Raw genomic sequence first — 57,671 nt, 5'->3', positions numbered from 1 at the left:
TCACGAAGTACGACGTGTAGCCGTTGCGGTCGACGGAGCCCTCGTTGGCGTACGCGAAGGTCGGCTTCTTCACGTCGTTGGAGGCCACCACCACTGTGGAGACCTCGAAGTCGACGACGTTCGTGGCCGGGTCGTCGATCCGCATGATCGCGCCGTGGGCGCCCTCGGCGGTCGGCTTGGCGGTCACGTTGACGGTGACGGCCTTGTTGAGGGGCAGCGCGACGGTCTTCGGTGCCTTGAACGTGCCGTCGTCGCCCTGCACCGTGATGTCGTGCTTGATGGTGCCGGCCGGGCCGCTGGTACGGGTGATCTTGACCGGGTAGGTCTTGCTCTGCCCGACCGTGTGACCGCCGTCGGAGGCGGCACAACGGTTGTAGACGCCGGTGCCCCGACCGGGGTTCGGCACGAACTTCACGCCGTTCCAGATGGTCAGCTGGTCGGCCAGCGGGCTGCAGACCGCCGCGTCGGAGACGTACGACCGGGTCTCGACGCCCTGGCGCAGCAGCTGCCAGGCGCCCGGGACGTTGACCATGCCGTAGCCCTGCGCGTACGTCGGCACGTCCGCGATCGGCTTGGCCGAGGTGAACAGCGCGCGCCGCAGGGCGGCCGGGCTGACGCCCCGGTCGGTGGCCTTGGCGGCCGACAGCAGCAACGCACCGGCACCGGCGGTCTGCGGGGACGCCATCGAGGTGCCGTTCAGCATCGCGTAGCCCGGGGGCAGCGCGTAGCCGGCCTCGGGGACCGGGGCCCCGAGCTGCCAGGTCGGCGCGGTGGAGATGGCCGAGCCCGGGGCGGCGATGTTCGGCTTGAAGCCGCCGTCCTCGCGCGGGCCACGGGAGGAGAAGTTGAACAGGGCGTTCTTCTTCCGCACCACCGAGCCGTAGTTGGCCAGCCAGGTGTCCTTGCTGATGTTGGCGGCGACGCTGATCACGTTGCTGGCGACGGACGGGTCGCCGACGGTGTTGAGGCCCGGCCCGGAGTTGCCGGCCGAGATGACCAACTGCACGCCGTACGTCTCGATCAGTTCGTTGTAGAGGTTCGACCGGGCGTTGTTGCCGTCGTTCAGACCGGGAAGGCCACCGATCGACATGTTGACGATGTCGACCCCACGGTTGGCCACCAGGTCGATCATGCCGGTGGTGAGAGCCGCCGCGGTGCAGCCGCCGCCCCAGGAGCAGGCACGGGCGGAGACCAGCTTGGCGCCCGGGGCCGCGCCGTCGAAGACGTCGTTGCCGAGCATGTCGTTGGCGGCGGTGATGCCCGCGACGTGGGTGCCGTGGGTGCTCTCGACGATGCCGATGTTGACGTAGTCCCACAGGCCGGGGAGGCCGATCGGCGTGGTGTTCACGTTCTTGCGGAACTCGACGACGAAGGGCTGCCGCTCGGCGACCGGGGTCGCCGGGTTGTCGGTGCCGAAGTAACCGACGTCGTACTTCTCCTTGTACGGCCGCATCATCGCGTCGTCGGTGAAGTCGCGGTTCTGGTTGGCGTCGACCCAGATGTTGTTGGTGGCCGGGTCGTAGAGCACACCCCAGGTGTCGGTGGTGTCGCCGTCACGGTTGACGTCACCCCGGGCGTCGCTGGCGCTGGTCACCGACTCGCTGAACAGGTTGAACCGGTACGTGCCGGCCGGTGCCGTCCAGGTGCCGCCCGCGATGGCGAACGACGGGCCGGTGACCTCGGTCTGCATCCGCCGCCACGTCGCGTCCTCCAGCGGGTCGGTCGCGGTCACCCAGTCGACGATCTTGCGTTCGCCGGTGGTGGTCCGCTGCAACGCCGGATGGGCCAGGTCGACACCCGAGTCCATGATGCCGATCGTCACGCCCCGGCCGTCCCACTCCGGGTGGGCGTCGGTGAATCTGACTGCGCCCGTCTCATTGGTCGGCATGTACGGGTTGTCCGCCCGGGTGGCCTCACCCGGTGCGTCCACCGTGGCCTGCCGCGCGCCGGCGGTGCCGGTGGGGGTCTTCTCCGGTGCCGGGTCGGGCAGGTGGATGACCTCGTCCAGGTCGACGGCCGACACACCGGGCAGCCGTGCCGCGGTGAGGGCCTTGTCGGTCGGGACCTTGGCCAGCACGAAGCCGACCTTGTCCTGCCGCTGGCTGACCGTGCCGCCGAGCTTGGTGAGGCTGTCGGCGACGTCCCCCGCCTCACCCTGCTCGGTGGAGACGATCAGAGTGACGGTCGGGGCCTTCTTGGCCCGGGCCTCGCTGAGCAGTTTCGCGTCGTGAGCGCCCAGCGTCTCGGCAGCGGTGGCTGGGGAAGCGTCAGGTGTGGTGACGGGAGCGGCGGCCGCGGTGGCGGCACCACCCACGACGGTCACGGCGCCAGCCGCCAGGACCGACGCGAAGAGCGCGGCGGAGGTACGCCGACGCAGATCTCGGGGTTTGCTCACGTTCTCTTTCCTCCAGAGAACAGGGCCCTCAAGGGCGAGGGCGCGTGGGTGAGCAGAATCCTTCGGTGTATCGACGAGCACTGTCACTACTGGTCAGTCCCTTGTGACCACTTCGTGACATGCATGCATACGCACTGTCACATGGTTGGCTGGCGGGCCGGGAGCTCGTCGGTCGGGTCGACAAGCTCGGGCGCCTGCGGCTGCCGGGGTGTCGACTCGACCTGCGCGGGCGTCGCCAACTCCTCGTCCGAGACGCCCAACTCGGCGAGCTTGCGGGCGCTGACCAGCACCCGCGCCTCCAACGAGCCGACCGCCCGGTTGTACGCGGTCACGGCACCGGCCAGCGACGAACCGAGCTTGCCCACGTGGTCGCCGAGCGTGGAGAGCCGCCCGTACAGCTCACGGGCCAGAGTGTGCACCGCCAGGGCGTTACGGGCCAGCGCCTCCTGCCGCCAGGAGTAGGCGACAGTGCGGAGCAGGGCGACGAGCGTGGCCGGAGTGGCCAGCACCACGTTGCGCGTGAAGGCGTGCTCCAGCAGGGTCGGGTCACGTTGGAGGGCGACGTCGAGGAACGGGTCGGCGGGGACGAACAGCACCACGAACTCGGGTGAACTGTCGAACGCCGACCAGTACGACTTCGCGGCCAGGGCGTCGACGTGCCCACGCAGGTGTCGGGCGTGCGCGTCGAGATGGGTGTCCCGGCCGCGTTCGTCGCGCGACTCCATGGCCGTCAGGTACGCGTCGAACGGCGCCTTGGCGTCCACCACCACCGAGCGGCCACCGTGCAGTCGGACCACCAGATCCGGTCGGACGACCTGCTGGTCGGTGGCGGCGGTGACTTGCTCGGCGAAGTCGCAGTGCTCCAACATCCCGGCCGCCTCGACGATCCGGCGTAGCTGGTGCTCGCCCCACCGACCCCGCACCTGCGGCGCCCGCAGCGCCGCCACCAGCTGCTTGGTCTCGGTGCGCAGCTCGCCGGAGACATTGCTCATCGACCGGACCTGCTCGCGCAGCTCGGCGTACGCGTCGACCCGGTCGTGCTCCAGCTCGGCGACCCGCTGCTCGTAGCGGCGCAGCGTGTCGTGCAGCGGGGCGACCGCCCGGGCCACCGCCTCCTGCGACTGCGCGGTGGCCTCGTAGCTGAGCGCCCGCATGGACTGCTCCAACCGGCCCTCGCCCTCCCGGGTGGCGGCCAGGGTGGCGTCGAGGCGGGCGATGTCGGCCGCCGAACGGGACCGCGCCGCGAGCCAGCCCACGGCCCCGCCGGCGCCGAGGCACACGATCACCAGGAGCAGGGTGGAGACGTCCATCACCGGAGCTTGCCAGACGGATACGACGGGACACCCGGGGGTACGTTCGAAGGCATGGAACTTGTGCTCTGCCTCGCGGTCGTGCTGGTCGGCGCGCTGGGCGCGGCGGCGCTCATCCGCGCCCAGGCCGGTGCCCGCCGCCGCACCGCGCTCGGCGACGCCCGCGCCGACGCGCAACGGTGGTACGAGCGCCTCGGCGGTCAGTTGATCAACCTGCACGGTGACGACCCGGCGGTCCGTCAGGCGCTGGCCGATGCCGGTGAGCGGTACAACGCGGCCGGTTCACAGCTGGAGCAGGCGCGTACGCCGCACCAGTTCGCGCTGGCTCGGGAGACCGCGCTGGAAGGGCTGGCCTACATCCGGGCGGCGCGTACCGCGTTGGGCATCGACCCGGGCCCCGAGGTACCGGCGCTGGCCGCCGCCCACGGCGTCGGGCAGCTCACCAAGGAGCGCGAGGTCGACGTGCAGGGGCAGACCTTCCGCGCCGGCCCGCAACCCGGCCGGGAAACGCCCTACTACTACCCCGGTGGGCGTTATCAGGGCCGGCCGGTGCCGGCGGGGTGGTATTCGACGCCCTGGTGGAAGACGGCGTTGGGCGCCGGCGCCGGTGTGCTCGGCGGCATCCTGATCGCCGACGCGCTGTTCTCGCCGGCCTTCGCCGACCCGGGGTACGGCTACGACGCCGGCTACCAGGAGGGCTTCGGCGACGGTTTCGACCAGGGTGGTGACCAGGGCGGCGACTTCGGTGGCGGCGACCAGGGTGGCGACTTCGGTGGCGGCGACTACGCCGGTGGTGACTTCGGCGGCGGCGATTTCGGTGGCGGCGACTTCTGACCCCGCCCAACCCGTCGATCACGGAGTTGTGGTGGCCGGTTCACCCCTGTAGGCGGCTTTGGGGCACCAAACTCCATGATCGCCCGGCCCGGCCCGGCCCGGCCCGGCCCGGCCCGGCCCGGCCCGACCGGGCCGGGCCGGGCCGGGGTGCTGATCAGCCGGTGTTGCGCATGCCGGCGGCGATGCCGTTCACGGTGGTGAGCAGCGCCCGCTCCAGGGCGGTGCCGTCGCTCGGCGCGCGTCGGCCGCCCGGTGCGGTGGCCACCGCACGGCCGGCGGCTCCGGACTCCCGGTACTGCCGCAGCAGCGCCACCTGAAGATGGTGCAACGGCTCCAGGTAGGTGTCGCGGACGGCCAGGGTGCGTTGGAGGACCGGCGAGTTCTCCAGCAGCGCGGGGGAGGCGGTGACCGCCAGCAGCTCGCGCTTCGTCAGCTCGTACTCCTGCTCGATCTGCTCGAAGATCGGGTGCAGCTTCTTCGGCACCAGGGTCTCCACGTACCGACGGGCGATGTTCAGGTCGGTCTTGGTCACCATCATCTCGACGTTCGACAGGAACGTGCGGAAGAAGTGCCAGTTGCGGTGCATCTCCGCCAGTACGTCGGCCAGACCGGCCTCGCGCGCCGCGGCCAGCCCGGAACCGACACCGAACCAACCCGGCACGATCTGCCGGGTCTGCGTCCAGCCGAACACCCACGGGATCGCCCGCAGACCGGACAGGCCCGCCCCGGTGTTCGGGCGCTTCGCCGGCCGGGAGCCGATGTTCAACGCGCCGAGCAACTCGGTGGGGGTGGACGCCCAGAAGTACGCCGGCAGGTCCGGCTCCTCGACGAGGGACCGGTAGGAGCGGAACGCCGACTCGGAGACCACGTCCATCGTCGCGTCCCACCGTTCCAGCATCTCGGCGGGCTGCCGGGGTGCGGTGTGCAGCAGTGTCGACTGGAGCACCGCGGCGAGGGTGAGCTCCAGGTTCTCCCGGGCCAGCGACGGCAGGGTGTACTTGTCGGAGATCACCTCGCCCTGCTCGGTCACCTTGATCGCGCCGTCCATCGTGCCGTACGGCTGGGCCAGGATCGCCTCGTGCGTCGGCCCGCCGCCGCGCCCGACCGTGCCGCCCCGGCCGTGGAACAGCCGCAGGTGCACCCCGTGCCGGGCGGCCACGTCACGCAGCGCGCGTTGCGCCCGGTGGATCGACCACTGGCTGGTGGTGATCCCGGCCTCCTTGTTCGAGTCGGAGTAGCCGAGCATCACCTCCTGCACGTCGCCCCGGGCGGTCACCAGCGCCCGGTACGCGGGCAACGACAGCAACTCGTCGAGGAGTTCACCGCCGGCGTTCAGCTCGGCCGGGGTCTCCAGCAGCGGCACGAACCCGATCCGGGCCCGCCCGCTGTGCACGTCCACCAGACCGGCCTCGCGGGCCAGCACCACGGCGGCCAGCACGTCGTCGACGCCCAGGGTCATCGAGATGATGTACGACTCGATCACCTCGGTGCCGAACCGGTCCTGTGCCTCCCGGATGGTCCCGAACACGTCGAACGTCTTGCGGGCCGGCTCGGTCAGCGCCGTGTCCAGAGTGGACAGGGGCCGGCGACCGGTCAGCTCGTCGGCGAGCAGCTTGGTGCGCTCCAGTCGGGTCAGCGCCGGGTAGTCGGAGACCTCACCGACCGCCTCGTAGAGCTGGGCCAGCACCGCGTGGTGCGCCTCGGCGTGCTCCCGCACGTCCATGGTGGCCAGGTGCAGCCCGAACGCGGAGACCGTACGGATGGTGGAGGCCAGCCGGCCGACGGCGGTGAGCTGCCCGGAGTTGCGGGCCAGCGAGGCGCGCAGGAGGTCCAGGTCGGCGATCAGCTCGGCGGAGCCCCGGTAGTCCCGGCCCGGCACGTGCGCGGTGCCCTGGCGCAGCCGTTGCCGGGTGTTGGCGAGCTTCGCCTTCACGCAGCGCGCCTTGAGCCGGTACGGCTCCTCCGCGTTGACCCGACGGAACCGCGTCGCCACCTCGGGCAGCGCGTCCAGGTCGGCGGCGAGGCTGGCGGACAGGTCCAGGGACACCCCGCGCAGCCGGCGGGAGACCGAGACCTCGTTGATGAGGTGGTCCATCGCCTTCTCGGTCGCGGCGATGCCGTGCTCGTGCTGGATGGTCAGGACCTCGCGGGTGACCGCCGGGGTGACGAACGGGTTGCCGTCCCGGTCGCCGCCGATCCAGGTGCCGAAGCTCAGCGGCCGGGCCGTCGGCGAGGTCTCCACCCCGAGGGTACGCAGCGTGTCGGCCAGGTCGTCGAGCACCTGAGGGGCGGCCTCGGCGTACAGGTCGCGCAGGTAGTAGATGGCGTTGCGGGCCTCGTCGGTCGGGTCCGGCCGGTCGAGCCGCAACTCGTCGGTCTGCCACATCAGGTCCAGCAACTCGGCCAGGCGGCGGTTGGCGGGGCCCTCGTCGCTGGCGCCGTAGAGGATCGCGTTGGCGGTCTCGGTGTCCAACTCGTCGGCGATGGCCCGCAGCTTGGACAGGATCGAGCGGCGGGCCGCCTCGGTCGGGTGCGCGGTGAACACCGGCCGGACCGCCAACCGGCGGGCCGCGTTGGCGATCTCCTCGGCCGGAACCCCACGCTCGGCGATCATCTTGGCGGCCTGGTCCAACCACCCACCCTGCACCGCGCGGCGGCGGCGCAGATCTCGCGCACGGTGCACCTGCTCGGTGATGTTGGCCAGGTGGAAGTAGGTGGAGAAGGCTCGCGCCAGCTTGGTGCCGGTGGTCACGTCGAGGCCGCCGAGGCGCTGGGCGGCCGCCGGGGCGTCGGTGCGGACCTGGGCGCGGATCTCCTCGACGAGGTCGAGCAGCGGGCGACCCTCCTGGCGGGCCAGCGTCTGCCCGAGCAGGGTGCCGAGTCGGCGGATGTCGGCACGCAGCGCGGCGTCCGGGCCGTCGTGGTCGTGCTGATCGGTCACGATGCGCTCCCTTACGTGGTGACGAAGGACAGCGCTGTCCGACTTACTGGATGGTATCCGCGCGGACTGGATGTCTGGAGGGCCCCCGGGTGATCCAGTGGCTTCGGGGCGGCGTTTCCGACGTGATCTCAGCCACCGTGCCCGGCTGGCGCGCCGACCCGGGTAGGCCGGTCCACGGCCAGGATGGGCTGGTCAGTGGGGTGGCGTGGGTCGCTCGGGGCGGGCTGGGCGGCCAGGGGGCCGGTGGCGGACCGGTTGGGGGTCGGGGTGGGCGGCCTGGCGGCCTGGCGGCCTGGCGGGTTACCCGGGCGGCGCGGTCGGTCCGGGGGCGGTGGTGGCGGCGCGGCGGCCCCGCACGAGGCTCGCGCTGACCAACCCGACGATGCCGGCCACCGCCCAGAGCGCGAGGGCGCTCGCCGGCCAGCCGGCGGATCGCCAGTCGAAGTAGACCGCCGCCTTGGTCAGGTCGTTGGCGAGCCCGGGGATGTTCCACCGGTGCATGCCGCGCAGCACCCCGGGCAGGAACTCCGGCGCGTAGATGCCGCCGGAGCCGGGGTTGCCGAGCACCACCAGCAGCAGGATGACCAGCGCGGTGCCCGCGACACCCAGCCACCCCTGGATGGCACTGGCGAACATCGCGGCGGCGAAGACGGCCAGCGCGCCGATCGCGGCGATCGTCGGCACGTCGTGCTGCCAGATGTCCAGGACCGGCCCGACCACCACCGCGCCGGCGATGCCGAGCAGCACGCTGTAGACCGCCAGGGCGGCGACGCGTAGCCCGGCCCGCCGCGCCGTCCGTGGGGTGGTGCCGGCGGAGATCCCGAGCACTGTCGAACCGAGGTACCCGCCGAGCACGTACCCGACGTTGAGGTAGAACGGCACCACACCGCGCGGGTCGGCCGAGGTGACCGGCACCCGGTCGACGATCCGCAACGGGGTCCCGGTGCGGGTGGCGGCGGTACTGAGGACCTCCCTGATCGCGCTGGTGGCGGAGGGGCCGGAGGCGCTCGCCACGGTGAGGAGCAGGCCGTTGTCGCGACCTTGCGGTGCTTCATCCACATCGAAACCCTAATGTCCGTTTCAGCGGTGGCAGGACGGAAACCGGTTGGCCGGGCGGTTAGCCTTCGATCATGGGGACGTTGATCTATCCACCCAAACCACGGCCGGGCGACCGGGTCGCCGTCGTCTCACCCTCCGCCGGCCTGCCGGGTCTCTTCCCCCACGTGTACGAGTTGGGGCTGCGCCGGCTGCGCGAGGAGTTCGGCCTGGAGCCGGTGGAGTACCCGACCACCCGGATCATGGGGGCGGACCCGCGCGACCGGGCCCGCGACCTGACCGCCGCGTTCGCCGACCCGAGCGTCACCGCGGTGCTCGCGACGGTCGGCGGCGACGACCTGATCACGGTCACCCCGCACCTCGACGACGACGTGCTCCGGGCCAACCCCAAGCCCTACTTCGGGTACTCCGACAACACGAACGTGCTCAACCACCTGTACCGGTTGGGCATCGTCGCGTACCACGGTGGATCGGTGCTGGTGCACCTCGGCCGGCCGGGCGCGCCGCACCCGTTGACCTTCGGCTCGCTGCGCGCCGCGCTGTTCAGCACCGACTGGTACGAGTTGACGCCCGCGCCCACCTGGGGTGACCGGCCCAACCCGTGGACCGAGCCGGAGACGCTGGCCTACGAGCCGGAGATGCTGCCCGGCGAGGGCTGGCGCTGGCACGGCCCGCAGCGGGTGGTGGAGGGGCGCACCTGGGGTGGCAACCTGGAGATCCTGCACTGGCTGATGGCCGCCGACCGGGTGTCGACCGTCGACGAGGTGGCCGGGTCCGTGCTGATCGTCGAGACCTCCCAGGAGATGCCGAGCGCCCGGGAGGTGTTCCGGATCGTGCGGAACATGGGGGAGCGGGGGCTGCTCGCCGTCTTCGGAGCGGTCATCGTCGGGCGCCCCAAGGCGTGGGACTTCGACAAGCCGCTGTCCGTGCCGGAACGGCAGGCATGGGGCGAGGCCCAGCGGGAGGCGATCATGCGTGCGCTCACGCCGTACAACCCGGACGCGGTGGTGGTCTTCGACGTCGACCTCGGTCACACCGACCCGCAGTTGATCATCCCGTACGGGGGTGAGGTACGGGTGGACGCCGTAGCGCGCCGGATCTCGGTGCGCTACTGACCCGTGTCGGCGGTGGCTTGTGGCGCCCTGCGGTTTGTTGCTTCTGGCTCGTGGTGTCGGGGCTCGTGGTGTCGGGGTTTGTTCAGCTGTTGACGACGGCGAAGGCGCGCACCGGGAAGGTGCCCATACCGGCCACCATCGGCGGGGCCGCGGTGAACCGGAACCCGGTCGGCGGCAACGCGTCCAGGCCGGTCAGGTGCTCCACGATCGGGATGCCGGCGGCGAGCAGTGTGCTGTGCGCGGGGCGTACGCCGCCGGCCGCCGGGCTCATGTCGTCGATGTTGACCGAGTCGATGCCGACCAGGGCCGCCCCCGCGTCGGCAAGCGCCTGGGCGGCGTCCCCGGTGAGGTACGGCGCTTCCGGCGCGCCGTACCGCTCGGTGCCGAAGTGCGCGTCCCACCCGGTGTGCAGCAACACCGCCCGACCGTCCACCTCGTAGGGGGCCAGCATGAGCCGGTCCACCGCTCGGGTGCCGGCCGGCACCCGGACCACCACCCCGGGCAGGTCGACGAGACGATCCAGCGGCACCCCGGTCAGGTCGTCGGCACCGGCCCAGCGGTGGGCGGGAGTGTCCAGGTACGTGCCGGTGTTGGCGATCAGGTCGATCCGGGCCACGTGGAACTCGGTGCCCGGGGCGTACCGCTCCCGGGATGCCGCGAACGTCAGCCAGTCGGTGATCCGCGGCCCCGGCCAACCCGGCAGGGTGGTCATCCCATCGCTGATCACGTGGCTCAGCTCGATGAGTCCGCGCCCGGACGTGGGCTGATCGACGGCCACACCCCGGCCGCCCTTGTGCGGCTCCTCGATGATCGTCTTCGCGCTGATCCGGACCTCGGCGACCATCAGCAACCCGAGATGCCGGACGAACAACGCCGCGAGGTCCTCGTCGCTGATCTCCTGACCAGGAACGTCCAGCCGAAACCCCTCGGTACGCAGCCCGCCGCCGTTGGCGAAGCTCACCTCCGCGTCGAACTGTGCCCGCCACTGCTCACCCATCCCGAAACCCGACCACGCCAGCCGTCAGTCGGTCAAGATCTGCGAACGTGATCGGCCGACCGGAGCGCCCAGGTCAAGCGGGACCCACCTGCCCTGGTCTGCGAGATGCGCGCGTCCGGCGTGGGGGGCCCGCGTCCGGCGTGCGGGCCGTCCGGCGTGCGGGGCCCGCGTCCGGCGTGCGGGCCGTCCGGCCCAAGATCCGCGCAACATCGGTGAAGTTGCTGCCTCAGCGCCCGGCGAGACAGCACTTTGCCCGAAGTTGCGCGGATCTTGGAGGGGGAGGGTGTGCGGATCGGCGGATGCTCGCGCCGAAGGCCGTTCCGGCTCCAAGATCGCGCAACATCCTGGTTGTAGTGGTGTCGGTTCGTCGGTGAGGCCCCTACTTCCTTGTTCGAGCGTGACCTCGGCGGCGCTGGTGCCCCACGCCGCGCTTGCGATCTCCGGGGCGCAGATCTTCGTCAAGATCTGCGCAACATCGGCGATGTTGGTGTTTCCCGCGTGTTGGAGGCAGCAATATCGCCGATGTTGTGAGGATCTTGGGTGCCGGGGCGCGGCGACCTGGAGGAAGGGGGTGTGTGTGGGTCGACGGGGATAGGCTGGTTGTCGTGCACCCCCCGTCCGGCTGGACGAGGGGCCGCCGTCGTGTGCGTCGACTCCCCTGGAAGGATTCCCTTGCTCACCGGTCTGTTCACCGCCGCCCTGGCCGACCCCGGGCTGGCCCGGGCGCGTGACCTGGCGCGCTCCGGTGCCGCCCAGGTCGACGGCCTCGACATCACCGCCCCGGCGGCGCTGCGCCCGTTCGCTGTCGCCGCCGTCGCGGCCGACCCCATCGACGCCGACCCCGGCAGCACGCGCGGCGCCGACCCCACCGACGCCGGCCCCGGCAGCGCGCGCAGCACCGCCGACGGTGCCGGTGGCGGGGCCGGGCGGCCCGTGCTGGCGGTGACCGCCACCACCCGGGAGGCGGACGACCTGGCCGCCGCCCTGGGTGCATTGCTCCCCGCCGAGCAGGTGGTCGTCTTCCCTTCCTGGGAGACGCTGCCGCACGAGCGTCTGTCGCCCCGCTCGGACACGGTTGGTCGACGGCTGGCCGTGCTGCGCCGGTTGGCGCACCCGGAGGGCACCGATGCGCACGGCGGCACCGGGCCGCTGCGGGTGGTCGTGGCCCCGGTCCGTTCGCTGCTCCAACCGCAGCTCAAGGGGCTCGGTGACCTGGAGCCGGTGCAGCTCGCCGCTGGCGAGGAGGCGGATCTCGAAGAGGTCGCCCGCCGACTGATCGACATGGCGTACGCCCGGGTCGACCTGGTCACCAAGCGTGGGGAGTTCGCCGTGCGCGGCGGCATCCTGGACGTCTTCCCGCCGACCGACGAGCACCCGTCCCGGGTCGAGTTCTGGGGCGACGAGGTGGAGGAGATCCGCACCTTCGCCGTGGCCGACCAGCGGACCATCGAGCAGGTTCCGCTGCTGTGGGCGCCGCCCTGCCGGGAGTTGCTGCTCACCCCGGCGGTCCGTGAGCGGGCCGCCGCGCTGGCGGAGCAGCACCCCGAGCTGGCCGAGATCCTCGACAAGCTGGCCGAGGGCATCCCGGTGGAGGGGATGGAGTCGCTGGCACCGGTGCTGGTCGGGCCCGACTCGCTGGAGTTGCTGCTGGACGTCATGCCGTCCGGCACCCACGTCCTGCTGTGCGACCCGGAGCGGATCCGCACGAGGGCGCATGACCTGGTGCGTACCTCGGAGGAGTTTCTGCAGGCCAGCTGGGCCGCCGCCGCGGTCGGCGGCCAGGCCCCGGTGGACGTCGGCGCGGCCGCCTTCCGCACCCTCGCTGAGGTGCGCGCGGCCGCCGGCAAGCTCGGCCAGCCGTGGTGGACGCTGTCCCCGTTCGGCCTGACCGAGGGGGAGACGGCCGAGACGCGGCAGCCCTGGGAGGACGCGCCGGAGGAGGTCGCCGTCACCCCGGACGACGCCATCGCGGTGACCCTCGGGGCCCAGCCGGCCCCGCTGTACCACGGCGAGACCAGCCGGGTGGTCGACGACCTGAAGCGCTGGGCCGGTGAGGGCTGGTCGATCGCGCTGGTGTTCGAGGGGCACGGTCCCGCCCAGCGGGCGGTGGAGGTGCTCCGTGACGCCGGGCTGGGCGCCCGGTTGACCGAGGAGGTGCCGACCGCGCCGGTCCCCGGTGAGCTGGTGGTCACCTGCGGCGCGTTGAGCAGCGGGTTCGTCGACGAGGCGTCCCGTTTCGTGCTGCTCACCGGCAACGACGTGACAGGCGGCCGGGGCACGTCGACCCGGGACATGCGCAAGATGCCGAGCCGGCGGCGCAACACCATCGACCCGCTGGAGCTGAAGGCCGGCGACCACGTGGTGCACGAGCAGCACGGCATCGGCCGGTACGTCGAGCTGGTGCAGCGCACCGTCAACGGCGCGAGCCGTGAATACCTGGTCATCGAGTACGCGGCCAGCAAGCGCGGCCAGCCCGGCGACCGGCTGTTCGTGCCGACCGACCAGCTCGACCAGCTCTCCCGTTACGTGGGCGGGGAGCAGCCGACCCTGCACAAGATGGGCGGTTCGGACTGGCAGAAGTCGAAGGCCCGCGCCCGCAAGGCGGTCCGGGAGATCGCCGCGCAGCTGATCCAGCTCTACGCCGCCCGTAAGGCGTCCAAGGGTCACTCGTTCGGCCCGGACACCCCGTGGCAGCGGGAGTTGGAGGACGCCTTCCCCTGGCAGGAGACGCCCGACCAGCTCGCGGCGATCGACGAGGTCAAGCGGGACATGGAGCAGACCGTGCCGATGGACCGGCTGATCTGCGGCGACGTCGGTTACGGCAAGACCGAGATCGCCGTCCGGGCGGCCTTCAAGGCGGTGCAGGACGGCAAGCAGGTGGCGGTGCTGGTGCCGACCACGCTGCTGGTGCAGCAGCACTACAACACGTTCGCCGAGCGGATGAGCCAGTTCCCGGTGCAGATCCGGCAGTTGTCCCGGTTCCAGACCGCGAAGGAGACCGAACGAACGCTGGAGATGGTCGCCGACGGCACCGTCGACATCGTCATCGGCACCCACCGTCTGTTGCAGACCGCCACCCGGTTCAAGCAGCTCGGTCTGGTGATCGTCGACGAGGAGCAGCGCTTCGGTGTCGAGCACAAGGAGCACCTGAAGACGCTGCGCGCGTCGGTCGACGTGCTGAGCATGTCGGCCACCCCGATCCCGCGGACCCTGGAGATGGCCATCACCGGCATCCGGGAGATGTCCACCATCGCCACCCCACCGGAGGAGCGGCACCCGGTGCTCACCTTCGTGGGTGCGCAGGACGACCGGCAGGTGGCGGCGTCCATCCACCGCGAGTTGCTCCGCGACGGGCAGGTCTTCTACCTGCACAACCGGGTCGAGTCGATCGACCGGGCAGCGCGGCGGCTGCGCGAGTTGGTGCCCGAGGCGCGGGTCGCGGTGGCGCACGGCCAGATGAGCGAGGACGCGCTGGAGAAGGTGATGGTCGGCTTCTGGGAGAAGGAGTTCGACGTCCTGGTCTGCACCACGATCGTGGAGTCGGGCATCGACATCCCGAACGCCAACACGCTGATCGTGGAGCGGGCCGACCTGCTCGGCCTGGCGCAGCTGCACCAGATTCGGGGCCGGGTCGGCCGGGGCCGGGAGCGGGCGTACGCCTACTTCCTCTACCCGCCGGAGAAGCCGCTCACCGAGCACGCCCACGAGCGGCTGGCGACCATCGCGCAGCACACCGAGCTGGGCGCCGGCATGTACGTGGCGATGAAGGACCTGGAGATCCGGGGCGCCGGCAACCTGCTCGGCGGTGAGCAGTCCGGGCACATCGAGGGCGTCGGCTTCGACCTGTACGTGCGGATGGTCGGCGAGGCGGTCTCCGCGTTCAAGGGTGAGCGGCCGGAGGAGGAGGTCGATGTCAAGATCGATCTGCCGGTCGACGCACACCTGCCACACGACTACGTGAGTGTGGAACGGCTGCGCCTGGAGATGTACCGCAAGCTCGCCGAGGCGCGCGACGAGGACCGTCTGGGCGAGGTGGTCGCCGAGATGACCGACCGGTACGGCGAGCCTCCGGCCCCGGTGCAGAACCTGGTGGAGGTGGCCCGGTTCCGCCTGCTGGCCCGCCGGTACGGCCTGACCGACGTGTCCATGCAGGGCAAGCACGTCCGGTTCGGCCCGCTGCCGCTGCCGGATTCGAAGCAGTTGCGGCTCAAGCGCTACCACCCGGATGCCGTCTACAAGCAGGCCACCGACCAGGTCAGCGTGCCCCGACCGACCACCCGTCGGATCGGCGGCGAGCCGTTGCGCGACCAGGCGCTGCTGCAGTGGTGCGCGCAGTTGCTCTCCGATGTGCTCGGTGCCCCCGCAGTGGCGGCGGGAGCGCCGGTCTGAGCGGCACAGTGGCGGCGGGGGCGCCGGTCTGAGCGGCACAGTGGCGGCGGGGCGCCGGTCTGAGTGCCCCGCCGTGGCGGCGGGGCGCCGGTCGGAGTCGTTCGTCCGGTGGGGGGCGTCACAGCGACGTGCCCTGCCGTGAGAGAGTGACCGTCATGCGTGCTCGCCGTCTTGTCGCCGTCGCCAGCGTGGCGGTCGGTCTCATCGCCCTCTCCGGTTGTCGTGCCGAGCCCGGCATCGCCGCCTACATCGGTGACCACCGCATCACCGACGAGCGGGTCGCCGCCGTGCTGAAGGACCTGCGCGACAAGAACCCGGAGCCGCCCGTCGCAGCTCAACCCGGCCAGGCGGCGCCGAAGCCGACCGGCCCGGCAGACGTGGCCAGCGTGTTGGTGCTGAGCGAGGTGTGCAAGCAGCTCTCCGCCGAGAAGAGCTACCAGCCGCGTGGCCAGGTGGCTTCCGACCAGGTCGCCCAGGCGCTCCAGTTGACGCCTGACACGGAGTACGTGCAGCAGGTGTCCGCCCTCTACACCTGCCTGTCCGGGGTGCCGTCCGAGTCGGTCGCGCCGACCGAGCAGGAGATGAAGACCCTGATCGCGGTGGGCCGCGAGGCGGCCCAGATCCCCGCCAGCATGAGCGACGAGGAGGCCGTCCGCCAGCTCGACGGCGACCAGTTGCGTGGTGCGCTGGCCACCCGACGGTCGCTGGTCGAGGCGGTCGAGCGCTACGACGTGACGGTCAGCCCCCGGTACCGCCCGCTGGAGTTCCCGGTGCTCAGCTTCCCCGGTGACATCCCCGCCGTGAGCGTGCCGCTGGGTGAACCGGGCTCCGATATGGTCACCGACATCTCCACCCCGGAGCCGGTCGAGTCGACCGCCACCCCCGACGCCGAGGGCACGGCCGGCTGAACATGACGGCACGGATCGTCCTGCTGGTCACGTCGCCCCGGCTACCGGCCGGTCTGCTGACGGCGGCGGCCTGGGACGTCGTACGCCGGCACCCGGTGCTGACCGGCGCGGAGAGCGAGTTGGTCACGGCGGTGCGCCAGGCGGGCGCCGAGGTCGTCGTGGTGGACGGCCCGGCGACGCAACGCCTGCTGGACACCGTGGCGGCGCACGGCACGGCGGTCTGGTTGGCCGGCCCGGCCGGCGACGAGGCCCTTGCCCGGGAGTTGGGCCTGCGGTTGGCCCGGGAACCGGGGCTGGCCGAGATGGAGCTGATGTACGGCTCGTGGGACCCACCGGGCGCGCGGCTGCTCGACGCGGTGGCCGTGCTGGACCGGCTGGCCTCGCCGGGTGGTGACCCGTGGAAGCGTGCGCAGACACACCGCAGCCTCGCCGGTTACCTGCTGGAGGAGAGCTACGAGGCGTACGACGCGATCGACGCCGACGACACCGACGCGTTGCGTGAGGAGTTGGGCGACGTCCTCCTGCAGGTGGTGTTGCACGCGCGACTCGCCGAGGAGTTGCCCGAGGGCGAGCGGTGGAGCATCGACGACGTGGCCGGTGGCCTGGTCGACAAGATGATCCGCCGTAACCCGCACGTCTTCGCCGGTGCGGAGGCGGGCACGTTGGAGGAGATCACCGAGAACTGGGAGCGGATCAAGCGCGCGGAGAAGGCCCGGAAGTCGGTGCTGGACGGCGTCGCGTTGAGCCAGCCCGCTCTCGCCCTGGCCACGCAGATCCTCAGCCGGGCCGCCCGCGCCGGCATGGCTGTTCCACCCCCGCTGGCGGACACCCAGGTGGACGCCGAAGCGAGGCTGGGCGCGAGCCTCCTGGCAACGGTGGCCGCAGCCCGCGAAGCGGGCATCGACCCGGAAGCGGCCCTCCGCCGCACCACCCTCGCCTACGCCGAAGCCCTCCGCGCCACCGAACCCCCCACCGAGCCCTCACCCTTAGACCCGCGTTGATCATGAAGTTGTAGCCACGACACGCCGAGGTGCGAGGCAACAACGTCATGATCGACGGGGGTGGGCGGGGGACGGGCGGGCGTCGGCGTACGGCGGGCGGGAGCTGCGGCGTTGTCCGGGGTGGTCGGTAGGGTGGGCCGGTGGAAGCGTTTGGGGTGCTGGCCGAGCGGGTCGTCGAGGCGTTGCTGGAGTCACGGCCGGGGGTGGCCACTGCCGCCGGCGACCACCGCTTCGACGATCGGCTTCCTGATCTGTCCGCCGACGCGCTGGCGGCCGATCGGGCGATGCTCTCCGACGCGGCCAACGCGCTGTCCGAGCTGGACCCGGATTCGCTCGACGTGGCCGAGCAGGTCGATCACGCGCTGCTCACCTCCTTCGTGGACCGCGCGCTGTTCGAGCTGACCGAGATCCGGTCGCACGAGTGGGATCCGCTGCGGCACAACCCCGGAGCGCTGCTGCATCCGCTGCTGACCCGCCCGTACGCCCCGGTGGAGGTGCGACTGACCCAGCTCGCCGGTCGGCTCGCCGCCGTACCGGACGCCCTGGCCACCGCCCGCGCGACGGTGCGCGACATGCCGCGGATCCATGCCGAGACGGCGGTCGGGCAGTTCGCCGGCACGGCCGCGTTGATCCGCGACGAGCTGCCGGCCCTGCTCGCCCAGGCGCCGAGCGGCCTGGCCCGGGTCGAGCCGGCCGCCACGGCGGCGATCGCCGCGCTGGAGGAGTTCGTCGCGTGGCTGCGCACCGGTCTGGCCGCCGACACCGGCCCCGGGCGCGACCCCCGGCTGGGGCGCCGCCGGTGGGAGGCGCGGCTGTGGCACACCCTCGACACCGAGTTGGGCGCCGCCGAGATCCAGCGCCGCGCCTGGGCCAACCTGGACCGGGTCACCGCGGAGATCCGCGAGGCGGCCGTCGAGCTGGTCGGCGGCCCAGCCGACGACGCGACGGTACGCCGGGCGCTGGACCTGCTCGCCGCCGAGCACCCGAACGACGCGACGATCGTCGAGTCGGCCGGGGTGACCCTGGACGAGGCGACCGACTTCGTCCGCGCGCACGACTTGGTCACCCTGGTCGACGACAGGTGTGTGATCCAGGAGATGCCGGAGTTCGCCAGGGGTGTCGCGGTGGCCTACTGTGACGCGCCCGGCCCGCTGGAGACGGCGGCCGTGCCGACCTTCTACTGCATCGCGCCCACCCCGGCGGACTGGCCCGCCCAGCGCGTCGAGTCGTTCTACCGCGAATACAACGACCACATGATCCGCAACCTGACCGTGCACGAGGCGATGCCGGGGCACTTCCTCCAGCTCGCGCACGCCCGCCGCTACGTCGGTGGCACCCGGGTCCGTGCGCTGGCCGAGTCCGGCCCGTTCATCGAGGGCTGGGCGGTCTACGCGGAGGAGCTGATGACGGGGCTCGGCTTCGGCGGCCTGCCGGTCCGGTTGCAGCAGCTGAAAATGCAGCTCCGGATGACCATCAACGCGCTGCTCGACCAGTTGGTGCACGCCGAGGGCCTGCCCGAGGCCGAGGCGATGGCGTTGATGATCGGGCGCGGTTTCCAGGAGGAGGGCGAGGCGGCCGGCAAGTGGCGTCGGGCGTTGCTCACGTCCACCCAGCTCTCCACGTACTTCGTGGGCTACAGCGAGGTCGCCGAGGTCGCCGCCGCCCGACCGGCCGGGGTGTCGGTGCGCGACTGGCACGACGCCATGCTCGCCCACGACTGCCCGCCGCCGCGCCACCTGCGTACCCTGCTCGGGGTCTGAGGGTCCGCGCGGTTCAGGCCCGCGCGGCGGTCACCGTCGCGTCGATCAGCCAGCGGGAGATGGAGTACGCGGGCGGCAGTTCCGCCGGCAGCGCATCCAGGCCGAACCACCGGGCCTCGGTCAGCTCCCGGCCGTCGACCACCGGCTCGGCGTGCGGGTCGGCGGCCCGGGCGGTGAAACCGGCGAGCAGCACGCCGGGGCCGGAGATCGCCCACGGCTGGCTGCCGAAGTACGCCAGTCGGTCGACTGACAACCCGACCTCCTCGCCGACCTCCCGGTGCACCGCCGCCTCCAGTGTCTCGCCGGCCTCCACGAAGCCGGCCACCAGCGCCCACAGCCCGGTCGGTCCGGTGGCGTGCCGGACCAGCAGCAGCTCGTCGGCGCTACCGGCTCGACCGGGCCGGGTGATCGCCGTCAGCACCGCGGCGGAGAGCTGCATCGGGACGTACAGACCGCAGTCGGGGCACCGCCGGGCCGTCTCGGTGGGCAGGTCGGCCAGCTCGGCCCGGCAGGCGCCACACCACCGGTGGGTACGCCGCCACGTGATCACCGCCAACGCCCGCCCGGCGAGCGTGGCGTACGGCTCCGGCACCTCGGCGGCGAGCGACGCCCAGCCCCGTGCCCGCCCCGGGAGCGTGGTGGTGAGGTCGGTGGCCCAGGCGGGCACCCCGTCGAGCGTGCCCAGCGGCACCCAGTCGGTGTCGGTGGGCAGGTCGGCGACGTGGAGGGGACGGCCGTCGACGTCGGTCAGCAGCTTCGCACCGGTCACCGGCAGTGCCAGGTCACCGGCGGCGGGCAGCCGCCCAGGCCCGGCCCCGGGCCGGAAACCACCAGTGGGTGCGTCGAACGCCCGCACGACCGCCGGACCGGTCACGACCCACCCGGGCGGTTGTCCACGACTCCGGCGCCGGCCGGCGGGTCGAACGCGCCCTTGTCCACGGTCGCGGAGTAGCGGCTCAGCGCCAGCTCCGTCGGCTTGCCGTCGACCGGGCCGGTGAAGCTGCCGAGCACGCCCTCGGTGGTGACGCAGGCGGTGAAGTCACCGGAGGAGCTCTGCACGTCCACGCACGCGGCGTGGTGGCCGGCGATCGTGGTGTCGCTCTGCTTGATGACCGCCTGCGGGTCGAGCGCTGCGGCGGTCAGCAGCCCGACCACCACCGGCGGTGTGACCAGCCCCTGCTTGTTGGCCTCCCCGAAGAGGGTCACCGTGGGTTTGCTGCCGGGGGTGGGCGGGGTGGCCAGGGTGCACTCCGGTCGCGGGCCGGTGGTCGTGCACCGGGTGACGGCCTCCGGGGTGACGGTCAGTCGTCCCCCCGGATAGGTGTACGCGGAGCGCACCGGATCCTGCGCCTGCACGATCGCGGCACTCTGGCCGCCGGGTAGCTGGTAGTCGGCCGAGTAGGTCAACTCCAACGCCCGGTCGAGTCGGGCGGCGAGGTCGTTGACGAGTTCCGAGCGCCCCATGGCGGCTCCGGCGTCCTCGAATGTCTGACAGCCAGTGACCGTGAGCGACGCGATGACCGACACGGCGAGCATGCGGAGGGTGGTCGAGGCGGCGGGCATGCCGACCAGCCTGGTGGATCTGGTCCGCGCAGCGCAAACCCGTTGCCGGTTGACGCCCGGAAATCCGGGAATGTCCGTCAGTGCGGGGCGACTCGGGTGCGCGGGCGACGCCGTGCCGTTTCCCGTGGCCCGATACGCTGCGTTCAACACCTGCCTCAGCCGCACCGTCGCGGCCCACCCACGGACCGGATCACAACAACGAGGAGCGACTCAGTGGCAACCATCGAGGGAATCGTCGCCCGGGAGATTCTCGACTCGCGGGGCAACCCCACGGTCGAGGTCGAGGTCGGCCTGGACGACGGCACGGTGGCTCGCGCCGCAGTGCCCTCCGGCGCCTCCACCGGCGCGTTCGAGGCGATCGAGCTGCGTGACGGTGACGCCGACCGCTACCAGGGCAAGGGCGTGGAGAAGGCGGTCTCCAACGTCGAGGACAAGATCGTCGACCAGATCATCGGGTACGAGGCCAGCGAGCAGCGGCTCATCGACCAGAAGATGCTCGACATCGACGGCACCGACAGCAAGTCGGAGCTGGGCGCGAACGCCATTCTGGGGGTCTCCCTGGCGGTGGCGAAGGCCGCTGCCGGCAGCGCCGAGCTGAGCCTCTTCCGCTACCTGGGCGGCCCGAACGCGCACCTCCTGCCGGTGCCGATGATGAACATCCTCAACGGTGGCGCGCACGCCGACTCGAACGTCGACATCCAGGAATTCATGATCGCGCCGATCGGCGCCCCCACCTTCCGCGAGGCGCTGCGCTCCGGCGCGGAGGTCTACCACGCGCTCAAGTCGGTGCTGAAGAAGAAGGGCCTGTCGACCGGCCTCGGTGACGAGGGTGGCTTCGCGCCGAACCTGCCGACGAACGCGGCGGCCCTGGACCTGATCGCCGAGGCGGTCGAGAAGGCCGGCTACCGGCTCGGCAGCGACATCGTGTTCGCGCTCGACGTGGCGGCCACGGAGTTCTTCGACAACGGCACGTACACCTTCGAGGGTGCCGCGAAGTCCGCCGAGGACATGAGCACCTACTACACGAAGCTGGCCGACGAGTACCCGATCGTGTCGATCGAGGACCCGCTGGCCGAGGACGACTGGACCGGCTGGCAGACGCTGACCGCCTCGATCGGCGACCGGGTACAGATCGTCGGTGACGACCTGTTCGTCACCAACCCGCAGCGCATCGCCCGCGGCATCGCCGAGAAGGCGGCGAACGCGGTCCTGGTCAAGGTCAACCAGATCGGCTCGCTGACCGAGACCCTGGACGCGGTGGACCTGGCCCACCGGGCCGGCTTCAAGTGCATGATGAGCCACCGCTCCGGCGAGACCGAGGACACCACCATCGCCGACCTGGCGGTCGCCACCGGCTGCGGCCAGATCAAGACCGGTGCCCCGGCCCGTTCGGACCGCGTCGCCAAGTACAACCAGCTGCTCCGGATCGAGGAGGAGCTGGCCGACGCGGCGCGCTACGCCGGTGCGGGCGCGTTCCCGCGTTACCGTTCGGCCTGAGACGCTGCCGGGAAGCCCCGCCGCGGGGCTTCCCGACGAACTCCGTAACGCACGAAGCCTCGGGGGAGGGGTGTGACGATGCAGCAGCGCCGCACACCGGGTGGTCAGCGTCCCGCCCGTCGGCCGGGTCAGTCCGGTCGACCGGGCGGTGGCCGCTCCACGCGGGGGTCGGTGCGGGAGACCGGCGTACGCGCCGAACCCCGTGCCGCCGCCGGCCGGGCGCCGGGTGCCGCCCGGGGCGCAGAGGGCGTCCGCTCGGCGAACCGTCCGGCCGCAGCCCGGCGTACCGCTGCCGGTGGAGCCGTCAAACGGCTCGCCGCACCCCACCCTCGTCGCTTCACCGGTCGGGCCACCGTGCTGTTCGCGGTCCTGATCGCGCTCGCGCTGGCCTACACGTACCCGGTCCGGGTCTACCTGGACCAGCAGGCCGACATCGAGCGGATGGAGGCGGCCCAGGCGGCGCAGGAGGCGGAGATCGCCAAGCTCACCGCCGAGGCGGCCAACTGGAAAGACGACGAGTACATCAAGACACAGGCCCGGGAGCGGTTCTTCATGGGCGAGCCGGGCGAGAAGATGATGGTGGTGCTGTACGACCCGGAGGGCGCCGCCCGGGACGCCGGGAAGTCGGCCGGTTCGTCGCCCCCGGCCGGGCCCACCACCTGGTACGACACGCTCTGGTCGAGCGTGCAGGCGGCCGACAGCCAGCAGCCGGGCAAGTGAACCACCGATCAGCGCACCAGGAGAGTTGAGCACCGTGACTGTCGTACCACCGTCGGAGCCGGCTGCGGATTCCGTACCCCTGCCGCAGCGGGAGCCGGCCACCGAGGCCGACCTGGCCGCGGTCGCGGCGCAGCTCGGCCGGACGCCCCGGGGCACCCGGGCGGTCGCCCACCGGTGCCCGTGCGGCCTTCCGGATGTGGTGGAGACGACCCCGCGCCTGGCCGACGGCACACCGTTTCCGACGCTCTACTACCTGACCTGCCCCCGGGCCACCGCGGCGTGCAGTCGGCTGGAGTCGGCGGGGCTGATGAAGGAGATGGCGGACCGGCTGACGACCGATCCGGAGTTGGCCGCCCACTACCGCGCCGCCCACGAGGACTACCTGGCCCGTCGGGAGGCGATCGGCGAGGTGCCGGAGATCGCCGGTATCTCGGCCGGCGGGATGCCCGGCCGGGTGAAGTGCCTGCACGTGCACCTGGGGCACGCGCTGGGTGCCGGTCCCGGGGTCAACCCGTTCGGCGACGAGACGTTGGAGCTGGTCGAGCCCTGGTGGGCGGCCGGCCCGTGCGTGGACGTGCCGGCGGGCGAGTGAGCACGCCGACTGCGGACCAGATCACCGTGCGGCGGGCCCGCACCGGTGACGTCCGGGGCATCCGGCGGCTGGTGGACACCTACACCAACGACCGGCGGCTGCTGAGCAAGGCCACCGTCACCCTCTACGAACAGGTGCAGGAGTTCCGGGTCGCGGTCCGCGCCGAGGACGGCGTCGTGGTCGGCTGCGGTGCGCTGCACGTGATGTGGGAGGACCTGGCCGAGATCCGTACGGTCGCGGTGGACCCGTCGTGTCGTGGTCAGCGGATCGGTCACCGGCTGGTCGGCGAGTTGATCGACGCGGCCCGGGAGTTGGGCGTGGCACGGATCTTCGTGCTGACCTTCGAGACGCGGTTCTTCGGGGCGTTCGGCTTTCAGGAGATCGACGGCGCACCGGTGCCGCAACCCGTGTACGAGCAGCTCCTGCGCTCGTACGACGAGGGTGTCGCGGAGTTCCTGGACCTGGAGCGGGTCAAGCCGAACACGCTCGGCAACACCCGGATGCTGCTGCGCCTGTAGGCGGAGGCTGCTCGGCGGCCTGCCGTAGGGTTGCTGCCGTGACGACGCGTGTGGCGGCCATCGACTGCGGGACCAACTCGATCCGACTGTTGGTCGCCGACCTGCCCGACGACTCGGCCGGGTCGCCCGCGCCGCTCGTCGACCTGACCCGGCGGATGGAGATCGTCCGGCTCGGTGAGGGCGTGGACCGCACCGGCCGGTTGGCCCCGGAGGCGATCGAACGGACCCGGGTGGCGTTGGCGTCGTACGCCGCGGACATCGAGAAGCTGGGCGCGGACCGGGTCCGCATGTGCGCCACCTCGGCCTCCCGGGACGCCGCCAACGCGGCCGACTTCACCGAGATGGTGCAACGCACCCTCGGTGTCGCTCCCGAGGTGGTCACCGGTGACGAGGAGGCGCGGCTGTCCTTCACCGGTGCGGTGCGCGGGCTCCCGGCCGACGCGAAGGCGCCCTTCCTGGTCGTCGACATCGGCGGCGGTTCCACCGAGTTCGTCGTCGGCGATCGGGACGCCGGGGTGCGCGCGGCGATCTCGGTGGACATCGGCTGTGTCCGGATGACCGAGCGTCACCTACCCGGTGATCCTCCGACGCCCGAGCAGGTCGCCGCCGCGCAGGCCGACATCGCCGCGGCGGTGGACCGGGCGCTCGCCGTGGTGCCCGGCCGCGAAGCCGCCACCCTGGTCGGCCTCGCCGGGTCGGTCACCACAGTGGTCGCCATCGCCCAGAACCTCCAGGAGTACGACCCGGAGCGCATCCACCACGCCCGGGTGTCGTACGAGGCGGTCGCCCAGGTGACGGCGGACCTGCTGGGTCAGACCCGGGCGCAGAGATTGGCGAACCCGGTGATGCACCCGGGCCGGGCCGACGTGATCGGCGCGGGCGCGCTGGTGCTCCGCGTGATCATGGAGCGGGCCGGAATGCCGTCCGTGGTCGCCTCCGAGCACGACATCCTCGACGGCATCGCCTGGAGCCTTCAACCAGCGCCGCGCTAGCGGGCCGAGGACGCAAGTCGCCGATGTGGGGGTAACCAACCGGGTAGACACCGCCACATCGGCGAGGTGGCGTCCATCAACGCTCGGTGCGTCCAACTGCCGGGCAGTTATTGATCTCCGTCTTTGTTAGGGTGCACCGAGACTCAGTCCACCATGAATAAACGGGGGTGTACATGTCGAAGCGTGTGTCACGGCGGTTGGTGGCTGCGGCGCTGGTGGCGTTCAGTGTCGGGTCCTTCCAGGTGGTGACGGCCGGCTCCGCAGCGGCGGACCCGGTGTCCGTTCTGGCGACGCCGACCTGCTCGAAGTCGATCACCTATCAGGGTGCGTTGGTCCCCGCCTCGTCCACCAACTCGGTGAACTGCAACATGCAGCGCGGCAACGTCAGTGACGCCGTGGCACGTCTGCAGGACACGATGAATGACTGTTACCGCAGCGCGCTGACCAGGGTCGGCGTCTACCCGCTGTCGATCGACCGCAACTTCGGCGGCAACACGGAGAAGGCGCTGCGGGAGGTGCAGCGGGTCGCTGGCACGTCGGCCGACGGGGTCTACGGTCCGAACACGCGCAAGGCGATGCTGCATGTCGATCCTGACTACGGCGACCCCTGCCGTCGCGTCAGCTGATTCCGGAGTCTCGGATTCGAGGTGGGTCAGGTTCGCCCTGGCCCACCTCGTCGTGTTCCGGCCGGGACGCGTTAGACGTGGTCGTTGACGCTACTTCGCATTGCACACTAGTGTCTAATGCGTGGACACCACACAGTTGCTGAAGGGTGTGCTGGACCTGGCCGTCCTGGCCGTGCTTCGCGAGGAGGACGGCTACGGTTACGACATTCTGCGCCGGTTGCGCGAAGCCGGCCTGGAGGAGGTCGGTGACGCCTCGGTCTACGGGACGCTGCGCCGTCTCTTCGCCGCAGGCCTGCTCACCACCTACGTCGTGCCGAGCGAATCCGGGCCGCACCGTAAGTACTACTCACTCAACGCCGCGGGGCGTGACCAGTTGACCCGCTCCGGCAAGCTCTGGCGCTCGTTCGCCACCACAATGGACAGTCTGCTCGACGATCGGGGGCTGGCGGCATGACCGTCACGGAGCAGGAGATCACCGACTACGTGGCACGGGTCCGGGCCGCTCTGGCCGACCTGCCGCCCACCCAACGCGACGAGCTGACCGAGGACCTCGCCGACCATCTCGCCGAGGTCGCCGCCGAGTCCGAGGGCACGCTCGTCGAGCGCTTGGGCGAGCCGGAGACGTACGCCGCCGAACTGCGCTCTGCGGCCGGCGCCGCCAGCGCCAGTGGACGCAACCTCGACCAGCGGGTCGCCACCGCGATGGTCCGGGTCCGCGCCCGGCTGCGCGCGGTCGACGTCCGAATCGGCCCGACGCTCGGGTACGAGACGGCGAGCGAGTTCCTGCGCCTGCTGCGGCCCGCCTGGTGGGTGCTGCGCGGCTACCTGGCGGCGATGCTGGTGACGATGATCAGCACCAATGGGAGCTACGGGCTGCTGCCCCGGTTCGGGGGAGAACTGCTCGCCGGCCTGGTCATGCTCGTCGCGTTCGTGCTCGTCTCCATCTGGATCGGCCGTCGATCCGCCCGGTTGGCCGGCTGGCCACGATGGGCGCTGCACGGCGGCACGTTCGTCCTGGTGGTGTTCGCCCTCGCGGCACTCGGCCACGTGGAGGACCGCCTCGACCGCGACTACTACTACGACCAGACCTCGGTGGACAGCCAGTACAGCCAGATCCGGGACGTCTTCGTCTACGACCGTGAGGGTCGGCTGGTGGAGAACGCGCGACTCTTCGACCAGAACGGCAACCCGATCCGACTGGGCTATCCGGACTGCGGGAGTCAGATCGACGAGTACGGCAACCCGCTGCTGCGGCCGTACCCGTACTGCCCGGAGCAGGCGCCCTTCGGGCCCCGCGCCCCGGGGGCGACCGTTCCGCTCACGCCACCGGCCGCTCCGCTGACGACGCCCACCGCCACGCCGGAGCCGAGCGCCAACCCGGGTACGCCGGGCGCGCCACAGCCGAGCGGGACGGTCACCGGCGTGCCTCCGGCTGACCCCACCGGGGCACCGAGTGGGACGCCGACACCGACCCCGACGAGCTGAGCCACGGGTGTGAACTGGATCATGCGGTCGAAGCTGGGAAATGGCTGAACGGACGAGGGGAGCGGGACGGCACCGGAAATCAATGATCGTTACGGTGTCGTCTGCTCATCAACCCCTCGGAAGGAACCACCGTGCCAGAGCAGGTCGCACCGCCCTCCGCGCCCGACGCCGCAGCATCCCAGCCGGCCGTCGAGACGCCGCAGCCGACGTCGGCCCAGCCGCAGACGGCCACGTCGGACGGGCCCGCGTCGGACGCGACCGCGCCCAACACCGCCGCGCCAGACGCGACCGCACCGACCGCACCCGCGCCGACCGCACCTGACGCGACCGCGCCTGACGCGACCGCACCGACCGCACCTGACGCGACCGCACCTGACGCGACCGCACCGAACAGCCCCGCTCCGGACGCGGCCGTCCCGGCCGGGACGGAGTCGGATGCGGCCAAGCCGGAGGCGGAGAAGTCCGGCGGCAAGAAGGCGCTGGGCATCATCGGCGCGATCCTCGCTGTCGTCGTCATCGCCGGCCTGAAGTTCGGCATCGCCTCGGCGATCGGCAACTACTTCAACAAGGACGAGACGGCTGACGCCAAGGTCGGCGACTGCATCGCCGAGCTGCCCGAGGTCACCGGGACCGAGCAGGAGGAGGTCAAGGGCGCCAAGGTCGTGTCCTGCACCTCCACCGACGCCGCGTACGCCGTGGTCGGTCGGGTGAACGACCAGAGCCAGGCTCAGGCCCAGGCCGGCACCGCCTGCGACCAGTTCTTCAAGGAGGGCGAGGAGGGGTACGTCTTCTCCAGCATCGAGCCGGGCAAGACGGGCTACGTCCTCTGCCTGACCAAGAAGGTTTGACCACGAAGGCCTGACCAGGGCGATCGGCCGGCATCGACGGCGGCGGGAGCGGATCCCGCCGCCGTCGGCGTACCCGCAGTCACCAGTCGGCGAACAGGAGGTGAATGCCACTGTTCCGGCGTCTTCCCGACGGCCGCGCGGCGTGGCAGGCTACCGGCACGTAGGACCACTGGGCGACCAGCCAACGATGACTGACCGCTAGGAGGACGGCCCATGGGCGAGATGGTGAGCTACCGCAGCAACGGGGGCGCGAGCGAGGGGTATCTCGCGATACCCGCCAGCGGAACGGCCAGCCCTGCCGTCGTCGTCATCCAGGAGTGGTGGGGCCTCGTCCCGCACATCCGCTCGGTGGCGGACCGGTTCGCCGAGGCCGGCTTCGTCGCCCTCGCCCCGGACTTCTACCACGGTGAGACGACCAGCGAACCCGACGAGGCGCAGCGACTCCTGATGGCGATGCGTATGGACGAGGCGGCGAAGGACATCGCCGGCGCGGCCGACTATCTCGCCGGGCGGCCCGAGGTCACCGGTAAGGTCGGTGCCGTGGGCTTCTGCGCCGGTGGCAGCCTCGCCCTCTGGTCGGCCACCATCTCCGAGCGGATCGTCGCCACCGCCGGCTTCTATCCCGTGCTGCCCTGGGAGTCGATGCGTCCCGACTGGGCGGACTACGCCGGGAAGGCCGCGGTCATCCACTGCTCCGAAGAGGACGGCACGTCGGCGGCCGAGGGCGTACAAGCCGCGCGCCGGGCCATCGAGGAGGCCGGTGGCGACTGCCACCTCTACGACTACCCGGGCACGTCGCACGCCTTCTTCAACGACGACCGGCCGGAGGCGTTCGACCAGCGCGCCGCCGCCACGGCCTTCGCCCGCACCCTGGAACTCTTCCGGGCCAAGCTTGGCTGAGTCGCGTACCCCGGCACAGGTGGTCGCCCGCGCAGCGCGGGCGACCGACCTGGCCGACCTCGACGCGGGCGTCAGCGACTGTTTCGCCTGTCCCCGGCTGGTCCGGTGGCGGGAGGAGGTGGCCCGCACCCGCCGGGCCGCCTTCCGCGACCAGGAATACTGGGGTCGGCCGGTGCCGGGCTTCGGTGCCGTCGACGCGCGGATCGCGATCCTCGGGTTGGCGCCCGCCGCACACGGCGGCAACCGCACCGGTCGGATCTTCACCGGCGACCGCTCCGGTGACGTGCTGTTCGCCGCGCTGCACCGGGCCGGGCTGGCCAACCAACCGACGAGCGTCGCCGCCGACGACGGGCTCGCGCTGCGCGACCTTCGGATCTTCTCGGCCGTCCGATGCGCGCCGCCGGACAACAAGCCGACCCCCCAGGAACGGGACACCTGCGCGCCCTGGCTGCACCGCGAGGTCGCGCTGATCCGGCCCACGCTGCGCGTCGTGGTCGCGCTGGGAGCGTTCGCCTGGGCCGCGTGGTGGCCGGTGCTCCGTCAGGTGTACGGGCTGCGCCCGCCCAGCCCGCGACCGGCGTTCGGTCATGGGGCACACTGGTCCGGCACAGCCGCTCCGGACCTGCTGGGCAGCTACCACGTCAGCCAGCAGAACACCTTCACCGGGCGGTTGACGCCAAAGATGCTGGACGACGTCTTCGACCAGGCAAAACAGCTGGCCGGGGTGGCCTGAGAACGCGTGGGGCGGTGGCGATGACAGACGGAACACGCCCACCCGCGCCGTCACCGGCCGTCGAGACCGGTGTGTTGCGCCCGGCGCTCGGCCTGCTTCGTCGGTGGTGGCCGGTCGCCGCGGTCGCCGTGCTGCTCGGCGGCGCCGCGATGGCGTCCGCCAACTCGTCGCTCGGGACCAGCCGGATCCCGCCGGCCGCGGAGAACGTCCCCTGGGTGCCCGAGTACCCGACCGTCGAGCCGTCCGCGTCCATCCCGGTCGAGCCACGCGACGCCGGCGAGGCCACCCAGGCGCACATCCCGCAGTGGATCGCGACCGTGGCGATGGTCCTGCTCGGACTGGCCATCCTCGCGGCTCTCGGCTACCTGACCTGGGTGCTGATCCGGGGCGCGCTGCGTCGTACCACCCGGACGCTGCCGACGCAGCGGGCCCGACGTACCGCCGAGGGCACGGCCCGCGAGGTGGTCGCCGCCCTCGACGCCGGCCTGGTGGAGTTGGACGACCGGGACACCGACCCACGGGTGGCGGTGATCGCCTGCTGGGTGCGCCTGGAGGAGGCCGCCGCCGCGGCGGGAGTGCCCCGGCTCGCCGGCGACACCCCCACCGACCTGGTCAGCCGACTGCTGCGCGGCGACCCGGCGGCCGGCGTGCCGGCGATCGTCAGCGCCGACGTGCTGGCCGAGTTCGCGCACGTCTACCGGGAGGCCCGGTACGCCACCCGCCCGGTCGACGAACGCACCCGCGACCAGGCCCGCGCCGCGTTGCGCCGCCTGCGCGGCGAGCTGACCTCGACGGTGGTGACCCCGTGAGCAGCACCAGCATCGACGACCTGCTCGCGTTCGAGGAGGAGGCGGCACCGTCCGGTCCGCCGGAGCGCCGCTCCCGGTCGGGCCCCGTGCTGCGGATGCTCGGGTGGGCCGCCGCGCTGGTCGCGGTGCTGCTCGTCGGTCTCCGTGCGGTCGGCCTCCAGATCTCACTGCCGGTGCTGATCGCCGGTGTGCTCGCCGTCCTGGCGGTCCGCCGGGTCACCGCCCTGCTCGCGCCGCCACCCCCGTCACCGGCCGGTGCCCGGACGCCTCCAGGCGAGGAGGACGGCAGCTACAACTGGGGTGCCCGGGACGCGCTGCGGACCGCCATCAACCGGTGGGAGTGGCCCCTGGACTGGTCGGCGACCCGACCCGAACGCTTCACCGGCACGGTCCTGCCCCGGATCGGTGAGCTGGCCGACGAGCGGATGCGCCTGAAGCACGGCGTCACCCGCGAGTCGGATCCGGCCCGCGCCCGTGCCCTGCTGGGTGACCGGCTGTGGACGTTCCTGGAGACCCCGCCCCGCCGCACCCCGTCACCGCGCGATCTCGCGCTGATCGTCGCCGAACTGGAGAGAATCTGATGAAGGACGTGGACCGGAGCATCGCCCCCGCCGAGGTCGGTCACCTCGCCCGGGCCGTCCTGGACGCGGTCGGCACCGTCGTGGTCGGCAAGCGGGACGCGTTGGAGCTGGTCCTCGCCGGCATCCTCGCGGGTGGGCACGTCCTGCTGGAAGACCTGCCCGGGTTGGGTAAGACGCTCACCGCGCGCTCGTTCGCCCAGGCGCTCGGGTTGGACTTCCGTCGGTTGCAGTTCACCCCCGACCTGCTCCCCGCCGACGTCACCGGATCGTTCCTGTACGACCAGCGCAACGGTGACTTCACCTTCCGGGCCGGTCCGGTCTTCACCAATCTGCTCCTCGCCGACGAGATCAACCGGACGCCGCCGAAGACCCAGTCCGCACTGCTGGAGGCGATGCAGGAGAAGCAGGTCTCGGTCGAGGGTGTGACCTACAAGCTGGACGAGCCGTTCCACGTGCTGGCCACCGCCAACCCGATCGAGTACGAGGGCACCTATCCGCTGCCCGAGGCGCAACTGGACCGGTTCCTGCTCCGGGTCTCGTTCGGCTACCCGCAGCACGAGGAGGAGTGGGAGGTGCTCCGCCGCCGGATGAGCCGTCGCCGAGAGGAGGCGGACATCAAGGCGGTCGTCGACGCCGCCACGCTGCGCGCGATGCAGGCCGCCCTGGAGGACGTGGTGGTGGAGGACTCCATCGGCCGGTACATCGTGGCTCTCACCGCGGCCACCCGGGAGCACCCGTCGGTGCTGGTCGGCGCCTCACCGCGTGGTTCGCTGGCGTTGCTGCTGCTGGCCCGGGTACGCGCCGTCTTCGCCGGACGGGACTACGTGGTGCCGGAGGACGTCAAGGACGTCGCCGCACCCGCCCTGGCCCATCGGATCACCCTGCGCCCGGAGATGTGGTTGCGCCGGGTCGACCCGGCGTTCGTGGTCGGCGAGGTGCTGGAAGGGACCCCGGCTCCGGCGAGCGGCGCGCTGCCCAGCTACGCCGCCGGCGGGCCCCGGCACTGATGACCGAACCGACGGTGTCGAGCCCCACCGAACCGGAGCCGGCTGCCGGCTGGGCGCCCACTCCGGCGCTCGGTCGGGCGGTGCTGCTCGCCGGTCTGCTGCTCGTGGCGGGGGTGCTGCTGGGGCGGGTCGACCTGATCGTGCTGGCCGCCCCGTTCGCGCTGGGCACCGCGTACGCGCTGCGTCGCCGTCCCACCGCGCTGCCCCAGGTCTGGATCACCTCGGGTGACGACGGGCCGCTGGTCGAGGGCGGCGACGCGACGGCGGCGGTGAGCGTCGGCAACCCGGACACGGTGGACTACGACCTGGTCGTGCTGCGTACCCGGATGTCGCCGTGGTTGCGGATCCTCCGGGCCGGTTTCGCCCGCGACGAGCCCTCCGCCGACTCGTCGGCGAACGATGGTGAGTCGGCGGCGGCCGGCGGCACGGGTCGTTCCGCAGCCGACCGACCGTTCGTGACGTCGGTGCCGGTCGGTTCGGCGGTGGACCTGGAGTTGGCCGGCCGTGCCCTGCGCTGGGGCCGGCACCCGATCGGCCCGGCCGGCGCGCGGGTCGCCACGGCGGGCGGCCTGCTCGTTTCCCGCGCGGTGATCGTCGAGCCGGTCCGCGTGCGGGTGTACCCGCGTACCGAGCCGTTCGAGGCGGTGGAGGCGATGCCTCGGGCCGCCGGTCTGGTCGGGGCGCACCACTCGCGGCGTCCCGGTGAGGGTGGTGAGCTGGCCGGCGTACGGGTCTTCGCTCCCGGGGACCGGTTGCGCCGGATCGACTGGCGCGTCTCGCTGCGCGCCCGCCAGTTGCACGTGGCCGCCACCCTCTCCGACCGGGACGCGGAGGTGGTGGTGCTGCTCGACGTGCTCGCCGAGGCGGGCCGCTCCGGTGGGGTGGACGGTGCCGCGTCGGTGCTGGACACCACGGTCCGGGCCACCGCGGCGATCGCCGAGCACTACCTGCACCGCGGCGACCGGGTCTCGCTGCTGGAGTACGGGCCGGCGGCCCGTCGACTCCGCCCGGCGGCGGGGCGACGTCAGTACTTGACAGTCCTGGAGTGGCTGCTCGACATTCACGTCACGGCGTCTTCGCACGAGCCGTACGACCAGGTGTTCGGCCCGCAACTGCTCTCCTCGGACGCGCTGGTGGTGGTGCTCACCCCGCTGCTCGACGAACGGTCGGCGCAGATGCTCGCCCGACTGGCCCGGGCCGGCCGGTTCGTGGTGGCCGTCGACACGTTGCCGACCGACCTGGCGTCGCCGAAGGACCGGGGGTGGGCGGAGGTGGCGTACCGGCTGTGGCGGTTGGACCGCGAGGTCATGATCGGGCAGCTCCGGGAGCACGGCGTACCGGTGGTGCGGTGGGCCGGAGCCGGCAGCCTGGACCAGGTGCTGCGGGACGTGGCGAGGCTGGCGACGGCCCCGAGGGTGGGCGGCCGGTGAGCGCGAGGAGTGAGCTTGCGAGCCCCGCAGTCGCGAACGAAAGGGGGCGCAGATGATCGACGTCGTGACCGGGCGCGTCCGGGCGGTTCAGAACGCGGTGACCCGGATCAGCCTCGCTCCGCTGCTGGTGCGGTGCGCGATCTTCGTCGTCGTGCTTGCCGGGTTCGTCCTCGCCTTCCCCGCCGAGGTGCTTCCCGGGCGTCCGATCCTGTTCCTGACGGTTGCCGCGCTGTTTCCCGCCTTCGGCCCGCGTCGGGTGTGGGCGACGTTCACGACGTTGGTCACCATCGGCGGCTGGTTGCTCGCCACCGACGGGTACGGCCGTCCGGTGGCCCTCTGGCGGCTGCTCGCCCTCGCCGCCCTGCTCTATCTGGCGCACACCCTCTGCGCGCTGGCCGCGCTGCTGCCGTACGACGCGGTGGTGGACCCCGAGCTGATCACCCGATGGCTGCTGCGCTCGGCGGCGGTCCTGCTGGGAACCGCCGTGCTGGGGGTGCTGTTGTTGCAGGCCGCGGGCATGGGTGGGGAGAGCGGCCACCAGTGGGTGACGGTGCTCGGTTTGCTGCTCGCCGTGGGCACGGCGGCGTTGCTGGGCTGGCTGCTGCGGCGGCGGTGACCGCTGGTACGGGAGGGTTACGCAGGTCACAGGGGTTGTGCTCCGTCACAGATGGGGGGCGCGAGCGGGATTACCTGAGCCGGCCGGGGAAAGATAGACGACGTGAATCCGAAGCGGATCCTTGTGGTTGGTGCCGGGCACGTCGGTCTGTACGCGGCCCTGCGCCTGTCGAAGAAGCTCAGCTCCCGTGAGGCTGAGGTCATGGTGGTGGATCCCCAGCCGCACATGACCTATCAGCCGTTCCTGCCCGAGGCGGCGGCGGGCAACATCTCCCCGCGACACTCCGTGGTGCCCCTGCGGCGGGAGTTGAAGCGCTGCAAGATGGTGGCCGGCACCGTCACGCGGATCGAGCACGACCGCAAGGTGGCGACCGTGCAGCCGATCAGCGGCCCGGCCCGCGAGATCACCTACGACCACGTGATCGTGGCTCCGGGTTCGGTGTCCCGCACCCTGCCGATCCCCGGCCTGCACGAGCAGGGCATCGGGTTCAAGACCATCGGCGAGGCGATCTACCTTCGCAACCACGTGCTGGACCGGCTCGACGTGGCGGCCGCCACGCCCGATGCGGACGTCCGGCGCGCGGCGCTGACCTTCACCTTCGTCGGCGGCGGTTACGCCGGCATCGAGGCGCTCGCCGAGATGGAGGACATGGCTCGCGACGCCCTGCGCTACTACCCGGAGCTCAACCAGGACGAGGTCCGTTGGGTGCTGGTCGAGGCCACCCAGCGGGTGCTGCCCGAGGTCGACCGGGACATGGGCGCGTACACCGTCCAGCAGTTGATGAAGCGGAACATGGACATCCGGCTGGACACCCGGCTCGAGTCCTGCGTCGACGGCGTGGTGAAGCTCTCCGACGGGGACAGCTTCCGGTCCGACACGATCGTGTGGACGGCCGGCGTGAAGCCCTCGCCGATGTTGGACGCGACCGACTTCCCGCGCGACGACCGTCGGCGGATCACCTGCCTGCCCACGCTCCAGGTGGTCGACGGCGACCGGGTGGTCGAGGGCGCGTGGAGCGCCGGCGACTGCGCCGCCGTGCCCGACCTGACCAAGGAGCCGGGCAACTTCTGCTCGCCGAGCGCGCAGCACGCGGTGCGCCAGGCCGCCCGGATGGCCGACAACATCGCCGCCGTGATCCGGGGCCGCGAGCCGGTCGACTACAAGCACAAGCACGTCGGCAGCGTCGCGAGCCTCGGCCTGCACAAGGGCGTCGCCCAGGTGTACGGGATCAAGATGACCGGCTGGCCGGCCTGGGTCATGCACCGGACGTACCACATGAGCCGGATCCCGTCGTTCAACCGCAAGGTCCGCGTGGTGGTGGACTGGACGCTGGCGTTCGTCCTCAAGCGTGAGGTGGTCGCCCTGGGTCAGCTGCACGACCCGCGCGAGGAGTTCTCCGAGGCGTCCCAGCCGGTCGGCGCTCCCCGCGTCTGACCCGGCTCTGCTCTGAAGTAAGGGCCCCTTTCATCGGAAGGGGCCCTTTCTTCATGTCTGGACAGACCGTCAGACCCGCCAGGTCCAGACGTCGGCGATCCGCGTGGCCGGGCCGTAGAGCTGCTCCAGGGTCGACCGCAGGCTCTCCGCGTGTGGGGCGTCGTCGGACAACGCGACGCAGGAGGCGCCCCAGAAATCGGCGTCCCGGGCGGCCTGCCGGCGCTGCTCGTCGCCGATGGCCGGTTGGTCGCCGCGCCGGGCGACGTCCGCCAGCAGAGCGGACGTGGGCTGCTTGAAGGTGCCCATCGCGGCGGTGCCGCCCCGCCCGTACGGGCCGATGAAGAAGCCCTCCGGCAGACCGAAGGCGGCGTCGGCGGCGGTCGCCCAGCGCATCGGCCAGGGCTCCTTCGGCGTGGGCAGTGGCACCGGGACCAGCACCCCGCCGGGGCGTACGCACTGCCGCCAGTGCCCGCCGCTGACGAATTCCGGCACGTCCGGCCGTTCGGCGGTCGGCAGCGGGGTCGGAAAGATCGGCAGCAGTGCCGCGCCGACGGCGAGTGGCACCAGCCGTCGGGCCCGACCGGTGCTGCGCAGAGCCCGGTCGACCGCCAGCACCAGCAGTGTCGCGATGATCGGCAGTAGGGCCAGCGCGAACCGCATCGGCAGCGCGCCGTCCACCACCGGCAGCCCGCCGATCACGGCGTACGGGCCGGGGATCGCCGTCCTGGTGCCGCCGAACACCACCTCCGGGCCGAGGGAGAGCGCACCCATCGCCAGGCCCGCCACGACGCAGGCGAAGACCAGCCGACGTCGCCCGGCCCAGATCGCGCAGGCCGCGGCGACCAGGAGCAGGGGCCAACCCAGGAACGTGTTGTACTCGGCCGGGCCGGTGGTCAGTCGGGCCGATTCCGCACTGCCGGCCACCGACAGTGGGGAGACCGTCCACCAGCTGCTCAGGTCGGCGGAGAAGTAGGCGGGCGTGAACATGCCGTCGGCGACGCCCTGCGGGCCGGCGAACTGGAACCACAGCGGGTAGCCGAGCACCAGCAGGGCCAACCCGGCGGCGATGGCCAGCCCGCCGGCGAAACCTGGTAGCGCCCGCCGGGCCAGGTCCCGGTCCGCCACGGCGTAGCCGATCGCCATCACCAGCAGGGTGACGGCGGCGAGGAAGAGCACCTCCTCGCCGATGAAGACCTGCGCGGTGACCGCGGCGGCGAGCCCGGCGGCGGAGGTGATCATCCGTCGGCGGTCCGGTCCGTCGGCCAGGTCCGGGGCGGGGCCGGCCGGCCCCGGGTCGGACGCCCGCAGCAGCCGGACCACCAGCCAGACGATCACCGGCACCAGCCACTGGGCGGTCATGTGCAGGTGGCTGTTGGTCTGCGAGACCATTCCCGGGCCGAACCCGCACAGGGCCCCGCCGAGCACGGCGGCGAGCCGACGGGCCCGCAGCGTCCGGTGGAACAGCAGGTACCACGCGAGAGCGGTACCGGCGAGGTTGCCGGCGGCGAGCAGCGCGAAGGTGACCGGTGCCCCCAGCAGCAGGGTGACCGGCGCGAAGGCGATGCCGAGCGCGATCACCGTGGTGTTCGCCATCAGGTTGACGCCGTCCGGGGCATTGAGCCGGTCGCTGAGCAGGTCGAAGTCGCCGAGCAGCGCACGGGCGTCGACAGCGAGGAACCACTCGTAGAGAGCCTGGTCCTCCGGGTTGAGCGACAGGACGCGGCTCGCGGGGTCGGGCCACAGGCCGTGGGTGAGCCAGCCGGCCAGCACGACCCAGAGCAGAGCGACGAGCAGATCGCCCCGGTGTCGGCCGACGGCGGCCAGCAGCCGGGCGGCCCGACGCCGACGGTCGACCCGGTCGGCGAGACGGACGGCCTGCTCAGGGGCGGCGTCGGGGGCCGTGGGGGCTGCGCTGCTCACGGCATCGACCCTAATGTGGCCGACCCGACGGGGTACGCCGGGTCGCCGCAGACCGGCTACGGTGACACTGCACCGTGCGTGTCGGCGCGCCGGTGCCACCCGCCCGGGTGGTGGAAAGGCAGACACGGCCGCCTTAAAAGCGGCTGCCGAAAGGCGTGCGGGTTCGACCCCCGCCCCGGGCACTCTCACGCATTCTCATTCGTGATCACCAGGAGTCGCCTGCGCCGTTTACTCTTGGAGGGCACGTTCACGTGCACACGACCCCCTGAGGGAGGCCAGACAGTGAAGACCTCGAACCCGGTGCTCGCCCGGCTCGGCCAGGCGGCCGAGCGGGAGCGCTCCGCCGGGTACGCCCCGGCCGGGCCGTACGGACAGCCCGGCATTCCCCAGCAGTACCCGTCCCAGGCCGGTTACCCGGCGGCTCCGCCGACCGTGGCGCCGATGACCGTCGACGACGTGGTCGTCAAGACGGTCGCCCTGCTCGGCATCCTCGGCATCACCGCCGCGGCCGCCTGGGTGCTCGTGCCCGACCGGTTCGTCGGGACCGCGTGGATCGGCGCCGCGGTGGTCGGCCTGGTCCTCGGCCTGATCATCTCGTTCTCCCGGATGGCCAACCCCGCGCTGGTCATCGCGTACGCGGTCGTCGAAGGCGTCTTCGTCGGCATGGTCAGCAAGGCGTTCGAGACGGCGTACGACGGCATCGTGCTCCAGGCCGCCGCAGCCAGCTTCGGCATCTTCTTCCTGATGGCGATGCTCTACCGGGCGAAGGTCATCCGGGCCACCCCGGCCTTCGTCAAGGGCATGATCGCCGTGATGGTCGGTCTCTTCGCGGTCATGATGATCAACCTGGTGCTGGCGCTCTTCGGCGTCAACACCGGCCTGCGTGACGGCAGTCCGCTGGCCATCGGCTTCAGCCTGGTCTGCATCGTCGTCGCCTCGCTGAGCTTCGTGCTCAGCTTCAAGGAGATCGAGGACGGCGTCCGGATGGGCCTGCCGCAGCGCTACTCCTGGGTGGCCGCGTTCGGCATCCTGGTCAGCCTGGTCTGGCTCTACATCGAGATCCTGCGCCTGCTGAGCTACTTCCAGGGCGACGACTGACCTCGTCCGCACTGCCGACCGGCGCCCGTCCCCGCTGTGGTGGGGGCGGGCGCCGTCGTACGTGCCGTTTTCCCGCCGCCGCCGGTCCGCCCGGGGCAGAGTGACTGCAGGGGTACGCGGGCTGGGCGGCGAAGGAGGCGGCGGTGCGTAGCAACAACCCGGTGCTCAACCGGCTGGACGAGACCGGCCGGGTGGAGGCTCGGGTGCTCGGCTCCCGCGACGTCGAGCCGATGACAGTCGACGACGTGGTGGTGCGTACCGTCGGGTTGCTGCTCGTCACCGGCGCGGTGGCGGCGGTGTCCTGGGCGGTGATCCCCGACGCGGTGTGGCTGGGTGCCGCGCTGGCCGGCAGCGCGCTCGCCTCGATCGCGCTGGTACTGGTCATCTCGTTGCGTGCGATCACCAATCCGGTGCCGATCCTCGGCTACGCCGTGCTTCAGGGTCTGTTGCTCGGGGTGGCGAGCCGCGCCTTCGAGCAGGTCTATCCGGGCATCGTGGTGCAGGCGGTGGCCGGCACCTTCGGCGTCTTCCTCGGCATGGCGGCGCTCTACCGGGCCCGGATCGTCCGGGCCACGCCCCGGCTGGCCCGGCTGGTGATCGGTACGTTGCTCGGCATCGCCGTGCTGAGCGTGGTCAACCTGGTGTCGTACCTGATCTCCGGTCGGCCGGGGCTGGCGGTCTACAGCGTCAGCGGCGAGGTCGGCTGGCTGCCGTACGCCTTCTCGGTGGTCGCGATCATCGCCGGGGCGTTCAGCTTCATCCTCGACTTCGATCTCGTCGAGCGCTCGGTGCGGGACGGGCGACCCCGCCGGTACGCGTGGCTGAGCGCGTTCGGCCTGCTCACCGGGCTGGTCTTCCTCTACTGGCAACTGCTGCGGCTGCTCAGCTACCTGCGCCGCTGACCCGCATGATCGACTCGGTTTCGTGAAAGACGGGGTGGCCGAGGCGCGGTGATGCCCCGACTTCCAGGAGGCCGAGTCGATCTCGGCAGTGGCGCCGTCGGCCGTAGACTCGGCGGCGATGAGCGCAGCGGAGTTGGACAAGGTCGTGACGTTGCTGGTGCGTCAGGTCGTGCACTGGCAGCAGCCGCGCTGGGCGGCGGTCGCGACCGCCGGCAACGTGTCCCGCGCCGACCTGGTGCACCGGCTGGTGCAGGAGATCGCCAACCTGGCCGCTGACGCCGAGGGGGAGCCGCGCCGGACGGTCCCCCGGCTCGACAACGACCTGGCCCTACCCGACCAGATGCGGGTGGTGGTGGCGGACCTGTTGGCCGCCGGGGCCGACGACGAGGTGCTGGCGCGGGCCGCCGCCGAGGTGACGGCGACCCGTAACGCGCTCTGAGGCCGACTCCGGAATCGGCGGGAGCGCCCGGTGGTGTCCGACCGACGACGTCGGCGACGGACACCGACCTCAGGCGACTCGGCTCAGCTCAGCCGCTCCAGCACCATGGCCATGCCCTGGCCGCCGCCGACGCACATCGTCTCCAGGCCGATGGTCTTGTCGTGCCACTCCAGCGCGTTCAGCAGGGTGCCGGTGATCCGGGCGCCGGTCATGCCGAACGGGTGACCGACGGCGATGGCACCACCCATCACGTTCAGCTTCTCCTCCGGGATGCCCAGCTGGCGGTAGGAGGGGATGACCTGAGCGGCGAACGCCTCGTTGATCTCGACGAGGTCGACGTCGTCGATCGTCATGCCGGCCCGGCGGAGCGCCTGCCGGGACGCCTCCACCGGCCCGAGCCCCATGATCTCCGGCGACAGGGCGGTCACGCCGGTGGAGACGATCCGGGCCAGCGGGGTGAGCCCGAGGTCTTCGGCCCGCTGGGCGCTCATCACCACGACGGCGGCCGCGCCGTCGTTGAGCGGGCAGCAGTTGCCCGCGGTGATCCGGCCGTCCGGACGGAACACCGGCTTCAGGCCGGCTACCGCGTCGAGGGTGACGCCGGCGCGGGGGCCGTCGTCGGTGCTCACCACTGTGCCGTCCGGCGTGGTGACCGGGGTGATCTCCCGGGCCCAGAAACCGTCGGCGATCGCCTTCTCGGCGAGGTTCTGACTGCGTACGCCGAACTCGTCCATGTCGGGGCGGGTGACGTCGTACACCTGGGCCAGGTTCTCCGCGGTCTGCCCCATGGTCAGGTAGATGTCGGGCAGGTCGCCCGTCTCGCGCGGGTCGGTCCACACCTCGGCGCCGCCCTGCGCGCGTTGCTTGGAGCGTTCGCCGGCCGCGCCGAAGCGAGGGTTCTCCCAGCCGCCGCCGACCAGGGCCTGTGCCTCCGGGGGCAGTCCGTCGGAGCTGCCCCGGGCGTAGCGGGACACCATCTCCACACCGGCGGAGACGAAGACGTCACCCTCACCGGCCCGGATCGCGTGCATCGCCATCCGGGTGGTCTGCAACGACGAGGCGCAGTAGCGGGTCAGCGTGGCGCCGGGCACCGTGTCCAGACCGAGCAGCGTGGACACCACCCGCGCCATGTTGAAGCCCTGCTCACCGCCGGGCAGGCCGCACCCGAGGTAGAGGTCGTCGATCGTGGTCGGGTCGAGCGCGGGGATCTTGTCCAGGGCCGCCTGGACGATCGTCGCGGCGAGGTCGTCGGAGCGGACGTCGCGCAGGGACCCCTTGTGCGCCCGGCCGATGGGGGAGCGGGCGGTGGCGACGATGACGGCGTCGCGGGACGACTCAATCGGCATGGACCAACGTTAACCCGCCAGTAACAAGGCGCGGAAGGAGCAGGCGCGGCGGGAAATGTCACCCCCCGCCGGACTGATCTAGCGCCGGGTGGCGACCGTCGCGGCGGCGGCGACGGCGGGCAGCAGCGCGTGCGCCCAGACCCGGTAGCCGTCGGCGGAGGGGTGGAAGCCGTCGTGGCAGAGCGTGCCCGCGTCGGCCCGGAACACCGGCCCGGTCTCGGCGGCCAGGTCGACCACCGAGCCACCGGCGTCGAGCACGGCAGTGGTCTGCGCGCGGGCCATCCGCCGCCCGGACCAGCCGACCACCTGGCGTAGCGGAGGGGCGATGGCCCGCACCGCGCCGAGGTCGGGGCAGGTCCCGACGACCACCTCGACCCGTGCCTCCCGCAGCCGGTGCACGGCCGCGGCCAGGTAGGCCGCCGCGTCGGAGGGGCGGCGCAGCCCGGTGGCGTCGTTGGCGCCGATAAGGATCAGCGCCACGTCGGGCCGCTCCCCGAGCAGGGACCGGGCCACCTGGGTGGCCAGGTCCGTCGAACGGGACCCGGAGACGCCGACGCTGGACAGGTGCACCCGACGGCCGGTCGGGCCCTCGGCGAGCAGGTGTGCCAACTGCCCGCCGATGGTGTCCTCAAGACGGTCGACACCGACGCCCAGGGCCGACGAGTCACCGAGAAGCACCAGCCGCAGCGGCGGAGCCTCGGCCCGGCCGATCGTGGCCCGCAGGGCCAGCCCCAACTCCGGCTCGGCGTAGCGCCGGTGTCGGGCGACGAACGCCTCGCCGGCCAGGACGGCAGCGCCTCCCACGGTGCCGGCGAGCAGCGAGAACGCCGCCGCCCGGCCCAGCCGGCCGGCGAGGCCGGCGTTCACGCCCCGCACTGTGCGCTCGTTCATGCCAGTCCCTCCACTGTCGAGGTGTCCGAGGCGGACCCGTGCTGCGGCACCGCGCCCACACCGAAGAACGCGCGGCGACGCAACTGCGCCCACCGGCCCTCCGGCCCTCGGTCGCGGCCCCGGACCCGGGTGCCGCTGACCTCCGTGCCGGCGTGCCGGGCCGCCTCCTGCGCGGCCTCCGGCAGCGACCGTACGCCCTCGCCCGGCGTCGGCGTAACCCGTCGTTCCTGCCCCGCGCCGAGCGCGGAGAGCATCGTCGGCAGGAGCGCGGCGGCGGCCATCGCGTAACCCTCGGCGGACGGATGGAACCGGTCCCAGGCGAACATCCGGGTCGGCTCGGCGGTGAACCGGGGGCCGAGCAGGTCACCCAGGGAGACCGTCCAACCGCCCGCCTCGACCACGGCGACCGTCTGGGCGGCGGCGAGTTGCCGGCTCCACCGGTGCGCCAGCCACCGCAACGGCGGCTGGATCGGGCGGATCGCGCCCAGGTCGGGGCAGGTGCCGACGACCACCTCGCACCCGGCGTCGCGCAACGTGTGCACCGCCTCGACCAGGTAGCGCACCGCCAGCCCGCGCGGGGTGCGGTTGGTGATGTCGTTGCCGCCGATGAGGATCACCGCGATGTCGGGTCGGCATTCCAGCGCCGCCTCGACCTGGTGGCGGAGTGCCGAGGAGATGGCACCGACGACCGCGAAGCGGTGCAGCCGCACCGGCCGGTGCAGCCGACGGGTCAGACCGGTGGCGAGCAGGGCCCCGGGTGTCTCTCGACGGCGGTGCACCCCGTAGCCGGCCGCCGACGAGTCACCGAGCACGACCATGGTGAGCGCGGGACCGGGGAACTTCGCGCCGTAGACGCCGTCGCAGCGCGGGGGCGGCGCCTCGGCCATCGGGATGGTGCGCCGAGCCTGCCGGGCCTGGCCGAGCAGCACCCCGCCGGTCGCCACCGCGGCCGCCACGGTAGCGCCCGTGCCGATGGCCGCCAGGCGGGCGAACCGCCGGGCCTGCCGCCACCTCGTACCACCGGGTACGACGGAATCAGCCACCCCCATACCGCGACATTATCGCGCCGGCCCGACACGCCGCTGTCGTCGCGACGGCACTCGGGTGCCTGGAAATCGACGCTCCGGGGTATCTGTCCAGGGCCGGCCGGCCTACTTGCGCCGACCCGCCACGCTGGTCCGGCGGAGAGGAGCACGACGATGGGGAAGACACTGAAGCGCAGTGCGGCGTTCGCCGCCCTGGCACGGGCACTGGCGGCCGGGGCCCGGGGTGGGCCGTCGCTGGGCACCCGCCTGGCCGCGCTGCCCCGGATGATCCGGGCGACCACGAAGGGGGAGTACGACGGCGGTTTCCGACTGGCCCTGATGACCGCGGCCACGGCGTACATCGTCTCGCCCATCGACTTCCTGCCGGAGATCCCGCTGGCGATCTTCGGGCTCGCCGACGACGCGGTCATGATCACCTGGTTGGCCGGCAGTGTGCTCGCCGAGACCGATCGCTTCCTGGAGTGGGAAGCCCGCCGCAGCTCGGTCATCCCGGGCGGGCTGGTGCCCTGACGGCACGTACGCTGGGCGCGAGGAACCGTCTGCCCGGCCGCCGTCGCCGGCGCCGCAACGAAGGGCACACCGTGCAGTACTACGACAACGTCGTCGACATGATCGGCAACACCCCGCTGGTCCGCCTGCGTAACGTCACTGCGGGCATCCAGGCCACCGTGCTCGCCAAGGTGGAGTACGTCAACCCGGGCGGCTCGGTGAAGGACCGGATCGCGCTGCGGATGGTGGAGGACGCCGAGGCCGCCGGCCTGCTCGAGCCCGGCGGCACCATCGTCGAGCCGACCAGCGGCAACACCGGTGTCGGGCTGGCCCTGGTGGCCCAGCTCAAGGGCTACCGGTGCGTGTTCGTCTGCCCGGACAAGGTCAGCCAGGACAAGCAGGACGTGTTGCGGGCGTACGGTGCCGAGGTGGTGGTCTGCCCGACCGCCGTCGCCCCCGAGGACCCGCGTTCGTACTACAACGTGTCCGACCGGCTGACCCGGGAGATCCCCGGAGCCTGGAAGCCCAACCAGTACAGCAACCCGGCCAACCCGCGCTCGCACTACGAGACCACCGGCCCGGAGCTGTGGAAGCAGACCGAGGGTGGGCTCACCCACTTCGTGGCCGGCGTGGGCACCGGCGGCACGATCTCCGGCATCGGGCGGTACCTCAAGGAGGCGTCCGACGGTCGGGTGCGCGTCATCGGGGCGGACCCGGAGGGTTCGGTCTACTCCGGCGGCACCGGCCGTCCGTACCTGGTCGAGGGCGTCGGCGAGGACTTCTGGCCGGAGACGTACGACCGGGGGGTCGCCGACGAGATCGTCGAGGTGTCCGACAAGGCGTCCTTCGAGATGACCCGGCGGTTGGCCCGCGAGGAAGGGCTGCTGGTGGGGGGCTCCTGCGGGATGGCGGTCGTCGCCGCGTTGGAGGTCGCCCGCAAGGCCGGCCCGGACGACGTGGTCGTGGTGCTGCTGCCGGACGGCGGCCGGGGTTACCTCTCGAAGATCTTCAACGACTCGTGGATGGCCCGGTACGGCTTCCTCGACAACTCCGGCGCCGAGCCGACGGTGGCCGACGCGCTGGCGGGCAAGCCGGGTGGTCTGCCCGAGTTGGTTCACGTGCACCCGACCGAGACGGTCCGCGACGCGATCGACTACATGCGGGAGTACGGGGTGTCGCAGCTTCCGGTGCTCAAGGCGGAACCGCCGGTGGTGACCGGTGAGGTCGCCGGTTCGATCGCGGAGCGGGATCTGCTCGACGCGCTCTTCACCGGGCAGGCCCACCTGCACGACACGATCGAGCGGCACATGGGCGACCCGCTGCCGATGATCGGTGGTGGCCAGCCGGTGAGCGAGGCGGTCGGGCTGCTGGAGAAGTCCGACGCGGCCCTCGTCCTCGTCGACGGCAAGCCCAAGGGCGTCCTCACCCGCCAGGACCTCCTGGCCCACCTGGGAGCCCACTAGACGGGTACGTGCCGACCCTGGCCATGGCTGTGGACACAGCCATGGCCGGCGGTGACCGTCGGTCACCTCCGTCGGGCGGATGCAGCAGTGAGCGATATACCTCAGAGTCATATTTATACCTCTGAGGTATATCGCTCAACAGCACATCGACCTGGCGGGCCAGCCCCCAGGTGGGCACCGGGCACCCCTACGTCGGCCTGCTGCCCGGCCGGCCGGTTCAGAGGGGGCGGGTGTAGCGGACCTGAGGGGTGAGGGCGGTGCCGATCTGCTCCTCGCGTTCGATGCCCGTCGACGTCCAGCCGCCGCGCTCGTAGAAGGAGCGGGCGTGGGCGTTCTCCCGGAGCACCCAGAGCACCGCGCGACGCCAACTCCGGGCGCGCATGGCGTCCAGGGCGTCCACCATCAGCACGCGACCGGTGCCGCGGCCCTGCTCGCGGGGGTCGAGGTGGATCGCGTTGAGCAGCCCGGTGGCGGGGTCGTCCTCGTCGTCCGGGCCCAGGTGGCTGAACCCGACCAGCGCCCCGGCCCGCTCCGCCACCGTCATCCGGTGGGTGTCCCGCTCCCAGTGCCACCGCTCGACCCAGTACCGTCCCATCGCCTCCGGTGTCGGGTCGGCCAGGGCTTCGGGCGGCAGGAAGGCGGAGTACGCGGCGACCCGGGAGCGTTGGTGCAGGGCACCCACCGCCATCAGGTCGTCGCCGGTGGCGGGGCGGAGCGTGACGGTCACCAGGCCGAGGCTACCCGGCGGGGTGGGAGCTGCACGGTGGTCAGATCCTCGGCGACGATCAGATCACCGTCGAAGTGCTCGCGCGCCTCGTCGTGAAACCGGCGCGGGTCGGGGTAGCGCTGGGAGAAGTGGGTGAGCACGAGTCGGCGTACCCCGGACTCGGTGGCCACCCGGGCGGCCTGCGCCGCGGTCAGGTGGCCGACCTCGGCGGCGAGCGCGGCCTCCGACTCCAGGAACGTCGACTCGATGACCAGCAGGTCGGCGTGCTCGGCGAGCGCGTACACCCCGTCGCAGAGGCCGGTGTCCATCACGAACGCGAACCGCTGCCCGTGCCGGGGCTCGCTGACCTCGTCGCGGGTGACGCGGCGCCCGTCGAGGTCCAGGTGGCCGACGCGGATCAGCTCGCCGACGGCCGGACCGGCGATGCCGTACGCGGCCAGCTTCTCCGGCAGCATCCGGTGGCCGTCCGGCTCGACCAGCCGATAGCCGTACGTTTCGATGGGGTGCCGCAGTCGGCGTGCCTCCAGCGTGCCGCACGTCAGGGTGATCCGTTGCCCGTCCGCCTCGATGGGTTCGACCCGCAACTCGGCGGTCTCGTAGAAGGAGGTCGCGTGCCGTAGCCGGGCGAAGTACTCGGCGCCCCCGGCGGGGAAGTGCACAGCGACCGGGTGCGGCACCCGGTCCAGGGAGAGCCGTTGGATGGTGCCGGGCAGGCCGAGGCAGTGGTCGCCGTGGAAGTGGGTGACGCAGATCCGGGTCAGGTCGCTGGCGGTGACAGTGGTGTGCAGGAGCTGACGTTGGCTGCCCTCACCGGGGTCGAAGAGGATCACCTCGTCGTCCCAGCGCAGCACGTACCCGTTGTGGTTGCGTTGCCGCGTCGGTGCCTGGCTGGCCGTCCCCAGCACCACCAGTTCGCGCATCGACATCGGGGGCCTCCGGATATGGAGCGACCCCCGGGGCGCTCCGCGCTCGCGCGCGGGCCGGCTGGACTTTGGCCGGCACCCCGGGGGTCGGGTGGCTGTCTGGAATTCGCCGCACCGCTGCCACACGGTCTCGACGATGGTGCTGGTGCCCGCCTGTCGGCGGACCGATCACTGTCGAGGACAGCGGCTAGCGGACAGCCACCTCACGAGTCCGATTGCTATACAAGTCTGGACCACCTCCTTTCACGTGTACGGCCACGCTATCGACTTCTCGCCGCCCTCGGCAACGGATTTCGATCACAGGCCGAACGGGAATGCCCGGCCGCCTCATCGGCGACCGGGCACGCCCACGGGTGGCAGAGAGGTCAGCCGCCGACGCGGGCCACGCCGACCGGGCAGCTCAGCCCGTTCGGGCCGTGGTTGCAGTAGCCGTTCGGGTTCTTGGTCGGGGCGAGGTACTGCTGGTGGTAGTCCTCGGCGAAGTAGTAGCTGCCGAGCGGGGCGATCTCGGTGGTGATCTCACCCTTGCCGGCCCGCGTCACGATCGGCTGGAACGCGTCCCGGGACGACTCCGCGATGGCCCGCTGCTCGTCGGTGGTCGTGTAGATCGCCGACCGGTACTGGGTGCCCACGTCGTTGCCCTGGCGCATGCCCTGGGTCGGGTCGTGGTTCTCCCAGAAGACCTTCAGCAGGTCCTCATAGTTGATCTTGCTGGGGTCGTACACCACCTGGACGACCTCGGCGTGACCGGTCCGGCCGGAGCACGTCTCCTCGTACGTCGGGTTCTTGGTGATGCCACCCGCGTAGCCGGCGGAGGTGGTGTAGACGCCGGGCAGCGTCCAGAACAGCCGCTCGGCGCCCCAGAAACAGCCCATGCCGAAGACCGCTACCTGGAGGCCCTCCGGGAACGGGCCCTTCAACGGGGTGCCCAGAACCTCGTGCCGGTCGGCGACCGGCATGGCGATCGGACGGCCGGGCAGGGCCTGGTCGGGCGAAACCATCTCGGCGTTCATACGGCGCAAAAACACGTGGGGATCTCCTCTCGTACCTCTCGCAGCGTTCAACACCGGTGGGTCCACCTTCCTTACCCGCGCGAGTGTGAGTCAGGCCGCGCCGCAGAGTGCGGCGGCGACCCGGTCCGCGTAGGTCTGGGCCTCGGTGTCGTCCTCGTAGCGGGTGCGTGGCCAGAAGAACCCCCGCAGCCCGTCTCCCTTGGTGCGGGGCACCACGTGGGTGTGCAGGTGCGGGACGGACTGGGACACCTTGTTGTTCATCGCCACGAACGTCCCGCCAGCCCCCAGACCGGACTCCACGGCCACCGCCAAGCGTTGGACCAGCGCGAAGTAGCCCGGCAGCAGGTCGGACGGCAGATCGGCCAGGGTCACCAGGTGCGTCCGGGGGACCACCAGCACGTGCCCCTTGAACACCGGCCGGGTGTCCAGGAACGCCACCCCGTCCGGGGTGTCGGCCACCCGGAACGCCGGCACCTCACCCGCCACGATCCCGCAGAACACGCACCCGCTCATCGGCACAGGCTATGCCGCACCCGCGCGGGACGCCCGTCCAGCGCCGGCCGGTGCGCGGGGCCGTGCCGGACAGGTTCTTGTTCCAGCACTCGGGACGGGGCACTAGCCTCACCACCATGAACCACGGCTTCGAGACGCTCGCCATCCACGCCGGCCAGGACCCTGAGGCCCGCACCGGTGCGGTGATCCCACCGATCTACCAGACCAGCACGTACGCGCAGGACGCCGTCGGTGCGCCCCGGCTCGGCTACGAGTACAGCCGTTCCGGCAACCCGACCCGCGACGCGCTTCAGGAGTGCCTGGCGGCGCTGGAGGGTGGGCCGGTGGGGCTGGCCTTCGCCAGTGGCCTGGCGGCGGAGGACACCCTGCTGCGGGCCGTGTGCCGGCCGGGCGACCACGTGGTGATCCCGGACGACGCGTACGGCGGCACGTACCGGCTCTTCGCCCGGGTCGCCCAGCGCTGGGGCCTGGAGTTCACCCCGGCCAAGGTGTCCGACCCGGACGCGATCCGGGCCGCCGTCCAGCCCGGCCGCACGAAGATCGTCTGGCTGGAGACGCCGACCAACCCGCTGCTCGGCATCGCCGACATCGCCGCCCTGGCCGCCGTGGCACACGACGCGGGCGCGCTGCTCGTCGTGGACAACACCTTCGCCTCGCCGTACCTGCAACAGCCGATCGCGCACGGCGCGGACGTGGTGGTGCACTCCACCACCAAGTACATCGGCGGGCACTCCGACGTGGTCGGTGGCGCGCTCGTCGTCGCCGACGCCGGGCTCGGCGAGGAGCTGCGCTACCACCAGAACGCGATGGGCGCGATCAACGGCCCGTTCGACGCCTGGCTCACGCTGCGCGGCATCAAGACCCTCGGGGTACGCATGGACCGGCACTGCGACAACGCCGAGCGGCTCGCCGCGTACCTCGACGGGCACGCCAAGGTCGCCCAGGTGATCTACCCCGGGCTGCCCTCGCACCCCGGTCACGAGGTCGCCGCGAAGCAGATGCGCCGGTTCGGCGGCATGATCTCGTTCCGCGCCTCCGGCGGTGAGGACCACGCCGTCGAGATCTGCAACCGCACCAAGCTTTTCGTGCTCGCCGAGTCGCTGGGTGGCGTGGAATCCCTGATCGAGCACCCGGGCCGGATGACACACGCAAGTGCTGCGGGCTCGCCGCTTGAAGTTCCCGGGGATCTCGTGCGACTGTCTGTCGGCATCGAGACGGTCGACGACCTGCTCGCCGATCTGGAGCAGGCACTGGGCTGACCGCTGGGGAGGATGGCCGTGCAGGACATCATGGCGACCTGGGTCGGGGCGACCGCCAAGCAGATCGCCCGGGGCGTACGCCGGGGTGACGTCTCGGCCACCCAGGTCGTCGCCGACCACCTCGAGTACATCTCCCGAGCCGACCGTGAGCTGGCCGCGTTCCGGGCCGTTCGCGGCGGCGAGGCGATCACCGAGGCGGAGAAGGTCGACGAGCAGGAGGACCTCGCCAACCTGCCGCTGGCCGGGGTTCCGGTGGCGGTGAAGGAGAACACCCCGGTCGCCGGCCTGCCCACCTGGAACGGGTCGTCGGCCGCCCGCACCGACGTGGCGGAGGCCGACCACGAGGTGGTGCGGCGGCTACGTGGCGCCGGCGCGGTGATCCTCGGCGTGACCCGGATGCCGGAGCTGGGGCTGTGGGCGCTCACCGACGACGACAGCGCGGTGACCCGCAATCCGTGGGACAGCACGCGTACCCCCGGTGGCTCCTCCGGCGGCGCAGCCGCCGCGGTGGCCGCGGGGCTGGTGCCGATCGCGCACGGCAACGACGGTCTCGGCTCGATCCGGATCCCCGCGGCCTGCTGCGGTCTGGTCGGGCTCAAGCCGGGTCGGGGTGTGGTGCCCTGCCAGCTCGGCGCGGACGACTGGTTCGGCCTCACCGAGCACGGCATGCTCACCAGCACCGTCGCCGACGCGGCGGTCGGCTTCTCGGTCCTCGCCGGTCGACGTCCCGAGAAGCTGGTCCCGCCGCAGCGGCTGCGGGTGGGCGTCTCGCTGCGCTCCCCGGTGCGTGGTGTCGCACCGGACGCGCCCAACCGGGACGCGGTCGCCGCCGCCGGCCGGCTCCTCGCCGCCGCCGGGCACGACACCGTGCCCGCCGATCCGGTCTACCCCACCGCGCTCGGCCTGCAGGGCATCGCCACCTGGCTCGCCGCCGCGGCGACCGACGTCCGGGCGTCCGGGCTGGACCGGCGTGACCTGCAACGGCGTACCCGTCGGCACGTCGCGTTGGGCGAGTGGGCACAACGCCGGGGTTACGTGCGGGAGGCCGACCGGGTCGCGTGGCGGCAACGGTCCGTCGACTTCTTCGGCGACCACTCGATCGACCTGCTGCTCACCCCGGCGTTGGCCACCGCGCCGCCGGAAGCCGCGCGCTGGTCCGAGCGGTCCTGGCGGGCGAACATGACGATCAACATCCGGTACGCCCCGTACGCCGCGCCGTGGAACATCGCCGGTCTGCCGGCGGTGGTGGTGCCGGTGGGCCGGCGCCCGGACGGTCTGCCGGTCGCGGTGCAACTCGTCGGCCCGCCCGGCTCGGAGCTGCTGCTGCTCGGTGTGGCCGGCCAGTTCGAGATGGCCGCCCCGTGGGCGCGCCACGCCCCCGGCTATCCCCGGATCGGAACGGGGTCGCCGGCCGTCGCATGATCGACCGCCCCGTGGTCCTGATCGACTCGGGATCGCCGATGTGGCGGTATCGAGGTGGGGTGGTTACCGCCGCATCGGCGATGTCGAGGTGATCGAGCCGGTGTCGCCGCGAAGGGCCCCGGAGGCGGGTGGCACGATCGGGGCATGACGGAACTGGTCGGACTCGACGACGTGCGGGCCGCGCGGGAGTTGCTAGCCGGCGTCGTCCGGACCACCCCGCTGGAGCCCTCTCGTCCGCTCAGTGCCGCGCTGGGCGGGCCGACCTGGCTCAAGTGCGAGAACGTGCAGCGTGCCGGCTCGTACAAGGTGCGGGGCGCGTACGTGCGGATCTCCCGGCTGTCGGCGGCGGAGCGGGAGCGCGGCGTGGTCGCCGCCAGCGCGGGCAACCACGCGCAGGGCGTGGCCCTCGCCGCCGGCCTGGTCGGCACGCACGCCACGGTCTTCATGCCGATCAACGCGCCGCTGCCGAAGGTGGCGGCCACCAAGGGGTACGGCGCGCAGGTCGAGCTGGCCGGCAACACCGTCGACGAGTCGTTGGTCGCCGCCCACACGTACGCCGAGCGCACCGGGGCGGTGCTGATCCACCCCTTCGACCACCGGGACGTGATCGCCGGCCAGGGGACTGTCGCGCTGGAGATCCTCGAACAGTGCCCGGACGTGAAGACGATCATCACCGGGGTCGGTGGCGGCGGTCTGATCTCGGGGCTGGCGGTGGCCGCGAAGGCGTTGCGGCCGGAGGTGCGGATCATCGGCGTCCAGGCGGCCGGTGCGGCGGCGTTCCCGCCCTCACTGGTGGCCGGGGAGCCGGTCCGGCTGCCGACCTTCGCCACGATCGCCGACGGCATCGCGGTCGGCCGTCCGGGCGAGATCACCTTCAACCACGTGCGCAAACTGGTCGACGAGGTCGTGACGGTCTCCGAGGAGGACATCTCCCGGGCCCTGCTGATGCTGCTGGAACGCGGCAAGCAGGTCGTCGAGCCGGCCGGGGCGGTCGGTGTCGCCGCGCTGCTGGCGGGCGCGGTCGAGGTGGAGACGCCGGTGGTGGCGGTGCTGTCCGGCGGCAACATCGACCCGTTGCTGATGCTGCGGGTGATCGAGCACGGGCTGGCCGCCGCGGGTCGCTACCTGCGGGTGACGGTGCGGTGTTCGGATCGGCCGGGGCAGCTCGCGTCGCTGCTCAGCCAGATCGCCGAGCATCGGGCCAACGTCGTCGACGTGGAGCACCAGCGCGCCAACCCGCACCTCGGCCTGGGTGAGGTGGAGGTGGCGCTGTCGGTCGAGACCCGGGGCGTGGAGCACTCGGACACGCTGATCAGCGCCTTGCGGGCCAGCGGCTACCAGGTGGTCTTCGCGGCCGAGGCGTGACACCGGTGGGTGTCACGCCTCGGGAACTCGCGTCGGAGTCGGGTGGTGCGGTCGGCGACGTCAGCCGGAGAACGGCTCGAAGCTGACCACCGTCACCTTGATGTCGGCACCGCTCGGTGCCGTGTAGGTGCAGGTCTGCCCGGCCCGGCCGCCCAGGATCGCCTTGCCGAGCGCCGACTCGGGGCTGTAGACGGTGAGATCGGTGGTGGCGGCGATCTCCCGCGAGCCGAGCAGGAACGTCTCGGTGTCGTCGGTGTCGTCGTCGAAGTAGATCGTCACGACCATGCCGGGCGAGACCGCGTCCGCCGTCGGCGCCTCGCCGACCTTCGCGGTGCGCAGCAGCTCCGTCAGGTAGCGGATGCGACCCTCGGCCTTGCCCTGCTCCTCGCGGGCGGCGTGGTAGCCGCCGTTCTCCCGCAGGTCGCCCTCCTCGCGCCGAGCGTTGATCTCGGCGGCGATGGCCGGTCGGTTGGCGATGTGCTCGTCGAGCTCGGCCTGGAGGCGGTCGTACGCGTCCTGCGACAGCCAGGTGGCGGGCGCCTCGTTGCCAGTGGACACAGGCGTTCTCCTCAGTTGTGCGTGGCTGGCTGACAGGTGAACTACCAAGTTACCAGTGCGGTACGACACAGCGTGTCGGCCATCACCGCGGGTGCCCGGATCCGACACCGCGCGTAGATGGGCTCCGGCCCTCGGTCAGAGCGTTGTTTCCGCAGGTCAGGACGGTGGTCGGCAGCGTAGGACCTCGCCGATGAACGGCCGTGCGGTGGTGGCCAGGCGGTGCCGGGTCGTCACGTGCCGGTTGCCGGGTTCGGCCGTCACCGTGACCTGCTCCCGGGCCACCTCGGCACCAGCGCGGTCGCGAGCGCGCAGTACGCAGACAGCCGATCCACCCGCTGGCACGGTCACCCGGAAGTCGACAAGCACCTGGTTGTCGGTGATGTCCGTGTAAGTGATCACCTGGGCGTCGTAGACCGGATCGCCGTACTGGCGGTAGAGCCGTACCGAGATCACGGTCAGCGTCCCGACGAGCGCCAGCAGCACCAGTGCCGCCAGCAGCGTGCGTCGCCGCCGCCCGCCCGGTGCCCGGCGGCGGCCGTAGCGCCCGGCCGGGAAAACCGGCGCGCCTGAGGAAATTGTGGCGTGCGTCTCGGTCACCGGCGGGTATCTCCTGGCGTTGTTGTCGGCGGCATCGGCAAGAATGGCAGAGTCCCATCCTCCCACCCGGCTCAGCGGCAGGAATGGCAGGTCATGCCAGCGCTGCTGACCGGCGGCAAGGGTGCGGCGAGAAGATCCCGGCAGGTCAGCCGGTCGAGCCCGGTCGGGTCCACCGTCCGGCACAGACGAGGAGCGCCGAAGTTGGCAGAGCAACTGCGTCTCATGGCCGTGCACGCGCACCCGGACGACGAGTCGAGCAAGGGTGCGGCGACGACGGCGAAATACGTCGCACAGGGGGTGGACGTCCTGGTCGTGACGTGCACGGGCGGTGAGCGCGGGAGCGTGCTCAACCCGAAGCTCGACCGACCGGACGTGTGGGCCAACATCGCCGACATCCGGCGTGCCGAGATGGACGCCGCCCGGGCGATCCTCGGCATCGACCAGGCGTGGCTCGGTTTCGTCGACTCCGGTCTGCCCGAGGGTGACCCGCTGCCGCCGCTGCCCGAGGGTTGTTTCGCCCTGCAGGACGTCGAGGTGGCCGCCGGGCCCCTGGTGCGGTTGATGCGCGAGTTCCGTCCGCACGTGGTCACCACGTACGACGAAGAGGGTGGCTACCCGCACCCGGACCACATCATGTGCCACAAGGTGAGCGTGGCCGCCTTCGAGGCCGCCGGTGACCCGGAGCGCTACCCGGAGCTGGGTGCGCCCTGGCAGCCGTTGAAGCTCTACTACGACATCGGCTTCTCCAAGGGCAAGATCATGGCCCTGCACGAGGGCATGCTGGCCGCGGGGCTGGAGTCGCCCTACGAGGAGTGGCTCAAGCGGTGGGAGGACCGGCCCGACAAGGGCCCCCGGATCACCACCCGCGTCGAGTGCGCCGAATACTTCCCGGTCCGTGACGACGCGCTGCGCGCCCACGCCACCCAGGTCGACCCGGACGGCTTCTGGTTCCACGTGCCGATGGAGCTTCAGCAGCGTGCCTGGCCGACCGAGGATTACGAGCTGGCCCGCTCGATGGTCGACAGCCCGCTGCCCGAGTCGGATCTCTTCGCCGGGGTGCGGGAGACGGCGCACGCACGCTGATTCCGGGCGGGTCTACCCTGGTTACCAACCGCACATCGGAGGAACGCCATGCTGACCGCTGCCCAGGTGCTCGCGGAGAACAACTTCGGGGACACCCGCACGGGTGGTCTGGCCGGCCCGATGGGCCTGTTCCTCATCCTGCTGTTGGCCACCGCGACCATCCTGCTGATCCGCAACATGAACTCCCGGCTGCGCCGCCTGCCGGACCGGTTCCCGCAGCAGGCGGGGCCGACCGACCCGACCAGGGCCGACGCGGCAGTCGTCGATCCGACAGACGGGACCGGGGGGCGTGATTCATCCACGCCCGCTCCCAATGGGCGCCAGCAGCACCGGAACGGGTAGTCGCCCCATGAATCACGCCGAACCGGTTGGTCGCCCCCTGTTGCGGCCACCCGGTTTGGCTTAGCCTTCCGCCGGGGGACCAAAAGTCTCCGAGCCGTGTGCGGGAGGGGGCGCCGATGACCAGCACAGCACCGGCCGCCCGCCGTAACCTCGGCCGGCCGGCTGACGGGGGAGGTCGATGACCTCCGGTTCAGCCGACGACTCGTTCGACCGGCTCGGGGTGCGAGGCACTCCGGGCCGGTTACTCGTGCTCACCGCGGCCGTCACCCTGACCGCCGTGGTCGCCGCCGCCGTCGGCTTGACCCTCCCCGCCACGCTGCCGGCCGACGACCCACTCGGCGGTCCGGCCCGGTTCGCCATCGCGGTCGCCGTCCTCGGCCTCGCCCAGCTGGCCCGGCTCCGATTCCGTTCGGCCGCGGGCATGGTCAGCATCACCTGGGGTGAGGCGGCGCTGATCGTCTGCCTCTATCTGGCCCCGGCCGGTTGGCTCCCGTCCGCCACGCTGCTCGGCACCGGGCTGGCCTGGACGATGCTCTCGCTGCACAACGACCGCCGTCCGGTTCTGGAGATCGTCCGCATCGCCGCCTCGCTGACCGCCGCGTCAGCGCTGGCGGTCTCCGTGACCACGGCGCTCGGCCGACCGCTGCTCTCCCCACCCACCCCGATGCTGTCGCTGGCCGTGCTCGCCGGTTCGGTGACCTATCTGCTGGTGACCGCCTGGCTGGGTGGGGTGACGTTGGGCCTGCGGCACGGCCTGCCGATCGGGCCGCCGCTCCTCGCCGCGCTGCGCGGCAAACTGCTGATGTTCGTCGGCAACGTGGCGGTCGGCCTGGTGGTGGTCGCCCTGCTGGAGCTCGACCCGCGCTGGTTGCTGTTGCTGCCGCCGCTGCTGTGGCTGCTCCAGCAGACCTACCGCTACCGGCTGCGCTCCGATCTGGAGCGCCGCACCTGGAGGGCCTTCGCCGAGGCCACCGCCGCCCTCAACCAGCTCGACGAGCGCGGTGTCGCCAGCGCGGCGGTCACCGGAGCACTGACCCTCTTCAACGCCGAACTGGTGGACGTCGACGTGGCCCGCGCCGACGGCCGGTGGCACCGGTACCGGGGCGACGCCAGCGGCCAACTGGCCGACCGCGAGACGGTCCCACCCGACGGGACGGAGCCGGACGAGCACGAGCACGAGCTGAGTCGGGCACTGGTCGTCGGCGACACGCCCGTGGGGCGGCTACGGGTGCGGTTTCCCCGTTCGGCGCCGCCCACCGCCCGCGAACGCGACGCCGTAGCCGCGTTCGGCGACGCGCTCGCTGCCGCGCTGCACGACGCCGCAACGCACCGCGAGCTGCGGTTGGTGACCGCCCGCTCGTCGTACGAGGCGGTGCACGACCCGCTCACCGGGTTGGTCAACCGGGCGGCGATGCTCGGCAAGGGTGACCAGTCGCTGCGGCAGCTCGCGCACGATCACCCGGTGGCGCTACTGCTGCTGGACATCAACCAGTTCAAGGAAGTCAACGACACCCTCGGTCACGCCGCCGGCGACCAGTTGCTGCGGCTGACCGCGAACCGGCTCGAAGCGCTCGTCCGCCCCGGCGACCTGCTCGGCCGCCTCGGCGGCGACGAGTTCGCCCTGCTCCTGACCAAGGTGCCGGTGCTCGGCGACCGGGCCGCCCCGATGGCCCACGCGTTGCGCCAGGCCCGGGAGGTCGCCGAACGGCTGGCCGCGCCGACCGAGGTGGCCGGCGTCCGGATGTCGATCGAGGTCTCCGTCGGGGTCGTGGTGGCCGACGCGGGCACCGCCGACCTGACCGAGCTGCTGCGCCGGGCCGACATCGCGATGTACCAGGCCAAGGAGGGTGGCGGCAACGTCGCCGCGTACGACGGCACCCGGGACGCGGCCAGCACCGATCAGCTCGCCCTGCTGGCCGAGCTTCGTGAGGCGTTGACGGTCGACGACCAGTTGGTGCTGGCGTTGCAACCGGCCGTCGATCTGACCACCGGTGCCCCCACCGGTGTGGAGGCGCTGATCCGCTGGCAGCATCCCCGGCGGGGGTGGCTGAACCCGGCGGACTTCATCCGCCCGGTGGAGAACAGTGAGCAGCTCGGCACCTTCACCCGCTACGTGCTGGACAAGGCGCTCGGGGTGGCCGCCGGCTGGGCCCGGGAGGGGTTGGACGTCCCGATCTCGGTCAACCTGTCGGCGCGTAGCCTGCTCGACCCCCGGTTGCCCGCGGAGATCGCCGACGCGCTGCGTCGGCACCAGGTGCCACCGCACCGGCTCGTCCTGGAGATCACCGAGACGGTGGTGATGAGCGAGTTGGAGATCATCGACGAGGTGCTGGCCACGCTCCGGTCGATGGGTGTGCAACTCGCCGTGGACGACTTCGGCACCGGCTTCTCGTCGCTGACCTTCCTCACCCGCATCGCCGTCGACGAGTTGAAGGTGGACCGCTCGTTCGTGATCAAGATGGTGGATTCGCCGGAGGCGGCGGCGATCGTACGCACGACCGTGGGCCTCGCCCACGAGCTGGGGCTGCGGGTGGTCGCCGAGGGGGTGGAGACCGCCGAGCAGCGGATGGCGCTGGCCGAGCTGGGCTGCACCTCCGCACAGGGCTACCACTTCTTCAAGCCGATGCCGGCGGACAAGATAGGCGCGGTGCTGGGGTCGCTGCGCGACTCGGCGGAGTCGAACGTGTTCCGGCTGCGCGCCGACGGCGCCTCCTGACCGCCGGGCACGCCTGGGCGGGGGTGGTTATGGTCGTCGGGTGAACCGACTCGCCGACGCCACAAGCCCGTACCTGCTCCAGCACGCCGACAACCCGGTCGACTGGTGGCAGTGGTCCGACGAGGCGTTCGCCGAGGCGAGACGGCGCGACGTCCCGGTGCTCATCTCGGTCGGTTACGCCGCCTGTCACTGGTGTCACGTGATGGCCCACGAGTCGTTCGAGAACGAGCAGGTCGGGGCCCTGCTGAACGACGACTTCGTGTCGATCAAGGTGGATCGCGAGGAGCGTCCCGACGTGGACGCGATCTACATGACCGCGACCCAGGCGATGACCGGCCAGGGCGGCTGGCCGATGACCGTCTTCGCCACCCCGGACGGCACCCCGTTCTTCTGCGGCACCTACTTCCCGAAGGCCAACTTCGTCCAGTTGCTCCAGTCGGTCACCACCGCCTGGCGGGAGCAGCGCGAGGCGGTACTGCGCCAGGGGTCCGCGGTGGTCGAG

General features: G+C 71.9%; 52 protein-coding genes and 1 tRNA gene (2 of these 53 running past the window's edge). 36 read left to right on the top strand and 17 right to left on the bottom strand.

Going from position 1 to position 57,671, the window contains the following annotated elements; all coding sequences use genetic code 11:
- A protein-coding gene (locus O7617_RS08010) for a S8 family serine peptidase (RefSeq protein WP_282262548.1) crosses the window boundary here: on the bottom strand, positions 1-2,395 show its 5' portion. The gene continues 902 nt to the left of window position 1, outside the view; 2,395 of the gene's 3,297 nt are visible here — the first part of the coding sequence; its start codon is at positions 2,393-2,395; its stop codon lies beyond the left edge, outside the window.
- Between the two features lie 137 nt (positions 2,396-2,532).
- Positions 2,533-3,705 (bottom strand): DNA recombination protein RmuC, encoded by a 1,173-nt coding sequence (locus O7617_RS08005; RefSeq protein WP_282262547.1) that lies wholly within the window; start codon positions 3,703-3,705, stop codon positions 2,533-2,535.
- A gap of 54 nt (positions 3,706-3,759) precedes the next feature.
- On the opposite strand from O7617_RS08005, the gene O7617_RS08000 reads away from it, so the two are divergent.
- Positions 3,760-4,539 carry a hypothetical protein gene (locus O7617_RS08000; RefSeq protein ID WP_282262546.1) on the top strand — a complete coding sequence of 260 codons (780 nt, stop codon included), beginning with the start codon at positions 3,760-3,762 and terminating at the stop codon, positions 4,537-4,539.
- A gap of 154 nt (positions 4,540-4,693) precedes the next feature.
- Here the strand turns inward: O7617_RS08000 and ppc are convergent, their stop codons facing one another.
- A complete protein-coding gene (ppc, locus tag O7617_RS07995; RefSeq protein ID WP_282262545.1) occupies positions 4,694-7,480 on the bottom strand; it encodes a phosphoenolpyruvate carboxylase in 2,787 nt (928 codons plus the stop codon).
- 300 nt (positions 7,481-7,780) lie between these two features.
- On the bottom strand, positions 7,781-8,539 hold the full coding sequence (locus tag O7617_RS07990) for a hypothetical protein (protein ID WP_282262544.1): 759 nt from the start codon (positions 8,537-8,539) through the stop codon (positions 7,781-7,783).
- A 71-nt stretch (positions 8,540-8,610) separates the two neighbouring features.
- On the opposite strand from O7617_RS07990, the gene O7617_RS07985 reads away from it, so the two are divergent.
- Positions 8,611-9,651, top strand: coding sequence for a S66 peptidase family protein (locus O7617_RS07985; RefSeq protein ID WP_282262543.1), 1,041 nt, complete (start codon positions 8,611-8,613; stop codon positions 9,649-9,651).
- Between the two features lie 82 nt (positions 9,652-9,733).
- On the opposite strand, the gene O7617_RS07980 is transcribed toward O7617_RS07985, so the two are convergent.
- Positions 9,734-10,648, bottom strand: a complete 915-nt coding sequence (locus tag O7617_RS07980; protein WP_282262542.1) for a cyclase family protein — start codon at positions 10,646-10,648, stop codon at positions 9,734-9,736.
- Between the two features lie 672 nt (positions 10,649-11,320).
- Between O7617_RS07980 and mfd the strand changes: the two genes are divergently transcribed.
- The 4 genes from mfd (at position 11,321) to O7617_RS07960 (ending at position 18,706) form a co-directional block, all read left to right on the top strand.
- Positions 11,321-15,037, top strand: coding sequence for a transcription-repair coupling factor (mfd, locus tag O7617_RS07975; protein ID WP_282262541.1), 3,717 nt, complete (start codon positions 11,321-11,323; stop codon positions 15,035-15,037).
- 155 nt (positions 15,038-15,192) lie between these two features.
- Positions 15,193-15,945 carry a hypothetical protein gene (locus O7617_RS07970; protein WP_282262540.1) on the top strand — a complete coding sequence of 251 codons (753 nt, stop codon included), beginning with the start codon at positions 15,193-15,195 and terminating at the stop codon, positions 15,943-15,945.
- A gap of 2 nt (positions 15,946-15,947) precedes the next feature.
- Complete coding sequence (locus O7617_RS07965) at positions 15,948-16,946, top strand: nucleoside triphosphate pyrophosphohydrolase (RefSeq protein WP_282262539.1); 999 nt, start codon at positions 15,948-15,950, stop codon at positions 16,944-16,946.
- Between the two features lie 140 nt (positions 16,947-17,086).
- A complete protein-coding gene (locus O7617_RS07960; RefSeq protein ID WP_282262538.1) occupies positions 17,087-18,706 on the top strand; it encodes a DUF885 domain-containing protein in 1,620 nt (539 codons plus the stop codon).
- Between the two features lie 13 nt (positions 18,707-18,719).
- On the opposite strand, the gene nudC is transcribed toward O7617_RS07960, so the two are convergent.
- Positions 18,720-19,580, bottom strand: coding sequence for an NAD(+) diphosphatase (nudC, locus tag O7617_RS07955; RefSeq protein ID WP_282262537.1), 861 nt, complete (start codon positions 19,578-19,580; stop codon positions 18,720-18,722).
- Complete coding sequence (locus O7617_RS07950) at positions 19,577-20,269, bottom strand: hypothetical protein (RefSeq protein WP_282262536.1); 693 nt, start codon at positions 20,267-20,269, stop codon at positions 19,577-19,579. Before O7617_RS07950 ends, nudC begins: the two co-directional genes overlap by 4 nt.
- 213 nt (positions 20,270-20,482) lie before the next feature.
- On the opposite strand from O7617_RS07950, the gene eno reads away from it, so the two are divergent.
- From eno to O7617_RS07865, 17 genes are all read left to right on the top strand, one after another.
- Positions 20,483-21,766, top strand: coding sequence for a phosphopyruvate hydratase (eno, locus tag O7617_RS07945; RefSeq protein WP_282262535.1), 1,284 nt, complete (start codon positions 20,483-20,485; stop codon positions 21,764-21,766).
- A 78-nt stretch (positions 21,767-21,844) separates the two neighbouring features.
- Positions 21,845-22,486, top strand: coding sequence for a septum formation initiator family protein (locus O7617_RS07940; RefSeq protein WP_282264671.1), 642 nt, complete (start codon positions 21,845-21,847; stop codon positions 22,484-22,486).
- 34 nt (positions 22,487-22,520) lie between these two features.
- Positions 22,521-23,078: a DUF501 domain-containing protein gene (locus O7617_RS07935; protein WP_282262534.1), complete on the top strand. Its 558-nt coding sequence runs from the start codon at positions 22,521-22,523 to the stop codon at positions 23,076-23,078.
- Entirely contained in the window at positions 23,075-23,596 is a 522-nt protein-coding gene (locus O7617_RS07930; RefSeq protein WP_282262533.1) for an amino-acid N-acetyltransferase, read from the top strand. The genes O7617_RS07935 and O7617_RS07930 overlap by 4 nt, the downstream gene beginning before the upstream one ends.
- 50 nt (positions 23,597-23,646) lie before the next feature.
- Entirely contained in the window at positions 23,647-24,588 is a 942-nt protein-coding gene (locus O7617_RS07925; RefSeq protein WP_282264670.1) for a Ppx/GppA phosphatase family protein, read from the top strand.
- Positions 24,589-24,788: 200 nt separating this feature from the next.
- Positions 24,789-25,214 carry a peptidoglycan-binding domain-containing protein gene (locus O7617_RS07920; RefSeq protein ID WP_282262532.1) on the top strand — a complete coding sequence of 142 codons (426 nt, stop codon included), beginning with the start codon at positions 24,789-24,791 and terminating at the stop codon, positions 25,212-25,214.
- A gap of 121 nt (positions 25,215-25,335) precedes the next feature.
- Positions 25,336-25,668 carry a PadR family transcriptional regulator gene (locus O7617_RS07915; RefSeq protein WP_109820301.1) on the top strand — a complete coding sequence of 111 codons (333 nt, stop codon included), beginning with the start codon at positions 25,336-25,338 and terminating at the stop codon, positions 25,666-25,668.
- Entirely contained in the window at positions 25,665-26,699 is a 1,035-nt protein-coding gene (locus O7617_RS07910; protein ID WP_282262527.1) for a hypothetical protein, read from the top strand. The genes O7617_RS07915 and O7617_RS07910 overlap by 4 nt, the downstream gene beginning before the upstream one ends.
- A 131-nt stretch (positions 26,700-26,830) precedes the next feature.
- Positions 26,831-27,547 (top strand): hypothetical protein, encoded by a 717-nt coding sequence (locus tag O7617_RS07905; protein WP_282262525.1) that lies wholly within the window; start codon positions 26,831-26,833, stop codon positions 27,545-27,547.
- Between the two features lie 213 nt (positions 27,548-27,760).
- The gene (locus O7617_RS07900; protein WP_282262524.1) at positions 27,761-28,447 is read left to right on the top strand and encodes a dienelactone hydrolase family protein; all 687 of its coding nucleotides are present in this window, start codon (positions 27,761-27,763) and stop codon (positions 28,445-28,447) included.
- A 19-nt stretch (positions 28,448-28,466) separates the two neighbouring features.
- A complete protein-coding gene (locus O7617_RS07895; RefSeq protein ID WP_282262523.1) occupies positions 28,467-29,180 on the top strand; it encodes a uracil-DNA glycosylase in 714 nt (237 codons plus the stop codon).
- A gap of 20 nt (positions 29,181-29,200) precedes the next feature.
- Positions 29,201-29,989 carry a DUF4129 domain-containing protein gene (locus O7617_RS07890; protein ID WP_282262521.1) on the top strand — a complete coding sequence of 263 codons (789 nt, stop codon included), beginning with the start codon at positions 29,201-29,203 and terminating at the stop codon, positions 29,987-29,989.
- Positions 29,986-30,570: a hypothetical protein gene (locus O7617_RS07885; RefSeq protein WP_282262520.1), complete on the top strand. Its 585-nt coding sequence runs from the start codon at positions 29,986-29,988 to the stop codon at positions 30,568-30,570. Before O7617_RS07890 ends, O7617_RS07885 begins: the two co-directional genes overlap by 4 nt.
- Entirely contained in the window at positions 30,570-31,577 is a 1,008-nt protein-coding gene (locus O7617_RS07880; protein ID WP_282262519.1) for a MoxR family ATPase, read from the top strand. The genes O7617_RS07885 and O7617_RS07880 overlap by 1 nt, the downstream gene beginning before the upstream one ends.
- Positions 31,577-33,007, top strand: a complete 1,431-nt coding sequence (locus O7617_RS07875) for a DUF58 domain-containing protein (protein WP_282262517.1) — start codon at positions 31,577-31,579, stop codon at positions 33,005-33,007. The genes O7617_RS07880 and O7617_RS07875 overlap by 1 nt, the downstream gene beginning before the upstream one ends.
- 52 nt (positions 33,008-33,059) lie before the next feature.
- Positions 33,060-33,623 carry a hypothetical protein gene (locus tag O7617_RS07870; protein WP_282262515.1) on the top strand — a complete coding sequence of 188 codons (564 nt, stop codon included), beginning with the start codon at positions 33,060-33,062 and terminating at the stop codon, positions 33,621-33,623.
- Positions 33,624-33,725: 102 nt separating this feature from the next.
- Positions 33,726-35,057 carry an NAD(P)/FAD-dependent oxidoreductase gene (locus tag O7617_RS07865; protein WP_282262514.1) on the top strand — a complete coding sequence of 444 codons (1,332 nt, stop codon included), beginning with the start codon at positions 33,726-33,728 and terminating at the stop codon, positions 35,055-35,057.
- Positions 35,058-35,126: 69 nt separating this feature from the next.
- On the opposite strand, the gene O7617_RS07860 is transcribed toward O7617_RS07865, so the two are convergent.
- Positions 35,127-36,977, bottom strand: coding sequence for a hypothetical protein (locus O7617_RS07860; protein WP_282262511.1), 1,851 nt, complete (start codon positions 36,975-36,977; stop codon positions 35,127-35,129).
- A 101-nt stretch (positions 36,978-37,078) separates the two neighbouring features.
- Here O7617_RS07860 and O7617_RS07855 point away from each other — a divergent pair.
- The 4 genes from O7617_RS07855 (at position 37,079) to O7617_RS07840 (ending at position 39,416) form a co-directional block, all read left to right on the top strand.
- Positions 37,079-37,159 (top strand) — tRNA-Leu (locus tag O7617_RS07855).
- Between the two features lie 100 nt (positions 37,160-37,259).
- On the top strand, positions 37,260-38,075 hold the full coding sequence (locus O7617_RS07850) for a Bax inhibitor-1/YccA family protein (RefSeq protein WP_282262509.1): 816 nt from the start codon (positions 37,260-37,262) through the stop codon (positions 38,073-38,075).
- Positions 38,076-38,218: 143 nt separating this feature from the next.
- Positions 38,219-38,977 (top strand): Bax inhibitor-1/YccA family protein, encoded by a 759-nt coding sequence (locus O7617_RS07845; RefSeq protein WP_282262507.1) that lies wholly within the window; start codon positions 38,219-38,221, stop codon positions 38,975-38,977.
- 118 nt (positions 38,978-39,095) lie between these two features.
- Complete coding sequence (locus tag O7617_RS07840; RefSeq protein ID WP_282262505.1) at positions 39,096-39,416, top strand: hypothetical protein; 321 nt, start codon at positions 39,096-39,098, stop codon at positions 39,414-39,416.
- An 83-nt stretch (positions 39,417-39,499) separates the two neighbouring features.
- On the opposite strand, the gene O7617_RS07835 is transcribed toward O7617_RS07840, so the two are convergent.
- From O7617_RS07835 to O7617_RS07825, 3 genes are all read right to left on the bottom strand, one after another.
- Positions 39,500-40,762: an acetyl-CoA C-acetyltransferase gene (locus tag O7617_RS07835; RefSeq protein WP_282262504.1), complete on the bottom strand. Its 1,263-nt coding sequence runs from the start codon at positions 40,760-40,762 to the stop codon at positions 39,500-39,502.
- A 78-nt stretch (positions 40,763-40,840) separates the two neighbouring features.
- A complete protein-coding gene (locus O7617_RS07830) occupies positions 40,841-41,653 on the bottom strand; it encodes an SGNH/GDSL hydrolase family protein (protein ID WP_282262502.1) in 813 nt (270 codons plus the stop codon).
- Positions 41,650-42,702, bottom strand: a complete 1,053-nt coding sequence (locus tag O7617_RS07825) for an SGNH/GDSL hydrolase family protein (RefSeq protein WP_282262501.1) — start codon at positions 42,700-42,702, stop codon at positions 41,650-41,652. The genes O7617_RS07830 and O7617_RS07825 overlap by 4 nt, the downstream gene beginning before the upstream one ends.
- A 150-nt stretch (positions 42,703-42,852) precedes the next feature.
- Between O7617_RS07825 and O7617_RS07820 the strand changes: the two genes are divergently transcribed.
- Positions 42,853-43,209: a YkvA family protein gene (locus tag O7617_RS07820; RefSeq protein WP_282262500.1), complete on the top strand. Its 357-nt coding sequence runs from the start codon at positions 42,853-42,855 to the stop codon at positions 43,207-43,209.
- A 71-nt stretch (positions 43,210-43,280) separates the two neighbouring features.
- Positions 43,281-44,651: a cystathionine beta-synthase gene (locus O7617_RS07815; protein ID WP_282262499.1), complete on the top strand. Its 1,371-nt coding sequence runs from the start codon at positions 43,281-43,283 to the stop codon at positions 44,649-44,651.
- Between the two features lie 217 nt (positions 44,652-44,868).
- Here the strand turns inward: O7617_RS07815 and O7617_RS07810 are convergent, their stop codons facing one another.
- From O7617_RS07810 to O7617_RS07795, 4 genes are all read right to left on the bottom strand, one after another.
- A complete protein-coding gene (locus O7617_RS07810) occupies positions 44,869-45,378 on the bottom strand; it encodes a GNAT family N-acetyltransferase (RefSeq protein ID WP_282262496.1) in 510 nt (169 codons plus the stop codon).
- Positions 45,375-46,304 carry a ribonuclease Z gene (locus O7617_RS07805; protein WP_282262494.1) on the bottom strand — a complete coding sequence of 310 codons (930 nt, stop codon included), beginning with the start codon at positions 46,302-46,304 and terminating at the stop codon, positions 45,375-45,377. The genes O7617_RS07810 and O7617_RS07805 overlap by 4 nt, the downstream gene beginning before the upstream one ends.
- A 362-nt stretch (positions 46,305-46,666) precedes the next feature.
- Positions 46,667-47,329, bottom strand: a complete 663-nt coding sequence (gene msrA / locus O7617_RS07800; protein WP_278143937.1) for a peptide-methionine (S)-S-oxide reductase MsrA — start codon at positions 47,327-47,329, stop codon at positions 46,667-46,669.
- A 75-nt stretch (positions 47,330-47,404) separates the two neighbouring features.
- Complete coding sequence (locus tag O7617_RS07795; RefSeq protein ID WP_282262492.1) at positions 47,405-47,827, bottom strand: HIT family protein; 423 nt, start codon at positions 47,825-47,827, stop codon at positions 47,405-47,407.
- A gap of 116 nt (positions 47,828-47,943) precedes the next feature.
- Here O7617_RS07795 and O7617_RS07790 point away from each other — a divergent pair, with 116 nt between their 5' ends.
- The 3 genes from O7617_RS07790 (at position 47,944) to ilvA (ending at position 51,873) form a co-directional block, all read left to right on the top strand.
- The gene (locus O7617_RS07790; RefSeq protein WP_282262491.1) at positions 47,944-49,086 is read left to right on the top strand and encodes a cystathionine gamma-synthase; all 1,143 of its coding nucleotides are present in this window, start codon (positions 47,944-47,946) and stop codon (positions 49,084-49,086) included.
- A gap of 12 nt (positions 49,087-49,098) precedes the next feature.
- A complete protein-coding gene (locus O7617_RS07785) occupies positions 49,099-50,508 on the top strand; it encodes an amidase family protein (RefSeq protein ID WP_282262490.1) in 1,410 nt (469 codons plus the stop codon).
- A gap of 144 nt (positions 50,509-50,652) precedes the next feature.
- Positions 50,653-51,873, top strand: coding sequence for a threonine ammonia-lyase (ilvA, locus tag O7617_RS07780; RefSeq protein ID WP_282262488.1), 1,221 nt, complete (start codon positions 50,653-50,655; stop codon positions 51,871-51,873).
- A gap of 60 nt (positions 51,874-51,933) precedes the next feature.
- Here ilvA and greA read toward each other — a convergent pair whose 3' ends face one another.
- Together greA and O7617_RS07770 are read right to left on the bottom strand one after the other, a co-directional pair.
- A complete protein-coding gene (gene greA, locus O7617_RS07775; RefSeq protein ID WP_088986285.1) occupies positions 51,934-52,431 on the bottom strand; it encodes a transcription elongation factor GreA in 498 nt (165 codons plus the stop codon).
- A 156-nt stretch (positions 52,432-52,587) separates the two neighbouring features.
- A complete protein-coding gene (locus tag O7617_RS07770; protein ID WP_282262486.1) occupies positions 52,588-53,028 on the bottom strand; it encodes a DUF4307 domain-containing protein in 441 nt (146 codons plus the stop codon).
- A gap of 201 nt (positions 53,029-53,229) precedes the next feature.
- Here O7617_RS07770 and mca point away from each other — a divergent pair, with 201 nt between their 5' ends.
- From mca to O7617_RS07750, 4 genes are all read left to right on the top strand, one after another.
- Positions 53,230-54,111: a mycothiol conjugate amidase Mca gene (gene mca / locus O7617_RS07765; RefSeq protein WP_282264669.1), complete on the top strand. Its 882-nt coding sequence runs from the start codon at positions 53,230-53,232 to the stop codon at positions 54,109-54,111.
- Between the two features lie 48 nt (positions 54,112-54,159).
- A complete protein-coding gene (locus tag O7617_RS07760; RefSeq protein ID WP_282262485.1) occupies positions 54,160-54,453 on the top strand; it encodes a hypothetical protein in 294 nt (97 codons plus the stop codon).
- Positions 54,454-54,631: 178 nt separating this feature from the next.
- On the top strand, positions 54,632-57,169 hold the full coding sequence (locus tag O7617_RS07755; protein WP_282262484.1) for a bifunctional diguanylate cyclase/phosphodiesterase: 2,538 nt from the start codon (positions 54,632-54,634) through the stop codon (positions 57,167-57,169).
- Positions 57,170-57,209: 40 nt separating this feature from the next.
- A protein-coding gene (locus O7617_RS07750) for a thioredoxin domain-containing protein (RefSeq protein ID WP_282262483.1) crosses the window boundary here: on the top strand, positions 57,210-57,671 show its start. 1,593 nt of this gene lie beyond the right edge of the window; the window shows 462 of its 2,055 coding nt (coding positions 1-462); it begins with the start codon at positions 57,210-57,212; its stop codon lies off the right edge, out of view.

Origin of the sequence: Micromonospora sp. WMMD1155 (genome assembly GCF_029581275.1) — a bacterium.
GTDB lineage: Bacteria > Actinomycetota > Actinomycetes > Mycobacteriales > Micromonosporaceae > Micromonospora.
This window is presented reverse-complemented; position numbering and strand designations above follow the sequence as displayed.

Bases quoted from the DNA above. Each gene is read 5' to 3' on its own strand.
- O7617_RS07830 (WP_282262502.1), bottom strand. From the start codon at position 41,653: ATGAACGAGCGCACAGTGCGGGGCGTGAACGCCGGCCTCGCCGGCCGG.
- O7617_RS07910 (WP_282262527.1), top strand. From the start codon at position 25,665: ATGACCGTCACGGAGCAGGAGATCACCGACTACGTGGCACGGGTCCGG.
- O7617_RS07965 (WP_282262539.1), top strand. From the start codon at position 15,948: ATGACGGCACGGATCGTCCTGCTGGTCACGTCGCCCCGGCTACCGGCC.
- ilvA (WP_282262488.1), top strand. From the start codon at position 50,653: ATGACGGAACTGGTCGGACTCGACGACGTGCGGGCCGCGCGGGAGTTG.
- O7617_RS07840 (WP_282262505.1), top strand. From the start codon at position 39,096: ATGAGCGCAGCGGAGTTGGACAAGGTCGTGACGTTGCTGGTGCGTCAG.
- O7617_RS07870 (WP_282262515.1), top strand. From the start codon at position 33,060: ATGATCGACGTCGTGACCGGGCGCGTCCGGGCGGTTCAGAACGCGGTG.
- O7617_RS07940 (WP_282264671.1), top strand. From the start codon at position 21,845: ATGCAGCAGCGCCGCACACCGGGTGGTCAGCGTCCCGCCCGTCGGCCG.
- O7617_RS07985 (WP_282262543.1), top strand. From the start codon at position 8,611: ATGGGGACGTTGATCTATCCACCCAAACCACGGCCGGGCGACCGGGTC.
- O7617_RS07825 (WP_282262501.1), bottom strand. From the start codon at position 42,702: ATGGGGGTGGCTGATTCCGTCGTACCCGGTGGTACGAGGTGGCGGCAG.
- O7617_RS07890 (WP_282262521.1), top strand. From the start codon at position 29,201: ATGACAGACGGAACACGCCCACCCGCGCCGTCACCGGCCGTCGAGACC.
- O7617_RS07900 (WP_282262524.1), top strand. From the start codon at position 27,761: ATGGGCGAGATGGTGAGCTACCGCAGCAACGGGGGCGCGAGCGAGGGG.
- O7617_RS07970 (WP_282262540.1), top strand. From the start codon at position 15,193: ATGCGTGCTCGCCGTCTTGTCGCCGTCGCCAGCGTGGCGGTCGGTCTC.
- O7617_RS08000 (WP_282262546.1), top strand. From the start codon at position 3,760: ATGGAACTTGTGCTCTGCCTCGCGGTCGTGCTGGTCGGCGCGCTGGGC.
- O7617_RS07835 (WP_282262504.1), bottom strand. From the start codon at position 40,762: ATGCCGATTGAGTCGTCCCGCGACGCCGTCATCGTCGCCACCGCCCGC.
- O7617_RS07785 (WP_282262490.1), top strand. From the start codon at position 49,099: ATGGCCGTGCAGGACATCATGGCGACCTGGGTCGGGGCGACCGCCAAG.
- O7617_RS07950 (WP_282262536.1), bottom strand. From the start codon at position 20,269: ATGCCCGCCGCCTCGACCACCCTCCGCATGCTCGCCGTGTCGGTCATC.
- O7617_RS07790 (WP_282262491.1), top strand. From the start codon at position 47,944: ATGAACCACGGCTTCGAGACGCTCGCCATCCACGCCGGCCAGGACCCT.
- O7617_RS07805 (WP_282262494.1), bottom strand. From the start codon at position 46,304: ATGTCGATGCGCGAACTGGTGGTGCTGGGGACGGCCAGCCAGGCACCG.
- O7617_RS07880 (WP_282262519.1), top strand. From the start codon at position 30,570: ATGAAGGACGTGGACCGGAGCATCGCCCCCGCCGAGGTCGGTCACCTC.
- O7617_RS07755 (WP_282262484.1), top strand. From the start codon at position 54,632: ATGACCTCCGGTTCAGCCGACGACTCGTTCGACCGGCTCGGGGTGCGA.
- O7617_RS07875 (WP_282262517.1), top strand. From the start codon at position 31,577: ATGACCGAACCGACGGTGTCGAGCCCCACCGAACCGGAGCCGGCTGCC.
- O7617_RS08005 (WP_282262547.1), bottom strand. From the start codon at position 3,705: ATGGACGTCTCCACCCTGCTCCTGGTGATCGTGTGCCTCGGCGCCGGC.
- O7617_RS07820 (WP_282262500.1), top strand. From the start codon at position 42,853: ATGGGGAAGACACTGAAGCGCAGTGCGGCGTTCGCCGCCCTGGCACGG.
- O7617_RS07760 (WP_282262485.1), top strand. From the start codon at position 54,160: ATGCTGACCGCTGCCCAGGTGCTCGCGGAGAACAACTTCGGGGACACC.
- O7617_RS07795 (WP_282262492.1), bottom strand. From the start codon at position 47,827: ATGAGCGGGTGCGTGTTCTGCGGGATCGTGGCGGGTGAGGTGCCGGCG.
- O7617_RS07980 (WP_282262542.1), bottom strand. From the start codon at position 10,648: ATGGGTGAGCAGTGGCGGGCACAGTTCGACGCGGAGGTGAGCTTCGCC.